31 protein-coding genes and 1 pseudogene are annotated in these 42,114 nt (G+C 66.3%); 18 read left to right on the top strand and 14 right to left on the bottom strand.

The genetic code is table 11. The features are described 5' to 3' along the window. Positions 1 to 253, bottom strand: a 253-nt coding sequence (locus E1258_RS33815) for a hypothetical protein (protein WP_207919382.1), incomplete at its 3' end; no start/stop codon positions are given. Between the two features lie 111 nt (positions 254 to 364). Between E1258_RS33815 and E1258_RS03785 the strand changes: the two genes are divergently transcribed. After that, the gene (locus E1258_RS03785; protein ID WP_243715156.1) at positions 365 to 784 is read left to right on the top strand and encodes a hypothetical protein; all 420 of its coding nucleotides are present in this window, start codon (positions 365 to 367) and stop codon (positions 782 to 784) included. Positions 785 to 922: 138 nt separating this feature from the next. Here E1258_RS03785 and E1258_RS33030 read toward each other — a convergent pair whose 3' ends face one another. Continuing rightward, positions 923 to 1,093, bottom strand: a complete 171-nt coding sequence (locus E1258_RS33030) for a hypothetical protein (protein ID WP_165949619.1) — start codon at positions 1,091 to 1,093, stop codon at positions 923 to 925. Between the two features lie 255 nt (positions 1,094 to 1,348). Between E1258_RS33030 and E1258_RS34325 the strand changes: the two genes are divergently transcribed. Further along, positions 1,349 to 1,750 (top strand): hypothetical protein, encoded by a 402-nt coding sequence (locus E1258_RS34325; protein WP_165949618.1) that lies wholly within the window; start codon positions 1,349 to 1,351, stop codon positions 1,748 to 1,750. Positions 1,751 to 2,609: 859 nt separating this feature from the next. Continuing rightward, positions 2,610 to 2,873: a transposase gene (locus E1258_RS03765; RefSeq protein WP_132396846.1), complete on the top strand. Its 264-nt coding sequence runs from the start codon at positions 2,610 to 2,612 to the stop codon at positions 2,871 to 2,873. Here E1258_RS03765 and E1258_RS03760 read toward each other — a convergent pair. Then, positions 2,860 to 3,114 carry a hypothetical protein gene (locus E1258_RS03760; protein WP_132396844.1) on the bottom strand — a complete coding sequence of 85 codons (255 nt, stop codon included), beginning with the start codon at positions 3,112 to 3,114 and terminating at the stop codon, positions 2,860 to 2,862. The two genes, E1258_RS03765 and E1258_RS03760, sit on opposite strands and share 14 nt — an antisense overlap. A 500-nt stretch (positions 3,115 to 3,614) precedes the next feature. Here E1258_RS03760 and E1258_RS03750 point away from each other — a divergent pair, with 500 nt between their 5' ends. Further along, positions 3,615 to 4,064, top strand: a complete 450-nt coding sequence (locus E1258_RS03750; protein WP_132396842.1) for a hypothetical protein — start codon at positions 3,615 to 3,617, stop codon at positions 4,062 to 4,064. Here E1258_RS03750 and E1258_RS03745 read toward each other — a convergent pair. From E1258_RS03745 to E1258_RS03735, 3 genes are read right to left on the bottom strand one after another with little or no spacing between them, the layout of a single operon-like run. Continuing rightward, positions 4,061 to 4,954: a hypothetical protein gene (locus E1258_RS03745; RefSeq protein WP_132396840.1), complete on the bottom strand. Its 894-nt coding sequence runs from the start codon at positions 4,952 to 4,954 to the stop codon at positions 4,061 to 4,063. The two genes, E1258_RS03750 and E1258_RS03745, sit on opposite strands and share 4 nt — an antisense overlap. Beyond that, positions 4,951 to 6,936 (bottom strand): ATP-binding protein, encoded by a 1,986-nt coding sequence (locus E1258_RS03740; RefSeq protein ID WP_165949622.1) that lies wholly within the window; start codon positions 6,934 to 6,936, stop codon positions 4,951 to 4,953. The genes E1258_RS03745 and E1258_RS03740 overlap by 4 nt, the downstream gene beginning before the upstream one ends. Further along, positions 6,930 to 8,492 carry a DEAD/DEAH box helicase gene (locus tag E1258_RS03735; protein WP_132396836.1) on the bottom strand — a complete coding sequence of 521 codons (1,563 nt, stop codon included), beginning with the start codon at positions 8,490 to 8,492 and terminating at the stop codon, positions 6,930 to 6,932. The genes E1258_RS03740 and E1258_RS03735 overlap by 7 nt, the downstream gene beginning before the upstream one ends. A gap of 417 nt (positions 8,493 to 8,909) precedes the next feature. On the opposite strand from E1258_RS03735, the gene E1258_RS03730 reads away from it, so the two are divergent. Genes E1258_RS03730 through E1258_RS03715 form a run of 4 tightly spaced genes read left to right on the top strand, consistent with a single transcriptional unit; the run spans position 8,910 to position 15,676 of the window. Continuing rightward, positions 8,910 to 10,151 carry a cysteine desulfurase family protein gene (locus E1258_RS03730; RefSeq protein ID WP_132396834.1) on the top strand — a complete coding sequence of 414 codons (1,242 nt, stop codon included), beginning with the start codon at positions 8,910 to 8,912 and terminating at the stop codon, positions 10,149 to 10,151. Then, positions 10,144 to 11,256: a DUF4007 family protein gene (locus tag E1258_RS03725; RefSeq protein ID WP_132396832.1), complete on the top strand. Its 1,113-nt coding sequence runs from the start codon at positions 10,144 to 10,146 to the stop codon at positions 11,254 to 11,256. The genes E1258_RS03730 and E1258_RS03725 overlap by 8 nt, the downstream gene beginning before the upstream one ends. After that, positions 11,253 to 14,840 (top strand): ATP-binding protein, encoded by a 3,588-nt coding sequence (locus E1258_RS03720; RefSeq protein ID WP_132396830.1) that lies wholly within the window; start codon positions 11,253 to 11,255, stop codon positions 14,838 to 14,840. Before E1258_RS03725 ends, E1258_RS03720 begins: the two co-directional genes overlap by 4 nt. Next, positions 14,837 to 15,676, top strand: a complete 840-nt coding sequence (locus tag E1258_RS03715; protein ID WP_132396828.1) for a phosphoadenosine phosphosulfate reductase family protein — start codon at positions 14,837 to 14,839, stop codon at positions 15,674 to 15,676. The genes E1258_RS03720 and E1258_RS03715 overlap by 4 nt, the downstream gene beginning before the upstream one ends. A gap of 1 nt (position 15,677) precedes the next feature. Here the strand turns inward: E1258_RS03715 and E1258_RS03710 are convergent, their stop codons facing one another. After that, positions 15,678 to 15,899 carry a hypothetical protein gene (locus tag E1258_RS03710; protein WP_132396826.1) on the bottom strand — a complete coding sequence of 74 codons (222 nt, stop codon included), beginning with the start codon at positions 15,897 to 15,899 and terminating at the stop codon, positions 15,678 to 15,680. A gap of 392 nt (positions 15,900 to 16,291) precedes the next feature. Between E1258_RS03710 and E1258_RS03705 the strand changes: the two genes are divergently transcribed. Next, the gene (locus E1258_RS03705; RefSeq protein ID WP_207919381.1) at positions 16,292 to 17,872 is read left to right on the top strand and encodes a DNA phosphorothioation-associated putative methyltransferase; all 1,581 of its coding nucleotides are present in this window, start codon (positions 16,292 to 16,294) and stop codon (positions 17,870 to 17,872) included. 174 nt (positions 17,873 to 18,046) lie between these two features. Here the strand turns inward: E1258_RS03705 and E1258_RS03700 are convergent, their stop codons facing one another. After that, a complete protein-coding gene (locus E1258_RS03700) occupies positions 18,047 to 20,266 on the bottom strand; it encodes a DUF262 domain-containing protein (RefSeq protein WP_165949621.1) in 2,220 nt (739 codons plus the stop codon). A gap of 492 nt (positions 20,267 to 20,758) precedes the next feature. On the opposite strand from E1258_RS03700, the gene E1258_RS03695 reads away from it, so the two are divergent. Next, positions 20,759 to 21,421, top strand: a complete 663-nt coding sequence (locus tag E1258_RS03695; RefSeq protein WP_132396822.1) for a hypothetical protein — start codon at positions 20,759 to 20,761, stop codon at positions 21,419 to 21,421. Between the two features lie 24 nt (positions 21,422 to 21,445). Next, positions 21,446 to 26,782: an ATP-binding protein gene (locus E1258_RS03690; RefSeq protein ID WP_132396820.1), complete on the top strand. Its 5,337-nt coding sequence runs from the start codon at positions 21,446 to 21,448 to the stop codon at positions 26,780 to 26,782. 793 nt (positions 26,783 to 27,575) lie between these two features. Here E1258_RS03690 and E1258_RS03685 read toward each other — a convergent pair. Next, entirely contained in the window at positions 27,576 to 28,211 is a 636-nt protein-coding gene (locus E1258_RS03685; protein WP_132396818.1) for a 2'-5' RNA ligase family protein, read from the bottom strand. After that, on the bottom strand, positions 28,208 to 28,555 hold the full coding sequence (locus E1258_RS03680; RefSeq protein WP_243715155.1) for a hypothetical protein: 348 nt from the start codon (positions 28,553 to 28,555) through the stop codon (positions 28,208 to 28,210). Before E1258_RS03680 ends, E1258_RS03685 begins: the two co-directional genes overlap by 4 nt. 416 nt (positions 28,556 to 28,971) lie before the next feature. Here E1258_RS03680 and E1258_RS35650 point away from each other — a divergent pair, with 416 nt between their 5' ends. The 7 genes from E1258_RS35650 (at position 28,972) to E1258_RS34315 (ending at position 35,741) form a co-directional block, all read left to right on the top strand. Further along, a complete protein-coding gene (locus E1258_RS35650) occupies positions 28,972 to 30,732 on the top strand; it encodes a hypothetical protein (protein ID WP_371688560.1) in 1,761 nt (586 codons plus the stop codon). Positions 30,733 to 30,740: 8 nt separating this feature from the next. Then, positions 30,741 to 31,196 (top strand): SitI3 family protein, encoded by a 456-nt coding sequence (locus E1258_RS03670; protein ID WP_132396816.1) that lies wholly within the window; start codon positions 30,741 to 30,743, stop codon positions 31,194 to 31,196. Between the two features lie 484 nt (positions 31,197 to 31,680). Continuing rightward, a complete protein-coding gene (locus E1258_RS34320; RefSeq protein WP_371688559.1) occupies positions 31,681 to 32,256 on the top strand; it encodes a helix-turn-helix domain-containing protein in 576 nt (191 codons plus the stop codon). A gap of 74 nt (positions 32,257 to 32,330) precedes the next feature. After that, on the top strand, positions 32,331 to 33,062 hold the full coding sequence (locus E1258_RS03660) for a hypothetical protein (protein ID WP_132396814.1): 732 nt from the start codon (positions 32,331 to 32,333) through the stop codon (positions 33,060 to 33,062). Beyond that, positions 33,046 to 33,765, top strand: a complete 720-nt coding sequence (locus tag E1258_RS03655; RefSeq protein WP_132396812.1) for a 2'-5' RNA ligase family protein — start codon at positions 33,046 to 33,048, stop codon at positions 33,763 to 33,765. The genes E1258_RS03660 and E1258_RS03655 overlap by 17 nt, the downstream gene beginning before the upstream one ends. Before the next feature lie 309 nt (positions 33,766 to 34,074). Further along, on the top strand, positions 34,075 to 34,968 hold the full coding sequence (locus tag E1258_RS03650) for a ribokinase (RefSeq protein WP_132396810.1): 894 nt from the start codon (positions 34,075 to 34,077) through the stop codon (positions 34,966 to 34,968). Between the two features lie 383 nt (positions 34,969 to 35,351). Next, entirely contained in the window at positions 35,352 to 35,741 is a 390-nt protein-coding gene (locus E1258_RS34315) for a DUF6244 family protein (RefSeq protein ID WP_371688561.1), read from the top strand. Positions 35,742 to 36,249: 508 nt separating this feature from the next. Here the strand turns inward: E1258_RS34315 and E1258_RS03640 are convergent. From E1258_RS03640 to E1258_RS35540, 4 genes and pseudogenes are all read right to left on the bottom strand, one after another. Further along, complete coding sequence (locus E1258_RS03640; RefSeq protein WP_132396808.1) at positions 36,250 to 36,714, bottom strand: hypothetical protein; 465 nt, start codon at positions 36,712 to 36,714, stop codon at positions 36,250 to 36,252. 60 nt (positions 36,715 to 36,774) lie between these two features. Further along, positions 36,775 to 38,049 (bottom strand): NucA/NucB deoxyribonuclease domain-containing protein, encoded by a 1,275-nt coding sequence (locus tag E1258_RS03635; RefSeq protein ID WP_132396806.1) that lies wholly within the window; start codon positions 38,047 to 38,049, stop codon positions 36,775 to 36,777. Between the two features lie 2,079 nt (positions 38,050 to 40,128). Next, positions 40,129 to 40,323 (bottom strand): hypothetical protein, encoded by a 195-nt coding sequence (locus E1258_RS03630; protein WP_132396804.1) that lies wholly within the window; start codon positions 40,321 to 40,323, stop codon positions 40,129 to 40,131. Positions 40,324 to 40,644: 321 nt separating this feature from the next. Continuing rightward, positions 40,645 to 41,675: pseudogene (locus E1258_RS35540) on the bottom strand (IS630 family transposase); the annotation flags it as partial. Positions 41,676 to 42,114 lie beyond the last annotated feature (439 nt).

The following is a 42,114-nucleotide window of genomic DNA, read 5'->3' as shown; positions in this document are numbered from 1 at the left end:
GGCTATCTCCGCGTGCCCACGGCACGCTCAACCCCACAAGGAGAACCCGGCTGACCAAGAAGACGGCCCCCGCGGCCACCACGACCACTACGGTCGCCCCGGCCTTCGTGGCCATCCCGGAAGCAGTCGTTCGCACCATGATCGTCTGCGTCTCCGACGAGCTGGCCCAGGTGCTCGACAGCACCCGGCAACTCGAACGCCACCTCGGCGTGGCGGGGACGAGCTGCCCCCGGTACTGGGCCTGCACGGCCATCTACCCGTGGCAGCACCGCCAGCTCATCGACCTGCGCAAGGCCAAGACCGGACCCCGGTACTGCGCCGGCGGACCCATCCGCCTGCTCGACCTGCGCCAGCCCTGCACCTCATGCGCGACTGCGGCGCAGACCTCGACGGTCGCCTCTACATTGACGGAAACTTCCACCCAAGCCTGTCCGCGGACAGCGTCAACACCGAACCGTTCCGCAGCACGTATCGCGGTCGTCGCTACGGCCACGGCATCACCTGGACCGAGTGGCTCGGCAGCCCACCGCGCCACCGACGGCCGATACAGGCGCAGATCGCCCTCCTCGACGAGGCCAGGCTGCTCAACCTGCTCCACGCCGCCGGCTTCGACATGTTCGACGCCGACGCCGACGCCGACGCCGACGCCGACGGCCTGCGGCCGGCCATCGCACGACGCCGCGCACGGCGGTCCCGCCGAGCGCCCCGGGCTGGGGCATCCCACCAAGCCCGGCCCGCGCAAGGGCCGCCCTACACCCCTTCCAGGAGGAAGAACCAGCGGTGATCGCCGACGGGCGTTACGTAGCGGTCTCGCTGAGCAGTGGCGGACGAGGTCGACGGACAACCTGGATCCGCAGATCCGCGACGTCATGCTTCGTCAGGATGCGCTTCAGCCAGCTCGTGGGCAGGGCCCCGGCTGCCGTCAGGTGATGCCGAGTAATGCCAGTGGGCGGGTGCTGTCGCGGGCGTGATGGCGGTTGGCGGGGGCGATGTTGGTGGCGCCGGCGGGCGGCATCGGGTTCCCCCACGCCCAGCAGGCCGTCCGGATCATCCGGACCCGCACCACCGGCGCCAAGGCCAGCCGCGAGACCACCTATCTCACGGTGTCCCTGCCCGCCGAGCAGGCCCAACCCGCCGACTTGCAGGACTGGTCCCGCCGCAAATGGCACATCGAGAACCGCGTACACCACGTCCGGGACGTCACGTTCTGTGAAGACCTGCACCAGGCCCGCCCGGCACCGGACCCGCTGTCCTGGCGACCCTACGCAACAGCCCGATCGGTTACCACCGCACGAACGGCGAGGCCAACATCGCCCGCGCCACCCGACGCGCCAACCGCTGCAAGGACGTGTGGGGTGAGAGCTACGCGGCTGGAGGACGCCATTGCGACGAGTATCCGTTCCAGGCGACGTACGAGGGTTCGGCCACCTCCACTAGAGCGACCAATCAGAACCCGAACGGCGGCAACGGCAACAAGTGGCACGACTACGACGCAGCCCGAACCGTCAGCGCGGCGGGCCTGGCAGCCCTCATGCCCTTCGTGCTCGCGCTTGCAGCCATCGGCATCGTCGGCCTGCTTGCCCGACGGGGCCGGCGACTCGCCGCCGCAGGTGCCACGCTGCTCGCGCTCGCTGCCCTGCCTCATCTCGACGCCGCTCTCGATGCCGTCCCCATGCCGACGCCAGCCGGCGACCGAACGGCTCTGTTCGCCTGGTACGCCATCACGCCTCAGGGTCGCAGGGCGACTTGACCTTCATGCAGAGGTGAGCGTCGATCGTGTTCGCCATCCCGCCTGGATCGGGTGGGGTGGCGCGACCCGCCGACGGAAGGTGTATCGCCGTGCCCCGCGAACGACTCAGCGCCCTCGCCGCTCTGCCTGATGACGTGATTGATTCGCTGCTGTGGCGGCTTGCTCTCGATGTCGCCGCCGCGCATCAGCCCGACGAGCGCGGCAACTGCCGCAACCTGCAGTGCACCGGCCAGCGCGGTATGTGCGCCGCTGCCCGCGCCGCTCGCCGCGCCTTGACACTGGCCCGTGTCAGCCGACCATCCTCCGCCCGGCCTGAACCGAGACCGGCGCACGAGTCCACGTCGACAGCAGTCGCTCGGGTGCCGTTTCGTGGCTGGTTCACCCCCTCGTCCGTCCAGCAGGTGGATGCTCCGCAGGTGCGGTCGCCGTTCGAGCGATCGCCGGCAGTGGCAGCCGCATGATCCGCTGCCGGAGCTCTCACCTTCGGCAGCGGATCACTTTGCCATCGCGAGGTGGCGTAGCGATCTGAACAACGACGGCGGTCGCGGCTGAGCGAGGATGAGGCCTGCACCCACGGCCGTCGTTGGCGACAAACTGGGCTCGGCTCGCCTACATGGGTCGTTGCTCTTGCCACCGCAGTCAACTCTGCCGCCTTGGCTCAACGGTTGGTCACCGATCAGATCGAACGTGTCGTTCTGGAAGTCGACCGGCGACTACTGGCGGCCGTTCTACTACATCCTGGAAGCCCACGGGGTGATCGTGGGGGCTGGCCAACGCCAACGACGTCAAGCAGGTCCCGGGCCGGCCGAAGACCGACAAGCTCGACGCGGTCTGGCTGGCCAAGCTCAACGAGCGTGGGATGCTGCCCCCGACCAGCACTGATGCGGGCTACCCTCCTGCCGCTACACAGCCCTCGGTCTTGGAACGGCTCGACGAGATCCCCGGTGTCGGGCCTCGAGTCGCGCAGATAATCATCGCGGAGACCGGCGGGAACATGGCCCAGTTCCCCACCGCAGGCCACCTGGTGTCCTGGACAAAACTGTCCCCTCGCACCATGCAGTCCGGGCCGAAGACCCGGCGCGGACCGACCGGCCACGGCAGCCCCTACCTCAAAAGCGGGTGACGCCGCCGCAGTCGCCCGCCCCGACACCTTCCTCGGCGAACGCTACCGGCGCCTGGTCAAACGCCGCGGCAAAGCCAGAGCCCTGGTCGCGATCGCCAGATCCATCCTGACGATCGTCTGGCACATCCTGGCCGACCCGACAGCCAGATTCATCGACCTCGGCCCGGACCACTACGCCACCCATATCAACAAGCACCGCAAGACCCGTAGCCTCATCCGCCAGCTCGAAGCCCTCGGCCACAGCGTCCAGCTCAACCCCGCCTAACCGACGAACAAGTTCAGAACCTCATCGGGGCTCCGCCCCGACGCTGCCGCCTGCCCACTCACGGTTGTTTTTCCGGTCAGATCCCCGCGTTCGCCCCGCTGCTGAAGCAGGTCAAGGCACGGCTGCAGCCTGGCGGGTGTGGTGATCGTCGCAGACGCGCTGCACGCCCAGGTCGCCCACGCCCGCGTTGTCGCCGCTGCTGGCGGGCACCTGTACGTGTCAGTCAAGGCCAACCAGCCGACCTTGTACGCGCAACTCAACAGCTGCCGTGGGCGCAGGTGCCGGTCGGAGACCAACACCGCGACAGGTCGGCCTCGCTACGTTGATCAGCCCTTCGGCTTCCTCCTGTCGTGTGTCGTTTCCGCTACGCTGAGGCGGTCACTCGGCTTCGGTCCCTGGCAGCGTGCAACCGGCTCTGCCGCCTCGGCGCGTGGGACTGCGAACGGTGTCGACGCGGAGCAGGATAGAGGGGTGGCGTGGCTAGCAGGCGTTTCGAGGAGCAGCGTGCAGAGAATCTTGAGCGCGTCCGTCGGAATTTCTTGCCGGAGTCGGTAGCTCATCTGCTGGCCGTCGTCCAAGAACCGCGATGCGACGGTGAGCCGTCGTCGGCGGAGTTCGACGCATGTCTGGCCGCCGAGCTGACTCACCTGCGTGCCCGGCTTGGGGAGACGCAAGGCCCTACCTCGAATGGTTCGGGCCGGATCGGCGGAATCATCGAGGCCGAGGCGAGCAGGGCGGCGCGGACCCTGCTTGCCGCCGCGGAAGCAGCGGGAATGATCGCAGCGGCCGAGTTGCTGCGGTCAGCTCTCGGCCGCTGCGCGGCGATTCCGCAGCAGCCGTCGAAGCCATCCGCGCAACCGAAGTTCCCTCAACCGGTGCGGGTCGTGGACCCGGAGACGGGCCGGCCGATCGGTCTGTGGCGCTAACGGATCAATCGTGTGCCACCGGGGATCCGTTGGAACCCGGGCATGAAACGCGCGATCCATGCCGCGAGGGTCTCCCACAGCAGGCCAGGATCATCGACGGCGATACCTCTGGCCGTGCTTAGCTCAGTGAGGCGTTGGACCGCTCTGATGGTCGTCAGGTTACTGCATTCCTGCGCGATGCGGCCGGTGAAGCCTTGCCGCAGTATCGCTCCGACGTAGGCGTTGAACGCCGACTCGCTGTCAATGCCGCTAGGAACCCCTAGCGCTTGCAGCTCGGGCCGCACGAAGTCAGTGAGGTCCTTCTCCCGTTGCCCGGAGTAGACAAGCCAGAGCACCTCCGGCATCCGGTAGGACGGCAGCCAATCGGTTCGGTCCACCGGCTCCGCAGCGGCCTGCAGCGGCGCGGTAGGAAGCGCCGCGGCGGCGGCCAGAACAGCGTCTCGGTCTGCCTCCGTGGCGGTCGACGACGTCGCCCGCAGCACCGCTATCAACGCGGCCAGGGCCGGGTCGCTCGGGGACGTCCCGACGAGGATTTCAACGGCACCGGGGTGGCCCCATCCGAGGCCGTTCCCGGTGACATTGGCAGATCCCACCAGAGCGGCTGAAGCGCTCAGGTACGCCTTGGCGTGAACGATCGGATGCAGCGACACCGTTCCACCACGGGCCACCACTAGATCGAAAACGTGCGGGTCGCTGACACCGGCAGCGACCTCGTCCGGGCGCCACCGGGTATAGACCTCAAGTCCGGCATCCCGCGGCAGCGCCGTGAGAAGCGGTTTGATGCCGGCCGCGGTGATGAACGGCGCGACGATCGTCAGCTTGGTAGCCGCGGAGACGAGTTCGAGGACCCGGAGTCCGCAACGCTGAGGATCGACCTCTGGTGGCGTCATGCACCACCCTCGTTATCGTCTTCGGCGCTGTCACCGAAGAGTTCGGAAGCCTTAAAATCGGAGTCTTGCACCGTTTCGGCGAGGCGTTGACCCCACTGGTCGCGGATCTGCTTCCAGGTGCCCGCGAGCGGATGGCCCTGGTACTCGTTCTCGCAGCGCGCGTAGGCCAGTAGGAGCCAGGTGATGGCGTCAGCGCTCTTGGTGAGCAGCCGCTTGGCTTCCTCCTCGCTCATCGCGGCGATGTCATCGCCCGAGGCCCGCAGCGGGTCGATGATGGCCTGGTAGGCAGGGTGGGCGTTGTTCAGGCAGAGCAGCTCCAGGTTCATGGCCTCGTCGGGCCGGAAGAACGCGGGCACGTGCTTCTCGGGTTGCGTCACGATCTGAACGGTCACGCCACGCTTGTAGTTCTCGATGATGATTCTGCGGGTCTGGTCGGAGACGTCGTCTGCCTTGAGCTTGTTCTCGATGGCGCCGACGGCCTTCTCCGGGTCCGGATCGTCCGCGAACTTCTTCTCCCCAGGCGTAGGAACGACCGTGGAACGGGTCTTCTTGATATTGGAGGCCACGCCGGCGATGTTCGGCGGTGCCGAGCGGCTTCGCGATGCCGCGTCGCGTTCGGCCCGGCCTTCCTGTCGCAGGGCCCGCACGAGCAGCAGCAACTGGTGTGCCATCCCGTACAACTCGGCGATCGGGTGCTCTTCGTCGAAGAGAGCTTCCTTCAACGCCTCTTGCTTCGGTAGATCGTAGGTGCGTGCCAGTTGCAGCGCCTGGGTGAGATTGGGGACGTCCTGCTTGTTGTTCGTCACGCCGAAGATCTCGTCGAGCTCAGGGCTGAAGGAAAGCTCGACCCCCCACCACCGGTCGGTGGCCTCCTCGTTCAGGGTCTGTTCCAGGACTAGCTCGCGGCCGGCACGCACCACCGAGATCCCGGCGTTGTCGCGGGCGTGGCGGCCCTGGTGGGTGTCTTTACCTGGATTCCTGCCCGGGCGAGCCTCGGGCCGGGCCAGGGACAGCCGGGCGTACACCGTGGAGTCGCCCTTGCCGTCCGGCCGTGCGATCTTGAACTCGCGAGAGTTGTGGTGTTCGGTGAAAGGCGCGATGTCGGTGACCCGGACGTACTTTTCCTTGTCGCCTTCCGGCGCGGCCTGTTCCCAGAACTCGAGCGTGCTCTGGTCCGCCGGCAGCAGGTACAGCGGGTCGTTGGGGCGTACGTCGTAAAAATCGATGAGCCCGCCGATCATGTCGGCGTCGACGATGGCGATCTTGATCTGTCGGCGCTCAGTGTCGGCGGTCAGGAAGTTGCGGTAGACCCGTCCGAGCAGGTACTCCGCGTGTTTGAGAATGGTGCCGGCCGTGGTCCACCGGACCCTGTCGAGCGCGGACCAGCGGATCGCTGTACCGCCGTAGAGCGGCTGACCCATCGACGTGTCCGCGGTGGCATGCTGCTTGAAGACGTCGAGGACCCAGTCGGGCATGGTCTCGTAGCCGGCCTCGCCGGGACGGGTAGGCCACGGGACGGTCAGCGTGGATCCCCTGCCGGAGCGAGAGAGTATTTGCAGGTCAAGGAAAGTGTGGGAGGCGTTCTCGGGCTGTGACTTCTGCCAGGTCCAGACGTCGGTCCGCTCGCACTGCGAGACGCTGGCCTGCGGCAGACCCATGCCGAAACGGCCGATACCCGACCGGTCGTCGTACTTGCCGGAGCCGCCGAACGACAGGGCGAGGTTGACGGCCTGATCCGTCATGCCGGTGCCGTCGTCGATGACCCAGATCTCGTCGGCGCGTTTGGTGGCCCGCAGCTTGCCCTGCACCGGGCGCTGCACGATGACCAGGAGGACGGTGCGGGCCTGACCCCACTGGAAGGAGTTGTCGATCAGTTCCGCGAGGGCGTAGTCGGTGCCCTTGTAGCCGGTGTCCCGGATGGACTTGACGGTCTGCTCACCAGAGAGAAGCGGAGCTTCCTGATGAGTGTCGGGTGTTACCACAAGTCCTCCCAGTGGGTGAAGGCGGCAGCGATGGAACCGAATGCGGGGACTGCGGGGTCGACCACGGTGACGACGACGGCTTTCCTGTTGCCGCCCGCCTTCGGGCCGCGGATGCCCCGACCGACCATCTGGCTGTACAGCACGAGGGAGCGCGTCGGGCGCGCGATGACGACGGCGCTGGTTTGCGGGGCGTCGAACCCTGTGGTCAGCACGCCATAGTTGACTAGTACGCGAGGAATCGGTGCCGGGCTCTTATACATCCGGATCGCGGTATCACGAAGTTCGGGAGCCGTCGTACCGTCCACCGCATCGGCGAGGACACCGACCGATCGCAACGTCGCCGCCAGGGCGTGCGCCAGCTCCACTGAGGCGGCGAACACGATGATCCGGCGGTGTGACTCGCTGACCAGGTGCAGGGTGGCTCCGAGGACCTCCTGCAGGTAGTCATCCTCGTTGAGGCCGATGTCATCCGGTTCGTCCTCGACACTGTCCGGATCGTCGTCTGCCCGGAGTTCTCCGAGGAGCCGGAACGCGGGCTCGGCGAGGTAGCCCTCACGGATCAGGTACGCGACCGGGTTGTCCGCGCCTTCGGCGGCGGTGTCGAGCTCCACCTTCGTGTGTTCGAAGAATTCCGCGAGGTCTTCGTCCGAGCGTCCTCCCAGGAAGGTTCGTCCCGGGGTCGCGCTGAGCCCGATGATGGGAGTGACCGGCTGTCCGGCTGCCGAGAGCTGCTCGACCACGTGCCGATAGGTGCGGGCGACCGCTTGATGCGCTTCGTCGAACACGATGAGCCCGACACGCCGGCCGAGATCAGGGATGAACCCCGGCTCACCGCGACGCGCATAGACGGTCTGTAGGCTCGCCACGATGAGACCGTCGCTGAGGTCGGTGAAGTCGGCGTCCTGACCGCCCCAGGATGAGACGATCGGCACGGGCCGGTCACCCAGCAGCGACCACGCCTTGTGGAACTCGCGGGCTGCTTGGTCCAGCAGCTCCCGGGTGGAGGCGAACCAGAGCACGACGCGGCCCTCGTTCTCGCGCAGATAGTCGCAGACCATACTCATCGTGGTACGGGTCTTACCGGACCCCGTCGGCATGTGCAGCAACAGCCGGGTACGGCCCAGCCGCAGTAGCTCACGCGCCCGAACCACAGCGCGGCGTTGATGCGGGAACAGCCCGTACGCCGGCGTCGCACCGGTCGGCGCCTGTGCTGTGGCATCGCCACGAACTTCGGGAAGGCCGAGAAACACCGCTACGGCGCCTGCGTTCGCCGCAATCGTCTTGCTGTCGAGCCGATCGGGGGCCAGCGAGAAACGGGCGGCCAGGTCCCGGCGCTGTTCGGCCGGGAGTTCGTCCGGAAGCACGCCGGCCTCGGCGAGGCGTCGAACGGCGTTGATCGGATCACCGAGACACGCCGCCGCCACCACCGCCTCGATAGGTGCCTGCCGGACGAGCCCGCTGTCGGCGAGACGGCCGACCGCGCGTAGCACGCGATCGTCGATGAATTTCGTGGTCCGCGTGGAAGCGCCCAGCAGATCAAAGATCGTGTACGTCATCGGCGCGATCCGGCCGCATCCACTACGAAGGTGCCGACGCGCGAGCGGGGACCGAGGCCAGGGGCTGTGAGGTGCGGGGCACTTGTCGTCGAGACGGCGGTGTAGATCATCTAGGCGGCATCCTCCGCGCGCATCGCCTTGAGCTCGCTGGTCACGTGGGTCCTGGAGCGAATGCCAGCGACATCGACCCAAGCGCTCACTCTATCGCGCTGAGGCCGCGGAAGGGCACCGCGGCCCATCGGGGCGCGGGGTATCCCGTGCCGTTCCTCAGCCCTTCCAGACGTCGTTGAACCCCGATGCGACGAGGTGGCCCGAATCGGTCATCAGGGCATCAGAGCCGAACACTCGTACGGTAACGTTACGGCCCTAGATCACGGCTGGTGACTCGCGACGCAAGCCACCAGCTATAGGGTGGAGATGACGACTGAGGGGAGAGGGATGGGGCAAAAAGATACTGATCCCGTCATCTACCTCGACTACAACGCCACGGCACCCATCCGTCCTGAAGCGCTAGCAGCGACGACGGCGGCACTTGCCGCTGTCGGAAACGCCTCAAGTGTTCACGCTGCGGGCCGGGATGCCGCCTATGCGGTCGATCAGGCGCGCGAGCGCGTGGCGGCCCTGTTGGGCTGCTCACCAAGCGAGCTGATCTTCACCTCGGGGGCGACGGAGGCCAACAACCTCGCCATCCGTTCGGCCGTGGCACCTGGGCGAAGCCTGGTAGTCAGCGCCGTGGAACATCCGGCGGTGGGTGAAGCGGCAGCCGCGGTAGCCGAGAGCGTCGGCGGCAAGGTGTACACGGTCGGGGTCCACCGTGACGGCACATTGCGAGTCGCTGAGCTGGAGGAAGCTCTGGCGACCTCGCCCGCCCTGGTTTCGGTCATGGCAGCGAACAACGAGACCGGGGTTCTCGCCGATCTCAATCTCGTGGTGCGCCTCGCGCACGAAGTCGGGGCGCTCGTGCACTCGGACGCGTCGCAACTCGTGGGCCGGCTGCCTATCGATCTCCGTGAGCTGCGGCTGGACCTGCTGTCGCTGTCCGGACACAAGTTCGGCGCCCCGCAAGGGGTCGGAGCGCTGTTCGTGCGGCGGACAACGGTGCCTGTGATCCGGCCGCTGGCGTACGGCGGCGGTCATGAACGCGGACGCCGGCCGGGGACGCTCAACGTCCCCGGGATCGCCGGTCTCGGCGCCGCAGCTCAGGCCGCCAGACGCGACCTCGGACACGAAGCCGCCCGGATCAAGACGCTGCGCGACCGCTTCGAGGCCGAGGTGATGACCGCGCTGCCCGGCACACGGCGCAACGGTCACCCCGACCAGCGTCTGCCCGGGGTCACGAGCCTCACCTTCGACGGCCTACCCGCCGACGCGCTCCTGGCCGCCATGCCCCGCCTCGCCGCATCCGAAGGCAGCGCCTGCTCCTCCGGGGCACTCGAACCGAGCCATGTCCTGCTCGCCATGGGCCTGAGCCGCGACGAGGCCGACTGCACGCTCCGATTTTCTCTCGGCCACGCCACCACCGCCGATGACATCGACCGAGCCGTTCGCTGCGTGACCGATGCCGCGCACCTGGTCCGGAACGCCCTGCACCCGAACACCACCACGACTGCCTCCGCGCATACCGGGGGACAGGAAGGAACGCGGAGACACGATGCTTGAAACCAAGCTCAAGGACGTCGCTGAGCCCTCGTTCTCCCGCCACGAGACCTTCCACCCCCGGTTCGGATGGCTCCTCAAGGCGTATACCGCGCTGACCAACCCCGACATCGGCAACGATGTGTTCCTGCGCGACAACGCGACCGTGACGCTGGGCGTCGGCAAGAACATGGTCAACGCCATCCGGTTCTGGTCGTACGCGTTCAAGTTGACCGTCGAGTACCCCAAAGACCCGACCTCGCGGGCGAACGTCGCGTCACCGACCTGGGAGGCGCGCTGGCTGCTCGATGAGAACGGCGCCGACCCGTACCTGGAGGACACCGCGAGCCTCTGGCTGTTGCACTGGTGGCTGCTAGCGAAGCCGTGCTACACCCCGACCTGGTGGGTGGCCTTCCACGCCCAGTCCACCTCCCGGTTCAAGACGGCTGATCTGACCGAGACCACTTTGCGGCACGTTCGGCTGGCCGGCTGGGAACCTCCCGTCGAGGCGTCCGTGGCCAAGGACGCCGACTGCCTCACCAAGATGTACGGCCGCCGGGACGAACAGCCCGCCAAGGGCTCCCGGGTGGGGTTCGAGGACATGCTGGACTCCACCTTCCGGGAACTCGGGCTCCTGGAGCCGATCACCTTCGGCCGCGCCAACTCCGTCGACTCCTGGAAGTTCACCAGCACCGCCCGGACGTCACTGCCGCCGGCCCTGGTCGCTTACGCCTGCCTGGATTACGCGGCACGTGCCGGGGCACAGCAGGGCGGCTCGATAGCCGTGGCCCGCCTGGCGAACGAGCCCGGCGGCCCCGGGAAGGCATTCCGTCTCAGGGAACCGGAGATCGTCAATGCTTTGCAGGAAGTCGCCGCAGCGCACCCGCAGCTCGAGCTGATCGAAGGTATCGGGCAGCGCAGCCTGGGCTTCAACGCCCACCCCAAGGACCTCGCGTGGGACGTCCTGGACAACTACTACGGCGGGGTCCGCGCCCGCGACGGCTTCCCCGACCGAGAGATTTGGTACGCCATGCAGCCGCCCGGCATGCTGCGTGAGATGCGCCGCCGGGGCCGTACCGATCTGCTCGACCAGCCGACCCTCGACCGACTTGCAGGAGCCCTGGTATGACCGCCCCCGGCACGCCGCCGACTAGCAGCCCGCAGGCGCCCGCTGGCATCAGCATCATCAGCAGCCGGCTGCGGTCGACGAACATCGAACGCGACGTCCGCGCCGACCACCTCGGCCCCTTGCACGTCGGTATCCGGGCACAGGATGTGCTGGACCGGGTCACCGCCGCGCTGGAGGACCCGGGACGTACCCGTGCCTGGTCGCTCACCGGACCCTACGGATCCGGCAAATCGACGCTCGCGCTCGTCACGACATCACTGCTCGGCCACGCAGGCAGCCGCCGCAGTGAAGCCGAGAAACTGCTCACCGAAGCGAGTCCCATCCTGGCCCGGCGCCTGACCAGCGCCCGCGACAAGATCGCACCCAACGGGTTCGTCACCTGTGTCACCACCGCACGACGCGAACCGCTGCTCGCCAGCGTCGCCCGCGCACTGCTCGAAGGCGCCTCCCGCACGTGGTCCGACGACATCATGCCGTCAGCGGTGCGACACGCCCTCGAGCCACTCGCCACGACCGGGCTCGGCCACCAGCAGCTTCTGAGCGCGGTGCGCACGTTGTGTGAGCAGGCTCCGGTCCTGCTGGTCATCGACGAGTTCGGCAAGTCGCTGGAGCACCTCGCCGCGCACGGCGACTTCAGCGACGCCAGCAGTGACGTCTTTCTACTGCAGGAACTCGCGGAACTCGGGGCCGGCGCATGCGGCGTACCGCTTTACCTGCTCACCCTGCAGCACCTGTCCTTCGGTGACTACGCGTCCCGTTCGAACACGCTGCTCACGCGCGAATGGGCGAAGATCCAGGGCCGGTTCGAGGACATCCTCATGACAGTCCATCTCGGCGACACCGTCGAGTTGGTCCGCCGCACCCTCGACCACAGCGGCGTCACCGCCAAGGGCCGCAAGCTCATCACCGAACACGCTGCAGCCTCGGCCCGGGCCTGGACCGACCGCGGGCTCGAAGGCATTCTCGCTGCCGACCAGGAGTTCTTCGCCCAGGTCTACCCGCTGCACCCGTTGACTACCGTCGTCGCCCCGCTGCTGGCAGCCCAGATCGGGCAACACGACCGCAGCGTGACGGGCTTCATCGCCAACGACGAACCGCACACGGCACGCCGGTTTCTGGCCAGCTACGCCACCGACAAGCCGACCATGGCCTCCACCATCCGTATCGCGGACGCCTTCGACTTCTTCTTCACCGCTGGCCGCACCACCGTCCTGGCCTCGGCCAACGCGAGTCGATGGATGGAGATCGACAATCGCATCGCGGAGGCACACGGTCTTCCCGAACACGATCAGGTCATCCTCAAAACCGTCGGGATGCTCAACCTGGTAGACGCCTCCGGCGCCTTACGAGCCAGCATGGACACCATCCTGTTCGCGCTGGCCGACCCGACCGCGCTCGATGACACAGCGACCCGGCAGCAGCTAGCGGACCGCGTCGCCAGCCTCGTCGAACGCGGCTTCCTGGTATACCGGCAGTTCAGCGATGAATACCGGGTCTGGCAAGGCAGCGATGTCGACCTCACCGCGCACATTGAGCAACTGATCGACAGCTGCGACGACCACACCGCCGTCAGGCTCATTTCCGACTACCTGCCCCCTGCGGTGGTAGCCGGCAAGCACAGCCAGCGCACCGGCATGCTGCGCTACTTCGTGACGAAAGCGACCGACTCCGGGACTCCCCGTATCGAGGGGCCGTCGGCCGCCAACGCAGAAGACGGTGTGCTGCTGTTTCACTTCGGTACGCACGACACCATCCCGACGGTCCGGACGGAACGCCCTGTCGTGGCAGGCACCACCGAGCATGCCGACAAGGTTCTCCAAGCCGCCCGCTACCTGCACGCCCTGAACGAACTGCCAGCCCACGTCGAACTCGACGGCGTCGCCAGCGCCGAGGTGAAGGAACGTATCGCCCAGGCCAGCGCCGAACTCGCCACCCGCGTCGCCGAGGCTTTCCTGCCCAGCCAATTGGCTCCCAAGTGGTACCTGATGACGGTAACCGCCGGAGCCGCAACCTGGTCCCCTTCCAGCGAACGAGTCAGGGGCCGCAGCCTCGCCGAACTCGTCTCCAAAGCGTGCGACAGCGTGTTCCCCGACGCGCCGCACATCCGTAACGAGATGCTCGGCCGACACAAACTGACCAGCCAGGCAGCCAAAGCCCGCCGCGAGCTCATCACCGCCATGATCAATTCACCGGGCCTGCCCAACCTCGGCATCGAGGGCTACGGGCCGGAACGCGCCATGTACGGCGGCGTCCTGGAATACCTGCGCCTGCACCGCCTCACCCCGGGCCGCCCCGACGAGGCTGGGCACCTGACGTTCGGCTTTTGCGAACCCGAACCGCCCACACCGGCCAAGAAGAACTCGTTGTACCCCGCCTGGACGGCGATGCGCCAACAGATGTACGCCGCCACCGAACAGCCGGTACGCCTCGACGTCGTCTACAGCCTTCTGGAAGCGCCCCCGTACGGGATGCGCCCCGGCGTCATCCCGATCATCGTGCTGACCGCACTCATCATCGGCAGCCAGGAACTCGCCCTCTTCGAGGAAGGGACCTACCAGACCAGGCTCACCGACGCGCTCGCTGAGCGGATGCTCAAAGCGCCGGAACGCTTCGCGGTCAAGGCCATGGGCGTACAGGCCGGCCCCCGCAAGATCGCGGTCGACGAGATCGCACAGGAGATCGGCGCCCGTATGCCGGCAGCACCCCCGGCGAACGCGCGCAACGTGGCACCCCTGGCAATCACCCGCCAGCTGCTCGACCGCGCCCGAACGCTGTCCTCCTACGCCGACCGCACCCAGCAGATCCCCAAGCAAGCCCAGGCGGTACGCCAGGCGCTCAAGACGGCCCGCGAACCGGACGCCCTGCTGTTCACCGACCTTCCCGCCGCGCTCGGCCTCAAGCCGATCCCCGCCGATGGGCCCACCGACGAACAGACCGCACGCCGGTACGCCGCCTCCTTGAGCAAAGCCCTCACCGACATCAGCCGCGCCGACGCCCGTCTTCGCGACCAGGTCGTCAAAGCCATCGCTGCCGCATTCCACCTGCCCACGAACCTCAGCAAGCTACGCGAGCGCCTCGCCGCATACACGCAGCCGCTCGCCGAGGTGAACCTCGTGGAAGCGAAACTGCGCGGCGTCATCATGCTCGCCCAAGACACCGACCTCACCGACGACGAATGGCTCGACCCGTTCGTCGTCCGCATCGTCGGCCGCGGACTGTCCGACTGGCGCGACGGCGACATCACCACGTTCGCCGTCGAGGCCCGCGCGGTCGCGCGCTCCATCGAACGGCTCGCCAGCCTGCACCAGGCGAGCAGCCCACAACCCGCCGACTCCACCTTCGTCTCTCAAACAATCACGCTCACTCAAACCGACGGCCAGGAGTTCCACGCCGTCGTCCACCTCTCCGACGACGAGCGCACGAACGCCCAGGCGCTGCTGCCGGAACTGATCGCCCTGGCCCGCGAGAAGATCGGCGAGAATGGTGAACGGGCCCTGCTCGCCCTGCTCGCCGAAAATGTCATAGCCGAGAGGGACACTGGCAACGACGGCGCATCACGCACGCGAAGGAAACCCACCCGATGACCGCACCACGGCAACGCACTCCCGACGAGACCCGCCACGTCCTCGGCATCTCCGGAGGCAAAGACTCCTCCGCCCTCGCGATCTACATGCGCGGCAAGGTGCCCCAGATGGAGTACTTCTTCTGCGACACCGGCGCCGAACTGCCCGAGACGTACGACTACCTCAATCGCCTCGAATCCGCCCTCGGCAAGCAGATCGTCCGGCTCAACGCCACCCGCGACTTCGACCACTGGCTGCAGATCTACCAGGGCACGCTACCGAGCGCCTCCATGCGGTGGTGCACCAAGAACCTCAAGCTCAAGCCGCTTGAGGAATGGATCGGTGACAGCCCTGCCATCTCGTATGTCGCTATCCGCTCCGACGAGAACCGCCTCGGCTACGTCAGCACTAAGCCCAACATCCAAGCCGTCTTCCCCTTCCGAGAAGACGGCGTCGACCGCGACGGCGTAAACCGTATCCTCGACGAGTCGGGTATCGGCCTTCCGGCCTACTACGAATGGCGCACCCGCTCCGGGTGTTACTTCTGCTTCTTCCAGCGCAAGCACGAATGGGTCGGCCTCGCCGATCGCCACCCCGAACTGTTCGAACGCGCCGTCGAATACGAAGAAAAAGTCAACTACCAGGCGACCGCGATGCAAGGCCGCCAGTACACCTGGTCACAAGGCGAATCACTGCGCGAACTCCTCGACCGGCGCGAAGCCATCGAAGAGCGGCATGCCGCCGCGCTCGCCCGCGCGGCGGCCAAACCACGGCCCAACCTGCCCCTGATCGAGGTTCTCACCGATGCCCTCGACGAGGACAGTGACGAGGCCGGCTGCGCCGTCTGCCACCTCTAAACTAACTGTCAGGGCATACCGCCGCCAGCACCAGCAACACGTCCGGATCCCGCAGCAGCCTGTTGTACGACTGATGCCACCATGACCGGCACGCTGCCGAATCGTCGAAGACACCGACCGCGGCAGCGTGCCGACTCGCCGTATGCACGATCAACGCCACCACGCTCGTGCCGTCGGCCGGCTCGTCCGCCTCAGACAACATTAGGACGGCGTCCTTCGCCAAGTCGACCATGGCCTGCGGATTGCGAAAGGTCCCTGTCGACCGCTGTACCCCGGTAGGGCTAATCATGGTCGCGCCGAATCTTAATTCTTCTCCGAGCGGAGCCTGTAGTACGAACGACAATTCATTGTTGCCCCGTAAATACCCTTTCAAGGGACCCGTCCTCCATGGCTAGTTCCACAGGCAGACAGTGACCCGTGCCTCATGCCGGACAGTCAAGTAAAACAGGCGGCGCCGGGTAAAGGAGCGGGCCAAATTGAGCGGTTGAGGGTCAGGCGACTGAATTCGAGGTCTAAGCAGGGTGCAATAGCATCAGCTGTGCTCCGCGCGTACGCTTCGAATCTCGGCGGGGAGCATGCAAAATCCCCCCATGGACAGCAGTCAGGTGGGTCCCGGTGGTCGGCAGCAAGACTGCGCCACAGGACGAGTCAGGCGGTTCTGGCGCCGGCCTCCTGTGCGCTCAGCAGGGCGGTGACGCGATGGACACTGAGCAAGCGATCCCGCGACACCGCACCGCGATCGCGCGGCCTGACCTGTCGAAGCCGATCGCGCGGGCACTCGCTGACGGGATCATCACGAAGAGCTCCAGCCTCTTCGACTACGGATGCGGTCGGGGCCTTGACGTGACGCGACTGCGGGCCCTCGGGTACGAAGCCGACGGATGGGATCCCTCACATCGCCCTACCGCGCGTATTCGCTCGGCAGACGTCATCAACCTTGGCTACGTCGTGAACGTCATCGAGAATCCGATGGAGAGGGCGCAAACGTTGCGTGCCGCCTGGGAACTCGCCGAGAAGGTCCTGGTCGTTGCGGCCCGGCCGGACTGGGAAGGGCGCACCGTAGCGGGAAAACGCCACGGCGACGGTGTCCTGACCACTCGAGGCACGTTCCAGAAGTTCTTCACCCAAGACGAGCTGCAGAAGTGGATCAAGAGCGAGCTGCAGGTGGAGTGCATCGCTGCTGCGCCCGGGATCTTCTACGTTTTCCGTGACGAAAGCCATGCGCAGTCCTTGCTCGCCTCCCGCACTCGGCGCCGCTCGGTGCCGGTGCATCGGCCGAAGCTGCGCCAGGCCCTGTACGACGCTCACCGCGACGTCATGGAGGAGATACACAGTTTCGCAGCCGACCGGGGGCGGCTACCCGAACTATGGGAGCTCAACGGGAGCGCTGATCGACTCACCACCGCCTCACTCTCGATCAAGCGAGCAGCCGCCGTCCTCCGCCAGGTCATCGGCGGGGAGGACTGGGACCGCGACCTGGAAGCCGCTCAAGACCGAGCCCGGCACGACCTTCTTGTCTACCTTGCACTAGCCGCGTTCACCTGCCGGCCCAAAGCGTCACACCTGCCTCGCGACATCGCCCTCGACATCAGAACGCTCTTCGGCTCCTATAGCGCGGCGTGCGAGCAGGCGGATCAACTGCTGCACAGCGTCGCCGACCAAAGCGCCGTGAACGCGGCCTGCGCACAATCCGAGGTCGGAAAGCTGACGCCCGAAGCCCTCTATGTGCACCAAGCCGCGTCGGAGCAGCTCAGCCCGCTTCTGCGGGTCTACGAGGGCTGCGCGCGCGTGCTGACGGGAAATGTCGTCGACGCCAACATCATCAAGCTGTCACGAACCGGTCCGAAAGTCTCTTACCTTTCCTATCCCGATTTCGATCGGGATCCTCACCCAGCACTCGCCAGCTCGGTGCGCGCGGACCTACGCCGGCTCGACGTGAGATACACAGACTTCCGCGAATCATCGAACCCACCGGTTCTTCACCGGAAGGAGACATTTGTCGCCGATGACTACCCTGAGCGAGATAAGTTCACGCGGCTGACGCGCCAGGAGGAGCGCGCCGGCCTCCTCGAAGACAGTAGTTCTATCGGCACGCGGGAAGGCTGGCGGACACGTCTGGACAACGCCGGCTACCAACTTCGAGGCCACCGACTTATCCGGACCCCACGGCGCCGGCCGGGCTCGGCATCGGCGTAGACGGCGTCAAGATCCGTGAGTACGGACAGCAGGGCCCGAGCCGATGAACGGCCACCGCAACGTCATCAGTCTCTGCTGGCATATGGCGGCACGGATATCTGACGCGGCTGGCATCTGGTGAGCCCGGCCGTGCAGCAAAGCCATGGCGAACGGCGGTCCGTGCCGGAGCGATAATCATGCCAGCATCGGCCACAACCGCTCGACCGCAAGCTCCGCTAGGCGCTGCCCTCGCTGTGTGATATACGCATCAGAAAGGGGTGTGTCATGCTTACCTAGGAAGTCACAGAACGGCAAGTACGAGGCTGACTGCAGAACAGTTTTCGTCTTCGGAGCCAGACCCGGCAGTTGCTGTTGCATATGGCTCACTCGTGCACTCGGATCCGTCTCGGACAACAATGCATAGACACTCTTCTTATACGCCCAGGTCTTGTTCCCGATCAACTCATTAAGATCAGTCGGCATTAGCGTGAGGTTCCCGAGGCGGTCTATGAGGCCCTGCTCGTAGATTTTTAGATCGTACGACGTATCGCCCTGGAGTGGGTTTTGGGGAGCGATATGCTCGACCGAGTAGTGTGAATCCCACACCTCCGGCGTCAGAGCCCGGAAAGATCCCGAAACGCCCCGCTTAACCAGACCGGGCGCGACGTGGTCCTCGACCCGGTCGTCATGGGCACATAGGAGGATAAACTTCGCGAGTTGCTTACTCGTCTGGTACAGCGGTTGCTTCGTCACCTCGGTGACCCAGGCCGCCATGGAGGGAATGTTTCCGCGCACGGACAGGATGTTTCTCAAGGCCGCACGGATCTCCGCCGCCGGGGGCACAGACCCCGACGCGCCGCTGGCACGCCTCGCCATGGCCGGAAGCCCTGTCTCCGAGTGGCCGGTAGCCATCAGTTTGCGATGGACGTCATCGATCCCTCGTGTCGTTGCTCGCGACGTCCGCCAGAGAACCCAGAAGGCAGTCACGGCCCGGAGGACGCTCATGAACTCGTCCCGGCTGTGCAGACTCTGACTGTCAGCCCACACGGAGTAGTAGCGCGCCAACAAGGCTAGAACCACTGTGTGGTTAGTCGACCGCAAGACCTCCAAGCATAAGCGGTCCAGATCGGTGCCTAGCGACATGAGCGGCGATGGGCCGCTACGGGGCCAGGCGTCGCACATAAACGCCGAAACGTCGGCGAGCTGGCCGACGAACTCGCGCGCTGTTGTGATGTGCCCGTTCGGTGGTGCCACCGACTGAAACTCGGAGCGAAGATACCGCCGTTGGTCGAGAAGAGTGCGGGATAGTTTTCGTCCCGTCTCCGCCAGCGCGAACGCTGTGAGCATGTCCGCTATCGACTTCCCGCGGCCGTCCGCTTTCATGGAAGAGGGGAAATAGGATTCAACCCGACTGAACGCCGCCGCAGAGGGCGATGTGCTGTAGTCCGTGTTCCCGCCCTCGCTGCGCACCACCAACGGCTTCAGCGTCTCCAAGGCAGTCAAAGGCTGCCCCGTGGTGTTGAGTGGCTCAAACAACGCGAAGGCGTACTCTTCATCCGGCGCCTTCACGTCGATAACCAGCACCCCGTTCAGGAGGAATGACGCAACGACGAGGAGTCGTGCGGCCGATTTCCGACGGTCATCCAACAGGTCGGGTTGTGCCACAGGGGCTGGACTGGACCCAATAAGCGCCTTCGCCATGCCAATGTCTCGAAGGAAGCGAAGCTCTGTAAGGACATCACAGTCAACATCTGCGCCGTCCTTGCGCAAACTGTCGATGTGGCTGGTGATTACCCGGAGCACCGACTCCAGGTGACGTCGATCGGTGGGTACCTTGATGGCGACATGTTGGTTGTTCTGGTTCCGATAGCGAGTCGCCTCCATCAGTAACCACGCGACATCGCTCTCGTACCTTGCATGGATGGCGTCGTTGCCCCAAACGTCACTCGCCTGGCGAATCAGTCGAGGCTTCATGTTGAATTCGTCTATGCCTGAGTAGGTCTTGAACGCGATGGCGCCAAGTAGTTCGTCACGCCGCTCGCCCAACGTGTTCAACAACCACTCGTCGAGATCCTCTGCAGTGCCGCCGTCGATCTGCTGCTGCAGCCATCGCATGTCGGCGGAGACGAACCTTGACAAGACCACGAACACCGTGAGGAGTGTCGAAAGACGTTGCTGGCCGTCGACTACCTGGAGCACTGTTGTCGGAAGCGCGTCTGGATGCTTCGGCATCACACTTTCTCGGTCGCTGACCATGATGACCGTGCCCAGGAATGTCGATGGCGTCCCCCCGAGGGTGGCCCGTGTGATCCCCTGTTCCAGATCCTCAAACAGTCGATCGATCTCGTCCTCACCCCACGTGAAGTCCCGCTGGTATGCAGGCACGTAGAACCCTTGCCCCGGTTGCAGGATCAACTGGCGAAGCGTAGATGGGTCGGCAGTGAAGGTGCTTGGCATGCGAGAACCTACCCCGATGATGGACTGCGAGCGGCGCGTTTGGCGCCCTCGATGATCGCACGAAGGGCCGCGACATGGCATCGAACGTCCTCTGTGCCGCGGCCTCGTGCTCACCGTCGTCGCTCCAAATGACGAGGCTGCCGCGTCGCCGCCGTCGGCTATCCGTCAGACCAGGGTCTTCGCAAGGACTCTGTTGGCTAACTCGCTGTAGCGGGCGGTTGCTTGACCTTGGCGGCGGCCGTATGTCCTGTATGGAATATGGTGCCCGGATGTGGGCGGCGGATCCAGTAGACACCCCGCCCCTGACACTCTCGTGGCCCACACGCCTGCGGCTTCCCGTTCGGCCGCCCTCGACGGCCTCGGGGAACCTCAGGTCGTTCGGCGGCTGGCTCCATGTCGGACCCTGCTGGTTCACTGGCCGCAAGTGGCTGACGAAAGAAGAGGCGTGGAGTGACCAGGCAGCCGGACGAACCCTCGCGGCAGCACCCGAGCCTGCTGCGGGTCGCCGCGTGGATCCCTGACGTCGACGAGAACCTAGAGCGGTGGGAGGAACTCGAGCAGATTGCGGTGCAGTGGATCGAGGAGCAGGCTGCCGTCGACGGGGTGACCCCGGTGGTGTTCTACAACGCGGCGAAGGCGCACGGGGGCCCCGGCCCGGTCCACCGGCTGGCGAGCCGCTACCGGTTCAGCTATCCGCTCGACCGAAACCGGCCACGTGGCGCTGTGGCGGCGTTCCACCCGGACGCCCGGTCGCTGCGCCAGGCGACTGACCTGGCGCGCGGATCGGCGCTGGTGGTCCTGGAGAGTGCGATGACCCCGCTGGCCGGATGGGCCGCCGGGACCCGGGCAAGGGACTTGTCCGGGGTGTATCCGCAGGTGCCGGCGCTGGACCCCGAGGCGCAGAAGGCCCTCGACCGGGCCGTGTTCTTCGGCGGGCGCAACAACTGGACCGGAAGTCACGAGCGCGAGCACGCCCGCGAGGCCTTGGACGCCGTGCTACGCGGCGGGCTGATCGACGTCAACACTGCCGTGGGGTATGCCCTGGCGCATGACGGGGTCTCGGAGGTGGGCGCGAAGAACCTCCGCAGCAGCCTGGAACGCAAGAGGCGGTAATTCCACCCCGGGGAGACAGAGCAGATGAAAGGTACCGAGCCGGCTTCACGTGCCGAGGCCGACGCGCAGCTGCGTGACGGGGCCGAGCGCCTCGTCCGGGCCCAGCTGATGACCCGGGAGGATCAGGACTTCGCGCGCAGCCAGAAGAGCATGATCGGCCAGACGATGCGGGAGTACGGGGGCCGCTTCCTGTTCGAGCTGGTCCAGAACGGGTACGACGCGCAGCCGCCGGATGGCGGCAGCGGGCGCATCGCGGTGGTGCTGGCGCGCGGCGAGGGCACACACGGCACTCTCTACGTCGCCAACACTGGGCGCGGGATTACCGCCAGCAACGCCCGGCGGATCCGCTCACTCGGGCTGAGCGACAAGCCGATCGGCGAGGGCATCGGCAACAAGGGGGTCGGCTTCAAGAGCGTGCTCCAGATATGCGCGGCTCCAGAGGTCTACAGCACCCTGGACAGCGGAGATCCGGGGTTTTGCTTCCGGTTTGCTACCGAGGACGACGTGCCAGGGCTGGTCGGCGCGGATCCGGTGCTCACTCGGCAGATCATCGAAGAGGTTTCGCTCTACAGCATCACGCTGCCGGCCGAGGAGACGCCCGCTCGGGTGGCGGCGCTGTGGGCTGACGGCTATGCCACCGTCGTGCGGCTGCCGCTCGACGAGGGCGCCGTCGAGGCGGTGGCCGAGCGTCTCGACGAGCTCGAAGCGTCAGAGGTGCCGCTCATGCTGTTCCTGAAGCGGCTGGAACGGGTCACTATACGGAGAGAGGACGGTTCCGCCAGCGAGGAGCGGGTGCTGAGCCGGGTACGCGGCAGCGCGCCGGCGGCGGCCGGTGACTTCACCTGCGACCTTGTGACGTTGGACGGGGACGGCAGATATCTGGTGCTGTCTCGGCGGGTCGATCCGGCCGCCTACCGGCGTGCGGTGCAGGAGGCGATCGACCGGCGCCAGCTCGACCCCAGGTATGCCGAGTCGACGGCGGCGGTCGAAGTCTCGGTCGCGGTGTCGTACACGGCCGCGGACGCGCACGTCGGCCGGTGTTACACCTTCCTGCCGATGGGCCGTAAGGCGCCGTCGCCGTTCGCGGGGCACCTCAACGCGCCGTTCTTCACCGACCTGTCCCGCACAGACATCGATGAGACGAACGGGCTGAACCGGCTGCTGCTCACCTCGGCGGCGGAACTCTGCCTCGATGCGGCTGAGGCGCTCACCGGCTGGCCGGACAACGCCGCTCCCACCGCTGTACTCGATCTTTTGTGCTGGGACGACGACCGTCTGGGGCTGCTCACCTCTCGCGCCGAGGAGCAGGGCCGGCCGCTGGGCGAGCGTCCGCTGCTGCCCGCACAGGCGCCCGGCCGCTGGCTCACACCGGCTGCGGCATGGCGCTGGCCCGTACCCGACACCAGCATGCTGACCGCAGCGTTCGCGACGGCAGCCAGCGGCGCCGAGTTCCTGCGGGAATTGCCGACGCGCCGGCATGCGCGGCTGAGGAGCCTGCTGTCGCGGCTCGGACTTGACGTGACGCCGGAGCCGGAGCGTCTGGCCGGCTGGGTCGAGCAGATGATGGCGGTGATGCAGCGCGACCGCCGGCCGATCAGCGACTGGGACCAGGCCTACGCGGACATCGCGCGCCTCTTCGAGAAGGCGCCCGAGGCGTTGCGTGCGCGGCGCATTCTGCTGACCGACTCGGACGAGCTCGCGCGGTGCGCCGGCCGGCGGACCGGCGAGACATCCGCGAGCCGGGAGGCCGCGCCGTTCTTCCCGCCGACGACCCAGCGGATCGCCGACGAAGACGACGTCGACCCCGGCGCCGACCTGTCGCTGCCGGCAAGCCTGTCCAACCGGCTGTTCTATTTGCACGGCGAGCTGACCTGGCACGTCAACCGGCAACAGACCCCGGCGCGCAAGTTTCTGCAGGAGAACCGGCTTGTGCGCGGCTTCGAGACGCGGGGCATCCTCGAACACATCCGTGCGGTGCTCGCCGACAGCCGGGCGCAGCGGGTCGCCCGGGACGCGCTGACGTTCGTCTTCAACCTGAGCCGCAGCGGTGCCCGCATCAAGACCGACCTGGCTGCCCTGGGCCTGCGACTGCCGACTGCGAGCGGCGTTTGGATGGCCGCCGGGGACTGTCTGTTCTCGTCCGACTGGCCGGGTACCACCGGCAAGGAGTTGTCCGCGATCGCGGCCACTCCAGAGGACCGGTCGGCCGAGCTGTGCGCGCTCGCAGGCCGGTTGCTGGCACCTCCGGCGCAGGTCGTGCGAGCCGGCGACCATGTTGCCGACTGGGTTGCCTTCCTGCGGCGCATCGGCGTTGGCGAGGTGGTGCCGCTCAAGTCTGTATCCGACGGTCGCGGGATCTACGGCAGCAACCTGACCCGCGATCGGCTTTCGGCCGTGCCCGGGCTGCCCGATCCGGTCCGCGACCAGTGGGCGAAGGTCCTGCCGACGACGTCCGCTGCGTGGTATCCGTCCACCCCCTACGTGGTGAAAAGCCCGCTCTGGTGGATGCCGGGACAGGCCGACTGGGAACGGTTGACCGACCGGGTGCGCGTGCACCTGGCACGGCAGATCCTGCGCGGACTCAAGGGCGCCTGGCCGGCCGACGCCTTGGCGACCGTCTGGGAACGCGACCGGTCGGGCGACAAGAACCCGCAACGGCGATGGACGCCGCTCGGTGCGTTCCTGCGTACGGTGGCCTGGTTGCCGACGCAACGACCCGGCCAGAGCGGCGGGGCTTTCGCGACGCAGGCCGAGTGCTGGACGTTTCCGGTTCGCAGTGACGACGTGCCGCCGCGGTTCGCGACGCTGCTCGCAAAGCCGATGCGGGATCTGCTCGACGACGACCCGGTGGCGCTGCGGCGGCTGACCGAGCTGGGTCTGGGCGTGTGGGGCCGGGACGCCGATGCCCCGCGTTTGGTGCGGCACCTGGGCGCGCTCTTTCACGCCGGCGCGGTTACCGAGATGCACGCGGCACAGTTCCACAACACGTACCGGGCGGCGTGGGCGGCCTGCGCCGCCCGTGGCACCGAGGTGGAGCCGTTCCCGCCGGACACCCGGGGCTACCTCGTTGTCGACGTCGGCGGCTCGTCGACAGCCCTGCCGCTCGAGCCGGCCGGTGGCGACCAGGAGCCGCCCGACGTGGTAGTCGCGTCGCGGGACGACGAGCAGAGCCTGCTCCGACTGATGGCCGACTTCGGGTGGCGGGTCCTCGAAGTAGACGCGCATCCCGAGACGGTCACCGCCATCTTGCGCCGCCGCCTCGGCGACCGGGTTTCACGCGCCAGCGGCGTCACGCCGGTCGTGCTGCTGGACGGACACGAGTTCGGCCCGCCAGCCGTCGCCGGCGCCCGACCGATCGTCGGCATCCTGCCGTGGCTGCCGCTGTTCGTGGCGACGCTGCTCGAACACCAACGCAGCCAGTTCAGCCGCCTCGGTCAGCGGGCGTTCGACGACACGCTCGACGCGTTGCGGCGGGTGCGGGTCGCCTTCGCTGGCACGGTCGAGGTGCGCCTCGGCGAGGAAATCCGGCGGCTCCCGGACCGGCTGCACGGGGTGCTGCCGATGCCGCACGCCGCGCATCCCACCCTGATCGTCGAAGGCGCGGAGACGGAGCTGGACAGGGACATGCTGGAGGCGATGGCGGAGCCGCTGGCATACCTCATCGGCCGGCGGGACTACGCCCGCACCCTCCGGTGGGCCGCAGAGCGGACCCGGCGGGTCGGCGTCCCCGTCGCCCAACTCGCCGACGACGACGTGGCCGAGATATGCGACGTCACGGCCGAGGACGTCCGGACGATGGCGCGGCGAATCCAATCTTCCCTGCGACCCTTACTACATAGGCTCCATCCCGTCGTCGCGCATTACCTGGACGCCGAGTCGGCCGCGCCGTTCGACCCCGACTCACCGTCGATGGAAAGCGAGCAGGAGGCCCGAGACCGGCTTACTGCGCTGGCCGACCGACTCGACCACGAGCCGGACGAGCTGTTTGCCACCGCGCTCGACGCTCCGACGCTCGCGGCGCTCCAGCAGCAGCTGAAGATACCGGTACGCGAACTCAACGCCACCCTGTCCGGCATGGGCGGGCGCTATCCGCTCATCGACTACGGCGCGCAGCACTCCGAGGACTTCGCCGACTACGTACGCCACCATCGCGACTCGCTGCTTGACCGGCTGCGCTGGCACCGGTGGGACCGCTTCGCGGCCGGCGACCCCCAGCCGGACTGGCCCCAGCTCCGGCGGGTTGAGTTGCTCGCCCCGGACCCGGAGTGGGGCACCACCGTCGACGTGCTCTCGACCGATCTCATGACGGCGCGCGTCGAGGAAGAACTCACGGCGCGGCTGGGCGAGCAGCCGCCAGACAGCGGCCCCCCTCTGCCCCGCCGCAGCGACTGCGCCAAGGCCAACGCCGAGTTGGTAGATACCGCCGCCGGCAGGCTGGCCAAGCTCGTGCGCGCCTGGCTCGAACGGCACAGCCGCCCGGTCCCCGCGCCGTGGACAGACGAGGCGTCGGCAGGCCCGGCGCTGCGCGCAACGCTCGACTCGGCCGGCGCGCTCGACTTCGCCATGCTGACGCTTCCGGACGTGCTCCGCTGGCTGCAAACTCTCGGCGTCTGGCCGACGGACATGCCCGCGACCGACGACATCGACGTGCTTGGTCTCACCCCCGACGACCTCGACCGCCAGAAAGCCGAGGAGCGGCAGCAACGCGCCGAACGGGAACGGCAGCGGCGGACCGTGAACATCGACGACAAACCATTCGACCTAGACGACGGCTTCACCTCGCTACGCGCGGCTCTCGACAATTCGCTGGACCGAACACCCGCGTTCCTGGCCACTCCACGCAGGTTCACCGGCCTCAAGGAAACCGACGCCCGGTCCGGCCCCGGCGGCCGGATCGCGGGTGGCGGCTTCGGCGGCGGCGGGTTCGCGTCCGAGCTGTCAAGCCTGCAAAAGCTGGGGGTGGGTTTCGCTGGCGAGTGGTTCGCTTATCGATGGCTGGAGCGGCAGTACGGCGCCGACTTCAGCCCGGAGTGCTGGGTGTCGGGATACCGGGAGCGGGTCTACCCCGGCACCGGTGACGACAGCCTGGGCTGGGACTTTGAAGTCCCCGGCCGGCGCGGCACCTGGTACTACGAGGTCAAGACCACCCTCGCCGAGGGCGGTCGAATCGAGCTGGGCGAGACTCAGGTCATCGCGGCGCAGGAGAACGCCCGGAACCGGCGGTGGCGGCTCCTAGTGATCACCAACGTCATGAATGAGAACCGCCAAATCCGTATGCTCCCGAACCCGTTCGACCCGGCGAGCCGCGGCCGGTATCGCTTCGTCGGCCAGGGTCTGCGTCTGGAGTACCGCTGGTCGTGACCATCGGCATCTCTGCGGGCACCCCAGCACCCGCGTGGTGCTCCCACGGTGCTCGGATGTCCGGCACCGGACAAGCACGAACGCAACTATTGCCGTACGGCGCGGCCAGCACAACCTGCCGCCGGTCGGCGTTGCCGAGTGCAGCGCGCGGACCAGCCGAAACGAAAAGCCCTCCGCGTGGACGGAGAGCTTGTAAAACAGCACCAGGTATGAGACTTTGTATCTGGTGGGGAAGGTTCGCCGCCCTTCCTCCTACGGATCAGAAGGTTAGGGGTTCGAGTCCCTTCGGGCGCACAAGATCAAAAGGGGTCTGACCTGCCGGAATGGCAGTCAGGCCCCTTTGCTTTTTCGTCCCTTGTGGTCGGTTGGGTGCTCGGTGGGTGCTCGTGCGACGAGCATCCCTCGCGTCCGGGCCTGTCCGGCCAGCGGCTGCCCCGTCCGGGCGGGTTTGATCATGATTTGCCGCGCGCTGCTCCAACGTCCGGATGCTGGGACGGGTTCCCTTCGCGTTTGGCAGCGCAACCGGGCCGGTCGGCGGCACCTCCGTAGCGATCGCCCCCGGGCGCATGCCCCGTGGCGACGAACAGCGCCGGATCCTGACTCCGCTGCTGCGAATTGCCCGCTGGCGCTGCGACGACTGCGAACAGGCGCGGGATCGGCTGGCCCCGTCTCGCCCGTCACCGGGGGCTACTACGACTGCGGCTGGGTCAGGACAACCCCCGCCGCTCGTCTCACTGGCATCATGTCCTGCCGGGGCGCTTCATCCGTTCAGGGGCGCGGTTGCCACTGTCGACTATCGGTAAGTGTGGCTTTCCCGGCGTAGAGCGATCAGTGACATGTCGCTGATCATCGCCGTTACTGGGAGCAGGTGCCGCAGGTCGGCCAGTTGGGCTCGTATGGGTGCGGTGGGTGCGGGTGCGCCGCTGTAGGCGATCGTGACGTGGGGTCGGAACCCGTCGGCTGGTTCGGGAACGGTGTGCCACACAGCGGCGATCGTGGCCCGGATGGTGGTGCGGATCCGTTCGACGGGGTCCCAGGGTTGAACGAGCAGGCCGATGCCTTCGGCGTCGGGGTCGACGGGGCCGAGGGACAGCTTCAGCGGCGGCAGGGCGGCGCACCGCTGGCGGGTTTCGGCGACGATCGCCTCGATGTCGCTGTCGGGTATCTCGTCGGTGAAGCCGATGCCCTGCGTGGTCAGGTGCAGGCCGTCGAGCGGCACGAGGTCCAGCCCAGGCCGCAGGGTGAGCTGCTGCTGAAGGTCGGTGACGAGGTGGTGGAGTGCCGGTTGGTCCTGGAAGGTGAGGTGCCAGGTGTAGAAGTGGCGGCCGGCGTGCCAGCCGGGACGCCAGTACCAGTGTTCGGTGAGGGTGGGCAGGTCCTGGTAGGTGGTCCACCGTTGCCGGAGGCTGGTCAGTTCCCGGCTGCTCATGTCGGCGATCGGAGGCCCGCCGGTGGTGTCGCGCCGGGGTGTGCGCGTTCGGCGACCAGGTCCGCGACGTCCTGTAGCCGTGGGTGGTGGTGCAGGGGGTGCGCGGCGGCGAGGAACTGGTGGGTGCGTTGGTGGACGGATTCGAAGCGGTGCTCGGCGGTGAGTGCGAGCGCCTGCATCGCCAGCTCGGCGGCCTGTTCGGGATCGCCGACGTGGAGGTGGGCGGTGGCCAGGTCGAGGCGGCTGAGGGCTTGCGGGCCGCGTAGCTGGGCGGTGTCGAAGGCGGCGATTGCGGTGGTGAGGTGGCCGGCGACGTCGGATCTAGTCGGCCGCCGGGTGATCATGTTCGGGATGACGGCCGAGGATCGGGCAGTCGCTGTGGCAGCCCCCTCTTCCTCCTAAATCGATGGCAGCCATCGCAAAATAGCGTCAACTTGGTCGAGTGGACCGGCCGCATGATCAGCATAGATAATTTTGACCGGGTGTCGGGTCGAGTGACCGCGATGGTGCGAATAACATCGTTTGCCGCAGCGCGACTGGGAGGATCGGTATGTCCTACGAGGATCGCGGCCCGATGTCGCAGGATGGTTCCCCGGGTTCGACCCCGCCGATTCCACCGGTTCCCGGTGCGACATCTGTCGGCCGCTCGCCGGCACCGCCCACTTCGGCCCCGCTGTCCGGCCAGATCCCGGCCTCGGGCTTCGGTTCGGTTTCCCCGGGCCGGATGGGCGGCCAGCAACCGGTGGCCTGGCCTGGTCCGATGCCGGTCGCGTCCCGGTCCAATCGGCGGGTCTGGTGGTTGGTCGGCGGTGCCGCGTTCCTCACGCTGGCGCTCTGCGCGGGCCTCGCGGTGTCGGCGGTATGGGTCATCTCCCGGTGGTCGGACGGCGAGCCGGGCAGGGCGGACCGGCAGGCGGCGACCCTGCTGTACGAGGCCGCGCGCACCCTGTACGACTCCGAGGCGCAGCGCTACCGGGGGACGTTGACCACCGACTTGGGTACGCCGGTGCGGATCGAGTCGCAGGTCACCAGCGACGGCACCATCCTGTCCAGGGTCGAGCTCGACGGCACCCGGGGTGAACTGCTCGACATGGGCTACAACGGCATGTACGCCCGGGGCGGCACCGCCTTCTGGGCGGCGCTGGATGCGCCGTTGGCTGAGGCGACGCTGTATGGCGACGCCTGGGTCCGGGTGGACCCGGACACGTTGGGGTTCGATCAGGGTGAGCTGGTGCCGGCCACCCTCGCCGAAACGCTGGTACCGGGCGTCGGGGACGGTGACGGCCCAGCCCCCGAACTGGAGGCAACGCTCGGCGAGTTGCGGACGATCGACGGCGTCGAGGTGCGTCAGGTGCGGACGCGTGACGCGTTGGCGTCGATCACCACCGGTCAGCCCAGGCGGATGGTCCGGCTCGAGTCGACTCGGGACCGCGTCCCGACCACGACCCGGACGAGCCGGTACGGCGGCGGCTCCCCCGCCGGCGGTGGCTACCAGCTGGTCGGGATGACGGACGACGACGAGTTGGAGCTGGATCTGAGTGCGCTCTCCCCAGCGGAGTTGGATGAGTTCTTCGCGGCCGTGAAACAGCGGGTCCAGCAGCTGGCCGATGCGTTCGACTCACAGGTGAGCTTCAACCTGGACGGCAACGGCCGGATCGGACCGTGCCTGCAGACGTCGTGCCTGGCCACGTACACCATCAGGAATCAGGTCGATCTCCAGTCGGAGTACCTGCGGAGCAGCGGACCGGTGAGCGCTGAGGTGACGATCACCATGACGCTCGACGGGCGACCGGTGCGCACCTGCGCGCAGTCCGTCACGATGCCGCCGAATGGCTCGGCGACCGTACAGTGCCTGGCCACCTACACCCTGCCGCGCACCCGGACGCCGAAGACGTACAAGGTGCGGGCGGAGATCCGGGCCCGGGCGAAGGCCGTCGTCAAGGCCGACATCGACCGGATGATCAAGGACGTCGCCCGGTTGGAGGCGGCGAGGCGGGCCCGGCAGAATCCGGCGGCCGCCACGCCCCCGCCGCCCGCTGCGGCACCTGCGGCGGGCACCTCCCCGACCGGCCCGGCCGGTGGCAGGCCGACCGGACCGCCGGCGAGGATCGAACCGGGCATGACCGCGGAAAACAAGCGTTCGCTGCAGCGGGAGAACGAGGCGGCAAACATCCTTGCCGACAAGGGGTACCGCGTACAGCAGAACCCGAACCAGGTGGAGGCGGCGGCGGCCCGCGCGAAGACCGGGGACGTGGGGAAGCCGACCAGCAAGCCGGACATGCTGGTGGAAGGCAAGGTCTTCGACGTCTACTCGCCGTCGGTGGTCAAGAAAGTGCGGGGCATCTGGACCGAGGCCAGCAAGAAGGTGGACGGAGGGCAGACCCAGCGGGTGCTCATCAACCTCAAGGACTGGCCGGGAGAACTAGCCGACCTGCGGAAGCAGTTCACCGACTGGCCCATCCCGGGGCTCAAGGAGGTCAAGGTAATAACCTCGGCCGGCGAGATCTTCCCGTTGCTGTAGGGAGCCACATGTCCATCGATTACCGACTGACCCTCGCCGGTGAGGTCCCCTTGCTCGACCTCGCCGCCCGCGCCTTTCCCGACCCAGCGGACGTGGCGAGGTTCGAGCCGTACCTGGCAACGCTCGGCGCAGAGATGTCGGAACAGCGCGGCTTCGACGTCACGCTGCTCACCGGCCGAAACGGCTACCTGGACGCCGACGGCGACGACGGTCCGTGGGAGTGGGAGCCGGAGCGCTACACGGACCTGAGCTTCCGGATGGACAAGTTCGGCCCGCCGGACCGGGGTGCCCGGAACATGGTGGCGGCCGTGGACAGAGTGCTCCGCTCCGGTGCCGAGAATGCCGCCCTAGTGCTCAACGGCGAGGTGCTGGTGCTGACCCGGTTCGGCGGGCAGCTGCGGAAACACAACAGGGAACGCTGGTGGAGCTACTACCCTGGCGTGGAGGCGTCGATGCCCGGCTGAGCGGGCGGCAGTCGTCGAAGACCACGACCTGCGCTCGGAGTGGACCTGCCCGCTCAGGCTCGGCGGGCCAGGAAGATGCGCACTCGAACAACAGCGCCTCACGGCGCACCGGATCAGAAGGTTAGGGTTCGAGTCCCTTCGGGCGCACAAGATCAAAGTGGGTCCTGACCTGCCGGTATGGTGGCGCTTTTCCGCCCCTTGTGGTCGGTCGGGTGCTCGGTGGGTGCTTGGGCGACGAGCGTCCCTCACGTCCGGCTCTGTCCGGTGGGCGGTTGCCGTGTCCGGGTGGGTTTTGATCATGGTCGGTCTACCGTTGCTGGGTTCCACATGCTGGTATGCGAATCGATTTCGAGTTCGTCGTTGAGCCTGGTGGGTTTGGTGTCTCCCGACTTGGGGGGTGCGTGTGCGGTGGCGCCCTCGGGTGGGATGGCATCTTGCTACTGCGATCGTCTACTGTCAGCGTGCCGTGAGGGGTCAGTAGCGAATGGTGATCAGCCCCTCCGATGACCTGGGGGGCGTCCTCATGGATCCGCAGGGACTAAGTGACGTGAAGCGGGCGCTCGGGCGGAGGCTCGGAGCCTGGCGTAGGAAGCGTGGACTGACTCAGGACGACGTCGCGCGGCTGGTGCACAGCACGCGGAGCACGGTGGCCAACGTCGAGAGTGGCCGGCAGGTGGTGGACCGGGTCTTCTGGGCGCAGTGCGAGTCGCTTCTCCAGGCCGGTGGCGAACTGCTCACCGGTTATGACGAGTACCGGTCTCTTGAGGCCCGGCATCAGGAGGAGAAGGCGGAAGCGGCTCGGCATGCCCGCTGGGGAGCGTTGGCATCGCTTGGCCCGGTCTCGGGGCCTGTGGTGGTGGGGGGCCGCGATGAGGTGGTCGAGCCTGTCGCGGAGGTGCGGGCGAGGGTCCGGGACCAGCATGCGTACGTGCTCGACGAGTCGTTCCTCGACGCGATGGAGGCATTCGTTGCTGAGGTGGTCGATTCGTACGAGCTGAGGGGGCCGCGGGTCCTCGCGCCGTCCTGGTCCGGGAGCGGCGGCGTGTTCAGCCGATGCTGATGGGCCGTGCGCGGCCGAGGCAGCAGCAGCGTCTGCTGGCTGTTGCGGGTCGTCTTTCCGGTCTGCTGGGTTACATGTCGGTCAACCTGGGGCGCTTTGACTCGGCTCGCGCGTATGCGCTCGAATGTTTTCAACTGGCGGAACAGGCCGACGATCGTGATCTCCAGGCGTGGGTGCGGGGTACGCAGAGCCTGGCCGAGTTCTATGCGGGCAACTACCGTGATGCTCTCGTCTTCGCGCAGGACGGCCGGCGCTTCGCCGGCGCGGGACGCCAAGCGGTACGACTCGCGGTCAATGGCGAGGCGAGGGCGCATGGCAGGCTGGGTGACCGTCGAGCGGTCGATAAGACCGTCGGTGACGCCTACGATCTTCTTGCCGATTTCTCCCCGGAGCCCGGCATGACTCCGTGCATATCGTTCGGTGTCTACAGCGAAGCACGCACTGCGTCGAATGCCGCCACCGCGTACCTTGGGCTGGGGAACGCCGGGTCGGTCCTGCAGTTCGCGGGACGCGCCCTCGACATTGTGGGCAGCTCGCCGTCTCGGTGGAGTCAGGCTCTGGTGCGCCTGGACATGGCATCCGCCCTGCTCGACACGCCGACCGAAGACCTGGACCAGGCTCTGGCGCTGGTACGCGCGGCGATGGCCGCCTCGGAGGGCAACCGCATCGAGTCGATCGAGCAGCGGCTGCGATCCTTCACCGCAGGGCTGCAAGGATCCTCCGAGTACGCGCCTGTAGCAGTCTTCACCGACGAAGTGCGTCAGTGGCTGCGTGATCGGAAGCCGGACAATGACAACTCCTTCTAGCGAATCCAGGGAAGGGCGCGAACGGTACGACTACGTCGAGGAGGACTGGGCGCGCTACCGCACGCTCGATTATCTGGTCAATCACTGGGAACGGCCGGGCTGGCGTCCAGGCCGACGTTCCTACCATTGGATGATGTGCCTGGGTGAGAGTGAGGCTTTACGCGCGCTCGCAACGAGGTGCCAGGCCGCGCTTGGTCACATACCGACCCTGGACCTGGTCCCCCTGAATTGGCTGCACCTTACCGTGCAGAAGGTTGGCTTCGCAGATGAAGTGTCTGCCGCGCAGCTCGACCAGATCGTGGCAGCAGCGCAGCGGCGGCTCGCGGTCATCCCCCCGATCTCACTGGAGGTGGGGCCACTGGCGGGATCGGCGGGCGCTGTGCGATTCAGCGCGGGCCCCCATCCTCCAGTGCGGAGCGTTCGCCAGGCCCTGCGGCAGGCGCTCGCGGAGGTCAGAGGCGACCGTGCGGTCCCCACGCGCGCCACCGCCTTCGTCCCCCACGTCAGCATCGCCTACAACAACGCGCCGACCGACGCGGCGCCGGTCATCGACGCGGTGGCCAGCCTCCGCCGCGTCGCATCCGTCACGACCGTCGTTCACGGCGTCGAGCTTGTCGAGTTACGCCGAGAACCCCGCAGCTACGCGTGGGATGTACTGGCTACGGGCACGCTCGGGAACGATGAACAGCCCGCCGGATCGTGACCCCCGAAGCTTCCGTGCCCGCCCAACTGCGGTGCCCGTTGCCAGCAGCCCGACAAGGCCATCGGGATTGTCATTGCGGTCGTCAACGAGTGGCCCGAGCGGGGCCTGTGGCTTTCCCGCACGGCGCACGCGTACCTTGCGGCCCCTGGAGCCCGGCCACGCCGCCGTCTCCACTGAGGTGCTGGCGATGGCGGCCACCACAGGCTCGGCGCGGGGCCGCCGCGACGTTGCCGCCCTGGCCCGGCAGCTTGAGCCCTTCCGCGGTCAGCGGGATGTGCGGTGTCTGCTTGGCCAGTTGGCCACGGTCGGATGAACCACTCGCCCGGACCGGCTCAGGTGCCGGGGCCACAGTGTGTCGCCGTCGTGGGCCGCGCCAACATCGACATCACAGTGCGGATCCCCGGACCGCCGGTTCCTGGCCGCACGACGTTCGCGTCGTCTCCGGCGACGACCACCGCTGGCGGTAAGAGCCTCAACCAGGCCCTGGCCGCCAGCCGGGCGGGCGCGCACGCCAGCCTGATCGGCAACGCCGGCGACGACCACTGGGGCACCTTCCTGTACCGGGCACTGACCGACGCGGCCGTTGACGTGTCCTGCTTCCACCTCGTGCCGTCGGCGTCGACCGGAATCGCGGTCATCGAAGTCGACCCCGACGGGGAGAACCGCATCATCCTCGCGCGGGCCCCGGAAACCGAACTCACCGACGAGCAGGTAAGCAGCAGACTCGCAGGGCTGCGTGTCTCGGTCGTGGTGACCCAACTCGATCTCCAATCCGACGCCGTCGACGCTGTCTTCCGACACCACCGTGCGAAAACGCTGATCGGCAACCTGGTACCGCATCCCACGCTCGGACCAACTGCGTTGGCCCCACTGGACCTGTTCGTTGCCAACGAGGCCGAGGCAGCGGCGATACTCGGCCACCACCACGACGATCCCACGGTCGCCGCACGGGAACTCCGCGAACTGGGCCCCACCGCGGCCGTGGTGACCGCCGGCCCGCGCGGCGCCGCCTACAGCGACGCCCACGACACCGCGCTCGTGCCCGCACCACCCGTTAACGCGATCAACACCAGCGGAGCGGGCGACACCTTCCTCGGCACTCTCGCGGCACGCCTTGCCCACCATCTCCCGCTCTCCCACGCGGTCGCCGACGGGGTGGCCGCCGCGACGACCTTCGTGAGCAGCGGCGTGCAGCGGTACTGAAGCTCATCGGCCCGCCCGGCACAGCCAGGCAGTCGCGGCCCGTGGTCGTCTCGGACCGCAGCGTCTTTGGCCTGGCGCACGGGTTATTCATATCGACTCTGATCTCTGGGATGCCACGGTTCGTTGAGGCGCAGAATCCGCCAGGACGAGGGTGGGGTCATGCCGCTGACCGACCGCATCCGCGGTGATCTGCAGGCGATGGCCGCAGGCGTGAGGGGAGCACAGCAGGACGCCGCTGCGGCCGACCACGCCGTCGAGCGGATCGCCGCTCGGGCCGTCGGGGCGGGCTTCGCGGGTATCGCGGTGGGGCTGGCTCGGGTGCGCGAGCAGGTGGGGCAAGTCCGCGCACGGCTGACCACAGCCGGCGGGATCCTGGGTGAGGCATCGCGCTCGGTAGCTGGGCGCCCCAACAGTCGTCGCCTCAGGAGGCCATCACCGCGCTCACGCCGCTGGCAGCAGCGCTCGCATCCCCCGACGGGGCAGTCGCGGCGGCGGCAGCGGGTATCGAGCAAGCGCGGCGACTCATCGCGGCAGCGCTGCATGGAGGACAACCCGGCCCGACACTGGCTCGCCTGCGGCGGGTAGCTCAGGGACTCGCGGCGGTCAGAGCCCGAGGAAGCGAGGCGCGCCGTCTCGTCGAAGCGGCACTGGCGCAGGCCCTGCAGGCCGGTGAACTGGGAAAATGGCCACGGGCGGCCGACCGCCCGATACGCACGACACCTCCGCGAGCCCAACCCGGGCCACGAACGAGACGACGTCCTCATGCTCAATAGGAATCGAGGTAAACGTTGGAGACCAGCCAGTGGCGTATACCTCGAATAAGAGTCACATGCAGGACCCCGCCTTCCGCGACAATCGTGAAGGTGACCTCGCCGTCAACCCCTCCTGCAAACACGGCAGGGCCGCGAAGTGAGCCTACGGCTCTAGCCGACTTTCTGAGATCGTTGAGTTTGCTGGCGATCTCCGGGGTGACGAGTGGCAGGACTGCACTCCTCCATTCCTCATCTGAAAGGCCATCTCGAGACCATGTGCCTACGAATCGGTCGGCTGCCTCGGCAGCCTCACGAATCCCCACATTTCCGTCGCGAGGCAGCGGTGCATACGTTGAGAGGGCCGAGGGCGAGGAGGCCGCGCGGCCATCCCCGGCATTTCCACAAGCGATCAGGCCGCTGGCGAGAAGCAGCATCACGATGACCGTCAGATATGATTGGAAGCGCCTTGGCCGTCTAGTTATCGGCCGACTGACCCCGCGTGGGGTTCCTCCGCTTTCAAGAGTTGAGGCTACCATAGTTGGAGATTGTATATCTCGGTGACGCTTCCCAGTTGATTCGGTGCAACAGATTCTCGTGGGTCGCGCCGGCCTCGCCACATCATCCGGACATTGACCACTCCGGGTTCGAGCTTGTGGTAACGAGACAGGTCTACCGCTAGCATCGTCGGCTGGTCGATAAACACCTCACCGCTAGGGCACGCTAGGCGAAAATCCTGAACTCCTTGCCATAATTCGTTCGATAATGGGGGACGCTGATCCCAGAATTGACAGATCACCCGCACAAGGCTTTCGCTTTGCCCGCACGATACAATCATTTGCCGCCCGTCGCAGGCGGCCACTACGTCGCGGGCGGTGGCTAATAGCGCTGCGGTTTCCTCAATACTAGGCTCCTCCAACCAGTCGCGAAACCCGAAGTGCTGGTAAAGTGGCATAATGTCTGCGCTGGCTTGAGCGATGATTTTCGGCTGCTGCATACCTGATGTCCATAGTCAGGGCCGTCGGCGCGGGCCGTACGACCCGCGCCGACCGGACACTTATTGATCAATGCGTACGTAAAATGCTTCCCCGTCTAGGACCCGGTTCTCCCAGTAGAATTTCTGGCCGAGCCTTGAGCCGCCACCTGCGTTGTTGTCGTCACCAGGGATTGGCCGCGCCGAGAATCGGAGGAGGCCGCCGTTACTATCCGGTCCATACTTGCCGCCCTGATAGGTCGATGCGAAGGGATACTCGTCACACTGCAATCCCCCCGCAGCATAGCCCTCTCCCCAGATGTCCTTACAAACCTTGATGGAAGCGTCGCGGTTCTCGCTAATTTTCGCTTGGTCCGTGAGACGGGTAAGCGGGTCCTGAATGCTACCACCGGGAACCGTTTTACCGACCCAACTTGGAAAAGTTCTTTCGGGATGGTTCTGCGCGTCGTAGATGTGCCTGGCGCTGTACTTGACCGCATCCTCGCTGAGGGACAGTACGTAAACTAGGGGGGCGTCTGTGAATACCGATCCGTAGTCTCTGCCTACGACGGTCCGACCAGCGGAGTCGAATCTAATCTTCGATTCGAACATACCGGCCTGCATTGAGGGAGCGAGATTGTCGCTCGCCGCCGGAGTGAAGCGGTGGTTCATCGTGAGCCACGCCGGTACTCGAAAGTCCGGACTAGAACCAGTGTTATTATCTGACGAAAACGTAAGGGATCGACTGGGGCGGACCTCCCAGCCCAAGACGGTGTCTGCGAGATCGGTCTGACTCGGGCAATTCATTTGGGTGGAGCAGCCATTGAACGTGATGTCGAACCGCGCCTGTGCCCAGTTCACCGACTTTCCGGGCAACGAGAAGTAGGTGATGTTCTCCATACTGATAAGGTAGTCAACCTGCCGTACGCCGTGGTTGGCGTAGCCGAGAACCCACATGTCCCACGAGATCTCGCCCCAAGGTTCGCCGTCGAAGCCTATCGCCGAGACGTGCTTGCGGTCCGAGAAGCATTGGAGCATACGGTCCCGTAGCCAACCCTTTGGGGTCGCGCCCGCTTCTTCGAGATGTTCGCTACATTCGGTTCGAAGATCAACGGGGTCGCTGTTGGAAACAGCTTGCAGCCAGGTGCGCTGGTTCGCCTTGACTATCTCCTGGTTACCGCCATGGTGGATATTACTCGCGGACGGAAGCCGGTCCGAAAGTGGTTTCTCCGAGTAAGTCGTATACCCCTGCGTCTGGTCGCCTCCATCGGCCTGAACAGGCAAGGTGCTTACCATTGCCAAGGGGATGGAAGTAAGGAACGCAATGACTACTGGTGGCAACTTCATCTGTTGAACCATCTCCTCCAGGTTTGGCCTCTGGGAAGCATTTGACCTGAATTAGCCTTCGACCTTCCTCGAAGGGCCATTCAGATTCACCCCTACGGCCGAGTCGGGCAGCTTACAGAAAGTCCATCGAATCCGTCAGGAGATAGCGGGACAGGCGGGACCGAGACAGGCGTGGAGTAGAGAGCCTGTGGACTCGCTAAAGGCCAGGTCATATCCGGCATACCGCCCAACATCGCGGCCTAGAAACGCCCGGACTGGCTCGTTCCCACTGACCACTATGAGATTTCGGTTCAGCTTTCGAAGATCAGGCAGGCCCGCCGCCCGTGCATACTCTTCGGCTGACACGACGCGTACCCTTGCGGCAACATGCGGAGTGACTCCTGAGACAGTCACCGCCTGTCGCGCTAGCTTCAACGCTTGTTGCTTGGAGATTAGCGGTACGCCTTTCTTCCGGTGCTCGAGCGGATGCTGGTTGGTAATGTTGCAGGCTTTGTGCGCCTTGACGCAATCGGCCAGGCCGGGAACGTCGCGTATGCAGCGGTTTGGGTCGACTGCCATGCAATTTGCTAACGCACGCTGATCAACACCATTATAGATGCGGTCGGCTCCAATGTTCCGTTTAGTCAGCCCAACGGTTGCTAGCGTTGTCGCAGACGGCTTGCTGATCGCGAAGTAGTCTACTGCTGAAGGGGTCGACCCCGCCTTCGGCACCATAGACGCATTCAGGCAGCGGGGTGGCGTATTGGGACCTCCTGTGGCTGGCGCGTTCCTGGGTGCATTGCAAGGATAGACTTCATTCGTCGACGCCTCTGTGACCCATGGGCGCCGCCAAACGTTATTCCCATCGAATAGCTGCATGCGATGCTCGAATGAGGCAGGGAAGGTCGCCGCTTCAACAGTTTCGGCAAAGAGGCCTCCGCCGCTCTCGCCAATCCTGACACTCTCGGTCTTCGTGGTACTAGCGACCGGGTTAAAGTCGAAGTAAAGCTCATGCTGGGAGTTCTCACCCGGTACCACCATGTATGTGTGTAGACGGCCGTCAGCCCCTGACCCACCTGGCATGCTTGAGAGATTGTGGTACTCATATGATCCGGCATCGAACTCTAGCCAATACGCGTTTTCTTCTCTAGGACTGGATGAGTATCTCGATTCCCAGCCGAATTCGAATCCGTCGGACTTACTGTTTGCGCCTTGGCTGTTGAGCGTGCCCCATCTTAGAAAGTTCAGCATGTTGCTGTAGGTTGTGCCGCTGTAGGTTATTTCATGTTGCTGCCACGTGTCCATCAGGCCATAGATCGGCTGTTCAGGACGTACGCATAGGGTGGTTCCCTCGGCTTCGCATTGGAAGGGCCCCGTTCGTAGTACCCAGTGCCTCCCTGGCATCTCACCCGTCGGAAGGTCATAACACACGTCGAGTGCAGCATTGCCACTCGGGTACAGGCCATTCAGGCACTCAGTGTTGACATTATTGCGAAGCCATAACCCGCCACCATACTTTGGCGGTTGCGTATACCACGTTAGGGCTGCCCCCGAAGCTGTGCAACTCCTGAGCTGCACTTGTGGCCCTCCTGTACCAATCCTTCCTAGGCACAGGCCTGTTTGCACGTTTATTATCCGGTATAGATGGCGAGGCGGGTTATACGGTTGCGTGCTACTGAAGTCGAATTTCCACCTCTGCATATTGACGCCAGCCGCGCCGTCAGCAATATAGGGAGCAACACCTACTGCAGAGCCGTCAGTGGTTCCTTTCGCTGACAAAACTCGTTGCTCACTTTGCCCAAAGAGACCGATAGCAAACGCTTTAGAGAGCGCTGCGGATGCTGGTGACGCTCCGCAGAAAAGAGCTCCAGCCGCGACAATGGCCATGATTGAAAGCTGCGCGAATGCTCGTTGTGCGTAAGCGGTGCCAAATTTCCTGGTCAACCTACCTGCCCTCCCACGGGATGACGTGGACGACCGAAGCGAGGCGGTCGCCTGGGTGGATTGACCGCACCGAGAGTGGTCCACTGCTTACAATGAGTGACAATCTGAGACTATGCCACGCTCATCGCCATCGATCAACACCATCTCGAGTGACCTAATTCATAGCTTCTAGCCATTGACGTCCATTGGGCCCTTTTCATCCCGCATAGCGGCTTGCTTCGACATCTGCAGGATGAGGATGGCCTGCAGGACCGTGGTGGTCCGGTGGGGCCGATCCTCGCCCGGTTGCGATCCTCGCCCGACGCGGTGTCGCCGGGCGCACTGCGCTACGTCGGCATCAAACCGGTCGTCGTGCAGCTCCACCCGGCCACCGCGCCGGGCGAGGATCGCAACGGCTCATGCCCCTTGGTTCTGGCGCGGGGCCCGTTGCTGTCGTCGGCGCGTGAAATCGGGCTCTGGCGCACATTTTGGATGCTGCTGGTGATCTTGGTTGTGTCATCGGGGTGGGGTGCGTCGCTGCCAGAGTTGAGGGCTTCTCGGTGTTGGGGTAGCGGGATGTCGCTGGGGCGGGATTCGGGTTCGGTGGTGCCGGTGGAGACGGCTCGGGTGGCGTGGGCTGCGAGTCCGAAGGGCATTGCGCGACCCTTTTAGCCGGGGCGCCTCTGTAGGCTGCGCCCTGGGCGGCTGGGCGGTCAGGACGTCGGGGTGGCGGGAGTTGGCGTTGCGCCACCGCAGGTAGGCCTGCAACCGTCGGGTCAGCGCCGGGTGGTTGGGGTGGTTCGAGCCGGCGATGACGAAGGTGCGTAGCGGCCCGAACTGGGCCTCGATCGGGTTGGCCCAGGAGGCGTAGGTCGGGGTGAAGCACAGTTCGACCTTGTTCCGGGCCGCCCACGCCCGGATCTTGGCACCTTTGTGCGCGGACAGGTTGTCCAGGATCACGTAGATCGGTGCCCCGTCCGGACGGGCGGCGCGGATCAACCTCAAGGCAGCGAGGGTGTTCGCGGCGCTCTTATGACGCCGGACCACGCCCTAGAGTTGGTCGTCACCCACGGAGTAGCAGCCGTGGAACTGCCGGACCCCGTGCAGCTTGTGATAGTTCGCGGGCAGCCGGTGAGGGTGCCCGGCTGGCGCCGGCCTGCGGGCGGATCACCAGGGGCCCGAACTCGTCGAACGCGAACTCCCGCTGCGGGAAATGACTGCTCACGTACTCGATCCGGGCGAGTTTGGCGTCCCGGTCAGGGTCGGTGGACTCCTTCCACGTCTTCGTTCGTTGGAAGGTGATCCGGTGTCGGTGCAGGATCTGCCGTAGCCGTTCCCGCTCGATCCGGACCCGGCGAGCCGAGTGAACGCGCAGGTGATCGGCGAGCTTGCGGATGCTCCACCGGGTGAACGGCCGCCCCAGCTTCTCGGGGCGGGTGTTGGCCGTCTCGACGATGAACTGCTCCTCGTCGCTACTGATCTGGCGGGGGCGGCCACCCGCCCACCGAGGGTCCAGGCTGGCCATCCCCATCTCGTTGAACCGGTGGATGACCTGCCGGATCGTGTCCTCATCGGCCTGGACCAGACGGGCGATGGCCGGCACCGGCTCCCACCGGGGAGGCGAGCACGACCATCGCCCGTCGCAGTCGGATCGGTGAACCGGTTCCCCGGCGAGTGATTCTGCAGCTACTGACCTTCCTGATCACTCAGCCGCGAACACGTACAGGATCTGCCACCGCCACAGCCTGACCGCCACAACGCCGCCCGGCCAACAGGCCAGACGGCGTGTCAACCAACACCGTGAACGTTCGTGGTCACAGCACTACGTACTTGTGCGCACCGATCAAGCGCAACTTGTCGCTCTCGGTCGGCTTGCGTCCGGCCCACGGCTCATTCCACGAGGCGCTTCCCTCGACGGTCGCGTCGGGGCAGAGCACGTCGTAGATGCCGTGTCGTCAAACAAGATGCGGCAATGACGGAGCGCGGCGTCCTGCCCGGGTGCCATGTAGCCGAGGCAGACTGAAACAGGTTCGCCGTGGCTGCCCGCACGGAACGTGTCAAGGGATTGAGGCCAGCGGGAGTTAAGCGGCCTGTCGTTCCGGTTCGGGTTTGTTGATCCAGACCTGGTTGGGCAGGTCGAGGATCTTGGGTAGGGGTTGGGTGGTGCCGAATCGT

The sequence above is a fragment of the Micromonospora sp. KC207 genome, assembly GCF_004348615.1.
Classification (GTDB): domain Bacteria; phylum Actinomycetota; class Actinomycetes; order Mycobacteriales; family Micromonosporaceae; genus Micromonospora.
This window is presented reverse-complemented; position numbering and strand designations above follow the sequence as displayed.

Coding starts and splice junctions, on each gene's coding strand:
- E1258_RS03745 (WP_132396840.1), bottom strand. CDS start 4,954: ATGACGCCACCAGAGGTCGATCCTCAGCGTTGCGGACTCCGGGTCCTC.
- E1258_RS03655 (WP_132396812.1), top strand. CDS start 33,046: ATGACAACTCCTTCTAGCGAATCCAGGGAAGGGCGCGAACGGTACGAC.
- E1258_RS03640 (WP_132396808.1), bottom strand. CDS start 36,714: ATGCAGCAGCCGAAAATCATCGCTCAAGCCAGCGCAGACATTATGCCA.
- E1258_RS03720 (WP_132396830.1), top strand. CDS start 11,253: ATGACCGCCCCCGGCACGCCGCCGACTAGCAGCCCGCAGGCGCCCGCT.
- E1258_RS03635 (WP_132396806.1), bottom strand. CDS start 38,049: ATGGTTCAACAGATGAAGTTGCCACCAGTAGTCATTGCGTTCCTTACT.
- E1258_RS03730 (WP_132396834.1), top strand. CDS start 8,910: ATGACGACTGAGGGGAGAGGGATGGGGCAAAAAGATACTGATCCCGTC.
- E1258_RS03725 (WP_132396832.1), top strand. CDS start 10,144: ATGCTTGAAACCAAGCTCAAGGACGTCGCTGAGCCCTCGTTCTCCCGC.
- E1258_RS03735 (WP_132396836.1), bottom strand. CDS start 8,492: ATGACGTACACGATCTTTGATCTGCTGGGCGCTTCCACGCGGACCACG.
- E1258_RS03660 (WP_132396814.1), top strand. CDS start 32,331: ATGTCGGTCAACCTGGGGCGCTTTGACTCGGCTCGCGCGTATGCGCTC.
- E1258_RS34320 (WP_371688559.1), top strand. CDS start 31,681: ATGGTGATCAGCCCCTCCGATGACCTGGGGGGCGTCCTCATGGATCCG.
- E1258_RS03670 (WP_132396816.1), top strand. CDS start 30,741: ATGTCCATCGATTACCGACTGACCCTCGCCGGTGAGGTCCCCTTGCTC.
- E1258_RS03765 (WP_132396846.1), top strand. CDS start 2,610: ATGCTGCCCCCGACCAGCACTGATGCGGGCTACCCTCCTGCCGCTACA.
- E1258_RS03650 (WP_132396810.1), top strand. CDS start 34,075: ATGAACCACTCGCCCGGACCGGCTCAGGTGCCGGGGCCACAGTGTGTC.
- E1258_RS03715 (WP_132396828.1), top strand. CDS start 14,837: ATGACCGCACCACGGCAACGCACTCCCGACGAGACCCGCCACGTCCTC.
- E1258_RS35650 (WP_371688560.1), top strand. CDS start 28,972: ATGCCGGTCGCGTCCCGGTCCAATCGGCGGGTCTGGTGGTTGGTCGGC.
- E1258_RS03785 (WP_243715156.1), top strand. CDS start 365: ATGCGCGACTGCGGCGCAGACCTCGACGGTCGCCTCTACATTGACGGA.
- E1258_RS03680 (WP_243715155.1), bottom strand. CDS start 28,555: ATGATCACCCGGCGGCCGACTAGATCCGACGTCGCCGGCCACCTCACC.
- E1258_RS03685 (WP_132396818.1), bottom strand. CDS start 28,211: ATGAGCAGCCGGGAACTGACCAGCCTCCGGCAACGGTGGACCACCTAC.
- E1258_RS03690 (WP_132396820.1), top strand. CDS start 21,446: ATGAAAGGTACCGAGCCGGCTTCACGTGCCGAGGCCGACGCGCAGCTG.